The organism is Streptomyces sp. MST-110588, from assembly GCF_022695595.1.
Taxonomy (GTDB): Bacteria; Actinomycetota; Actinomycetes; order Streptomycetales; family Streptomycetaceae; genus Streptomyces.
Map to the genome: position 1 here is coordinate 567,622 of NZ_CP074380.1, position 49,879 is coordinate 617,500.

General features: G+C 70.3%; 34 protein-coding genes, 2 rRNA genes, 5 pseudogenes and 1 riboswitch (2 of these 42 running past the window's edge). Of the genes and pseudogenes, 18 read left to right on the top strand and 23 right to left on the bottom strand.

All coding sequences use genetic code 11. The annotated features are described in order from the left end of the window. The 4 genes from KGS77_RS02570 to KGS77_RS02585 form a co-directional block, all read left to right on the top strand. Window positions 1-185, top strand: the 3' portion of a protein-coding gene (locus KGS77_RS02570) for a tartrate dehydrogenase (protein WP_242587256.1). The gene continues 871 nt to the left of window position 1, outside the view; the window shows 185 of its 1,056 coding nt (coding positions 872-1,056); its start codon lies off the left edge, out of view; it ends in the stop codon at window positions 183-185. Window positions 186-290: 105 nt separating this feature from the next. Then, entirely contained in the window at window positions 291-1,748 is a 1,458-nt protein-coding gene (gene dctA / locus KGS77_RS02575) for a C4-dicarboxylate transporter DctA (RefSeq protein ID WP_242578487.1), read from the top strand. Between the two features lie 157 nt (window positions 1,749-1,905). Continuing rightward, on the top strand, window positions 1,906-4,251 hold the full coding sequence (locus tag KGS77_RS02580) for a prolyl oligopeptidase family serine peptidase (RefSeq protein WP_242578488.1): 2,346 nt from the start codon (window positions 1,906-1,908) through the stop codon (window positions 4,249-4,251). A gap of 225 nt (window positions 4,252-4,476) precedes the next feature. Then, a complete protein-coding gene (locus KGS77_RS02585; protein WP_242578489.1) occupies window positions 4,477-4,995 on the top strand; it encodes a Rieske (2Fe-2S) protein in 519 nt (172 codons plus the stop codon). Between the two features lie 145 nt (window positions 4,996-5,140). On the opposite strand, the gene KGS77_RS02590 is transcribed toward KGS77_RS02585, so the two are convergent. After that, window positions 5,141-5,827 carry a cysteine hydrolase gene (locus KGS77_RS02590; protein ID WP_242578490.1) on the bottom strand — a complete coding sequence of 229 codons (687 nt, stop codon included), beginning with the start codon at window positions 5,825-5,827 and terminating at the stop codon, window positions 5,141-5,143. A 226-nt stretch (window positions 5,828-6,053) separates the two neighbouring features. On the opposite strand from KGS77_RS02590, the gene KGS77_RS02595 reads away from it, so the two are divergent. From KGS77_RS02595 to KGS77_RS02610, 4 genes and pseudogenes are all read left to right on the top strand, one after another. Then, window positions 6,054-6,518 carry a pyridoxamine 5'-phosphate oxidase family protein gene (locus KGS77_RS02595; RefSeq protein ID WP_242578491.1) on the top strand — a complete coding sequence of 155 codons (465 nt, stop codon included), beginning with the start codon at window positions 6,054-6,056 and terminating at the stop codon, window positions 6,516-6,518. Between the two features lie 219 nt (window positions 6,519-6,737). After that, complete coding sequence (locus tag KGS77_RS02600) at window positions 6,738-8,273, top strand: acyl-CoA synthetase (protein WP_242578492.1); 1,536 nt, start codon at window positions 6,738-6,740, stop codon at window positions 8,271-8,273. Between the two features lie 37 nt (window positions 8,274-8,310). After that, a pseudogene (locus KGS77_RS02605) lies at window positions 8,311-9,893 on the top strand (carboxyl transferase domain-containing protein). Window positions 9,894-9,987: 94 nt separating this feature from the next. Then, on the top strand, window positions 9,988-10,776 hold the full coding sequence (locus KGS77_RS02610) for a hypothetical protein (RefSeq protein ID WP_242578493.1): 789 nt from the start codon (window positions 9,988-9,990) through the stop codon (window positions 10,774-10,776). Window positions 10,777-10,836: 60 nt separating this feature from the next. On the opposite strand, the pseudogene KGS77_RS02615 reads toward KGS77_RS02610, so the two are convergent. Both KGS77_RS02615 and KGS77_RS02620 read right to left on the bottom strand, forming a co-directional pair. Further along, window positions 10,837-11,028, bottom strand: a pseudogene (locus KGS77_RS02615) (transposase); the annotation flags it as partial. Window positions 11,029-11,297: 269 nt separating this feature from the next. After that, window positions 11,298-12,206 (bottom strand): LysR family transcriptional regulator, encoded by a 909-nt coding sequence (locus tag KGS77_RS02620; protein ID WP_242578495.1) that lies wholly within the window; start codon window positions 12,204-12,206, stop codon window positions 11,298-11,300. Window positions 12,207-12,280: 74 nt separating this feature from the next. On the opposite strand from KGS77_RS02620, the gene KGS77_RS02625 reads away from it, so the two are divergent. Continuing rightward, the gene (locus KGS77_RS02625) at window positions 12,281-13,378 is read left to right on the top strand and encodes a DMT family transporter (protein WP_242578496.1); all 1,098 of its coding nucleotides are present in this window, start codon (window positions 12,281-12,283) and stop codon (window positions 13,376-13,378) included. A gap of 115 nt (window positions 13,379-13,493) precedes the next feature. Next, complete coding sequence (locus KGS77_RS02630) at window positions 13,494-14,045, top strand: SUKH-4 family immunity protein (RefSeq protein ID WP_242578497.1); 552 nt, start codon at window positions 13,494-13,496, stop codon at window positions 14,043-14,045. A gap of 158 nt (window positions 14,046-14,203) precedes the next feature. On the opposite strand, the gene KGS77_RS02635 is transcribed toward KGS77_RS02630, so the two are convergent. Continuing rightward, window positions 14,204-15,535, bottom strand: coding sequence for an aminotransferase class I/II-fold pyridoxal phosphate-dependent enzyme (locus tag KGS77_RS02635; protein ID WP_242578498.1), 1,332 nt, complete (start codon window positions 15,533-15,535; stop codon window positions 14,204-14,206). Window positions 15,536-15,570: 35 nt separating this feature from the next. Here KGS77_RS02635 and KGS77_RS02640 point away from each other — a divergent pair, with 35 nt between their 5' ends. Further along, window positions 15,571-16,263, top strand: a complete 693-nt coding sequence (locus KGS77_RS02640) for a pyridoxamine 5'-phosphate oxidase family protein (protein ID WP_242578499.1) — start codon at window positions 15,571-15,573, stop codon at window positions 16,261-16,263. Between the two features lie 138 nt (window positions 16,264-16,401). On the opposite strand, the gene KGS77_RS02645 is transcribed toward KGS77_RS02640, so the two are convergent. The 3 genes from KGS77_RS02645 to KGS77_RS02655 form a co-directional block, all read right to left on the bottom strand. After that, window positions 16,402-17,478, bottom strand: coding sequence for an EamA family transporter (locus KGS77_RS02645; RefSeq protein ID WP_242578500.1), 1,077 nt, complete (start codon window positions 17,476-17,478; stop codon window positions 16,402-16,404). 372 nt (window positions 17,479-17,850) lie between these two features. Continuing rightward, window positions 17,851-18,963, bottom strand: coding sequence for an EamA family transporter (locus KGS77_RS02650; protein ID WP_242578501.1), 1,113 nt, complete (start codon window positions 18,961-18,963; stop codon window positions 17,851-17,853). A 201-nt stretch (window positions 18,964-19,164) separates the two neighbouring features. Beyond that, complete coding sequence (locus KGS77_RS02655; protein ID WP_242578502.1) at window positions 19,165-19,689, bottom strand: Clp protease N-terminal domain-containing protein; 525 nt, start codon at window positions 19,687-19,689, stop codon at window positions 19,165-19,167. A 688-nt stretch (window positions 19,690-20,377) separates the two neighbouring features. On the opposite strand from KGS77_RS02655, the gene helR reads away from it, so the two are divergent. Beyond that, window positions 20,378-22,549, top strand: a complete 2,172-nt coding sequence (gene helR / locus KGS77_RS02660; protein WP_242578503.1) for an RNA polymerase recycling motor ATPase HelR — start codon at window positions 20,378-20,380, stop codon at window positions 22,547-22,549. Window positions 22,550-22,746: 197 nt separating this feature from the next. Here helR and KGS77_RS02665 read toward each other — a convergent pair whose 3' ends face one another. Next, window positions 22,747-23,352, bottom strand: a complete 606-nt coding sequence (locus KGS77_RS02665; RefSeq protein ID WP_242578504.1) for a PadR family transcriptional regulator — start codon at window positions 23,350-23,352, stop codon at window positions 22,747-22,749. 275 nt (window positions 23,353-23,627) lie between these two features. Here KGS77_RS02665 and KGS77_RS02670 point away from each other — a divergent pair. Continuing rightward, window positions 23,628-24,544 (top strand): annotated as a pseudogene (locus tag KGS77_RS02670) (protein kinase family protein). 261 nt (window positions 24,545-24,805) lie between these two features. Beyond that, window positions 24,806-25,627, top strand: coding sequence for a PhzF family phenazine biosynthesis protein (locus KGS77_RS02675; protein ID WP_242578505.1), 822 nt, complete (start codon window positions 24,806-24,808; stop codon window positions 25,625-25,627). 69 nt (window positions 25,628-25,696) lie between these two features. Here the strand turns inward: KGS77_RS02675 and KGS77_RS02680 are convergent, their stop codons facing one another. Continuing rightward, on the bottom strand, window positions 25,697-26,464 hold the full coding sequence (locus KGS77_RS02680) for a CPBP family intramembrane glutamic endopeptidase (RefSeq protein ID WP_242587257.1): 768 nt from the start codon (window positions 26,462-26,464) through the stop codon (window positions 25,697-25,699). A 278-nt stretch (window positions 26,465-26,742) separates the two neighbouring features. Between KGS77_RS02680 and KGS77_RS02685 the strand changes: the two genes are divergently transcribed. Continuing rightward, a complete protein-coding gene (locus KGS77_RS02685) occupies window positions 26,743-28,656 on the top strand; it encodes a substrate-binding domain-containing protein (protein WP_242578506.1) in 1,914 nt (637 codons plus the stop codon). Window positions 28,657-28,710: 54 nt separating this feature from the next. Here KGS77_RS02685 and KGS77_RS02690 read toward each other — a convergent pair whose 3' ends face one another. Further along, window positions 28,711-30,303, bottom strand: a complete 1,593-nt coding sequence (locus KGS77_RS02690) for a glutamate-cysteine ligase family protein (RefSeq protein WP_242578507.1) — start codon at window positions 30,301-30,303, stop codon at window positions 28,711-28,713. 558 nt (window positions 30,304-30,861) lie between these two features. Here KGS77_RS02690 and KGS77_RS02695 point away from each other — a divergent pair. Both KGS77_RS02695 and KGS77_RS02700 read left to right on the top strand, forming a co-directional pair. Beyond that, window positions 30,862-31,455, top strand: a complete 594-nt coding sequence (locus KGS77_RS02695; RefSeq protein WP_242578508.1) for a hypothetical protein — start codon at window positions 30,862-30,864, stop codon at window positions 31,453-31,455. A 377-nt stretch (window positions 31,456-31,832) separates the two neighbouring features. After that, window positions 31,833-32,039, top strand: coding sequence for a DUF5999 family protein (locus tag KGS77_RS02700; protein ID WP_277994309.1), 207 nt, complete (start codon window positions 31,833-31,835; stop codon window positions 32,037-32,039). A gap of 297 nt (window positions 32,040-32,336) precedes the next feature. Here the strand turns inward: KGS77_RS02700 and gcvP are convergent, their stop codons facing one another. After that, window positions 32,337-35,222 carry an aminomethyl-transferring glycine dehydrogenase gene (gcvP, locus tag KGS77_RS02705; protein ID WP_242578510.1) on the bottom strand — a complete coding sequence of 962 codons (2,886 nt, stop codon included), beginning with the start codon at window positions 35,220-35,222 and terminating at the stop codon, window positions 32,337-32,339. A 189-nt stretch (window positions 35,223-35,411) separates the two neighbouring features. Next, a riboswitch (glycine riboswitch) is annotated at window positions 35,412-35,510 on the bottom strand. 114 nt (window positions 35,511-35,624) lie between these two features. On the opposite strand from gcvP, the gene KGS77_RS02710 reads away from it, so the two are divergent. Further along, window positions 35,625-36,011: a PRC-barrel domain-containing protein gene (locus KGS77_RS02710; protein WP_242578511.1), complete on the top strand. Its 387-nt coding sequence runs from the start codon at window positions 35,625-35,627 to the stop codon at window positions 36,009-36,011. On the opposite strand, the pseudogene KGS77_RS02715 reads toward KGS77_RS02710, so the two are convergent. From KGS77_RS02715 to KGS77_RS02770, 12 genes and pseudogenes are all read right to left on the bottom strand, one after another. Next, window positions 35,918-37,376 (bottom strand): annotated as a pseudogene (locus tag KGS77_RS02715) (DNA polymerase IV). The gene KGS77_RS02710 and the pseudogene KGS77_RS02715 overlap by 94 nt on opposite strands. 187 nt (window positions 37,377-37,563) lie before the next feature. Beyond that, window positions 37,564-38,172 carry a MerR family transcriptional regulator gene (locus KGS77_RS02720; protein ID WP_242578512.1) on the bottom strand — a complete coding sequence of 203 codons (609 nt, stop codon included), beginning with the start codon at window positions 38,170-38,172 and terminating at the stop codon, window positions 37,564-37,566. Between the two features lie 260 nt (window positions 38,173-38,432). Beyond that, window positions 38,433-38,905: pseudogene (locus KGS77_RS02725) on the bottom strand (bifunctional nuclease family protein). Between the two features lie 54 nt (window positions 38,906-38,959). After that, window positions 38,960-39,712, bottom strand: a complete 753-nt coding sequence (locus tag KGS77_RS02730) for a MerR family transcriptional regulator (protein ID WP_242578513.1) — start codon at window positions 39,710-39,712, stop codon at window positions 38,960-38,962. A gap of 17 nt (window positions 39,713-39,729) precedes the next feature. Then, entirely contained in the window at window positions 39,730-40,587 is an 858-nt protein-coding gene (locus tag KGS77_RS02735; protein ID WP_242587258.1) for an FHA domain-containing protein, read from the bottom strand. 118 nt (window positions 40,588-40,705) lie between these two features. After that, window positions 40,706-41,656, bottom strand: a complete 951-nt coding sequence (locus KGS77_RS02740) for a DUF881 domain-containing protein (RefSeq protein ID WP_242587259.1) — start codon at window positions 41,654-41,656, stop codon at window positions 40,706-40,708. A gap of 215 nt (window positions 41,657-41,871) precedes the next feature. Next, window positions 41,872-42,204 carry a small basic family protein gene (locus KGS77_RS02745; protein ID WP_003984969.1) on the bottom strand — a complete coding sequence of 111 codons (333 nt, stop codon included), beginning with the start codon at window positions 42,202-42,204 and terminating at the stop codon, window positions 41,872-41,874. Continuing rightward, window positions 42,201-43,124 (bottom strand): DUF881 domain-containing protein, encoded by a 924-nt coding sequence (locus KGS77_RS02750; RefSeq protein ID WP_242578514.1) that lies wholly within the window; start codon window positions 43,122-43,124, stop codon window positions 42,201-42,203. Before KGS77_RS02750 ends, KGS77_RS02745 begins: the two co-directional genes overlap by 4 nt. A 94-nt stretch (window positions 43,125-43,218) precedes the next feature. Next, window positions 43,219-45,714 carry a mannose-1-phosphate guanyltransferase gene (locus KGS77_RS02755; protein WP_242578515.1) on the bottom strand — a complete coding sequence of 832 codons (2,496 nt, stop codon included), beginning with the start codon at window positions 45,712-45,714 and terminating at the stop codon, window positions 43,219-43,221. Window positions 45,715-45,869: 155 nt separating this feature from the next. Further along, window positions 45,870-46,481 carry a CDP-alcohol phosphatidyltransferase family protein gene (locus KGS77_RS02760; protein ID WP_242578516.1) on the bottom strand — a complete coding sequence of 204 codons (612 nt, stop codon included), beginning with the start codon at window positions 46,479-46,481 and terminating at the stop codon, window positions 45,870-45,872. 138 nt (window positions 46,482-46,619) lie between these two features. Continuing rightward, window positions 46,620-46,736, bottom strand: a 5S ribosomal RNA gene (rrf, locus tag KGS77_RS02765). Window positions 46,737-46,811: 75 nt separating this feature from the next. After that, window positions 46,812-49,879 (bottom strand): 23S ribosomal RNA (locus KGS77_RS02770) (it continues 53 nt past the right edge of the window).

Below are 49,879 nucleotides of genomic sequence, written 5' to 3' on the forward strand. Positions count from 1 at the left end.
CCGATCCGCTGGGGGCGATCTGGTCGGCGGCCATGATGCTCGACCATCTCGGCCACCCGGAAGCGGCCAGGGACGTCACCGATGCCATGGCCGCGGTGCTGGCCAAGACCGACGTACGCACCCCCGACCTCGGCGGCACCGCCACCACCGCCGAGTTCACCGCGAAACTCCTCGAACTGCTCTGATCCCGTCGGGGCGACCGCTCCGCCGGCCCGCCTCGCCCTGTCGCCCACCCACCCTCTCCCCCATTCGCCCTTTGGCCCTTTGGCCCTTTTGCTCCGCAGCCCCGCGTGCCGACCGCGTCCACGTTCCCCGACGAGGAGAAACGCCATGGCAGCAACCGCGTCCCCCACCGCCCCCGGCTCCGCCCCGCCCGGCCACCACGCAAGCCCTGGTACCGGCATCTGTACTTCTGGGTCCTGACCGCGATCGTCTGCGGCATCCTCACCGGCTGGCTCCGGCCCGGCGTCGGCGTCGCCCTGGAGCCGGTCGGCACCACCTTCGTGTCCGCGATCAAGATGCTCATCACGCCGATCGTCTTCCTGACGATCGTGGGCGGCATCGGCGGCGTCGACAGCCTGCGCCGGGTCGGCCGGGTCGGCCTGAAATCACTGGTCTACTTCCAGGCCGGCACCCTGGCCGCACTCGCCGTCGGCCTGATCGCCGTCAATGTCTTCCAGCCCGGCGCCGGCGTCCACGCGCACCCCGGCGAGCTGCGTCTGTCGGGCGACGCCGCGCGGTACGTCAAGGACGGCGCGGACCGGAGCTGGTGGCACTTCCTCACCGACATCGTGCCCGACAGCGCGGTGGGTGCCTTCGCCGAGGGCCGCATCCTGCAAGTCATCTTCTTTTCCGTGCTGTTCGGCATCGCACTCAAAGCCGTGGGACCGATCGGGATTCCGGTGCTCGAAGGCATCGGTCGGCTGAGCTCCGTGGTGTTCAAAATCCTGCATTACGTCATGCTGGCCGCACCCGTCGGCGCTTTCGGTGCGATGGCCTTCACCGTCGGCAAGTACGGCATCTCCACCCTCACCGGCCTCGGCCGGCTCATCGGCCTGTTCTACGGCACGTCGCTGTTCTTCGTCGTCGTGGTGCTCGGCGGCATCCTGGCCCTTTTGAGAATCAATGTCCTGCGGCTGCTGCGCCATCTGCGCGAGGAATTCCTCATCGTCCTGGGAACCTCCTCCTCGGAAAGCGTGCTGCCCCGGCTGATGACCAAGCTGGAGGGACTGGGAGTACGCCGTGACATCGTCGGACTGACCGTACCGACCGGCTATTCCTTCAATCTCGACGGGAGTTCGCTCTACCTGTCCCTGGCCGCCGTCTACATCGCCCAGGCCACCGACACTCCACTCGGTTTCGGCCAGCAGCTCGGCCTGCTCGCGGTCATGATCCTCACGTCCAAGGGGTCGGGCGGCGTCACCGGTGCCGGGTTCATCGCGCTGGCCGCCACCCTCTCCACCGTCGGCACCGTGCCCGCCGCCGGCATCATGCTGATCTTCGGAATCGACAAATTCATGTCCGAGTGCCGCGCCCTGACCAACCTCGCCGGCAACAGCGTCGCCACCCTCGTCGTCGCCCGCTGGGAAGGCGCCCTGGACACCGCACGCGCCAACCGGGTCCTGCGCACCGGAATTCCCGAGCCCGCCCCGGCGGAAACACCCGGGGCCGAGGGCCAGGGCGTTACGAAACCCACGTCGGCGCGAGAGCAGCGGTACGAGTCGGGCGTCCGTTCCGCGGTGCGCTGACCACGGGGACCTTTCAGCCGCGGAAGACGGCCACGGCCGCGGCGGGCGCCCGGAGGCCGGCCGCGCAGGTCCGGGCGACTCGTGGAGCGCGGGGTGCACGGCATCCATATCGGCTATTCGAGGGACACCGAGGAGAAGTGTCTTGTATAGGTCTCTTATGGATTCCACCGATGCCGCCAAGACTTCTGATGCCTCCGTTACTGCTGATGCTCGCCCTGCGGACGACTTTCCCCGTCAGTTCGCCCGCACCCGCCGCTTCTCCCTGGGCGTACCGGCGCATTTCACCGTCTCACCGGACGGCCGCCGGGTGCTGTTCGTCCGTACGGGCGGCGGAACCGATCCCATAGGACGGCTCTGGCTGTACGAGGACGGCAAGGAACGGCTGCTCGCCGACCCGGCGCGGCTGGCGGAGGCCGGATCGGTGGGGCTCTGTGAGGAGGACCTGCCGGAGGAGGAACGGGTACGGCGCGAGCGGGCCCGCGAGCGTGCGCAGGGCGTGGTGGCGTACGCGGCCGATCGCGCGGCGCGCGTCGTGGCCTTCGCACTGTCCGGCGCTCTCTGGGTGGTCCGTACGGACGAAGGGGATGAAGGAGGTAGAGGGGGCGAAGGGGCACCTTTCCTCGTACCGACCGCGGGTCCGGTCGTCGACCCGCGGCCCTCTCCGGACGGGCGGTACATCGCGTACGTGACCGGCGGCTCGCTGCATGTCGTGGAACTGGACGGGGACGGGGACGGAGGCGGGGCCGCGGGAGAGGCCGGAGGGCCGGGCGCGGACCGGCGGCTGGCCGCAGCGGAAGGCCCCGACGTCACCTACGGGCTGGCCGAGTACACGGCGGCGGAATCCATGGGACGGCTACGCGGTTACTGGTGGTCGCCCGACAGCCGGCGGCTCCTGGTCGCCAGGGTCGACACCTCCGGTGTGCAGCGCCGCTACATCAGCGATCCGGCGCGTCCGGAGCAGCCGCCGCGCGCGATCCGGTACCCGGCGGCTGGAACGGCCAATGCGCAGGTGTCGCTGTGGCTGCTGTCCCTGGGCGGGAACGACGGCGCGAACGAGGGGGAGCCCCTCCGTGGCCTGGAAGTGGCCTGGGACCGGGAGGCGTTCGAGTACCTGGTCTCGGCCTCATGGGACGCGCATGGCCCTCTTGTCAGCGTACAGAGCCGTGACCAGCGCACCCTGCGCACGCTCGCGGTCGATCCCCTGACGGGCGCGAGCCGGACGCTGCACGAGCGGACCGATCCCGCCTGGGTCGAGATCGTGCCCGGCACCCCATCCCGTACGGCCTCCGGCGCCCTCGTACTCCCCCATGACGCGGACACCACCCGTCATTTGACGGTCGGTGGCGCCATCGTCACCCCGCCCGGCCTACAGGTGCGCAAGGTCATCGACGTCACCGGTGAACGCGTGCTGTTCACGGCGAGCGCGGACCCTACTGAGACTCATGTGTGGTCCTATGAGCCCGGCGGCGGCACCGGCGAATCCGCAGGCCGCACCGGCGGGTCCGGGAGCAGCACCGGCGAGACCGGGAGCGGTACCGGCGGTGGATGCACCAGGCTGAGTGACGGTCCGGGACTGCACACGGCCGTGACCGGCGGCGGCACCACCGTCCTGGCCGGCCTCACCCCGGACGGCCACCGCGTGACCGTGATGCGCGACGGCGCGCCGGCCGGCACGATAGCCGCCCTCTGCGAGGAACCATCCGTCCAGCCCCGCCCGGTCCATCTCACGCTCGGCCAGCGGGAGTTGCGCGGCGCGCTCTACCTGCCCTCCTGGTACGAGCCGGGGGCGCGCAGGCTTCCGGTGCTGCTCGATCCGTACGCGGGGCCGAGCGTGCAGCTCGCGATACGGGCCCGCAGTTGGTTCGCGTGCGTGTCGCAGTGGTTCGCCGAGCAGGGTTTCGCCGTGCTGGTCGTCGACGGGCGCGGTACGCCGGGCCGCGGACCGCGCTGGGAGAAGGAGGTCCACGGCGACCAGTTGACGCCCGTACTGGAGGACCAGGTCGCGGCCCTGCACGCGGTGGCCGGGCGCTTCCCGGACCTGGACCTGGAGCGGGTGGCGATCCGCGGCTGGTCCTTCGGCGGATTCCTGGCCGCGGCGGCCGTGCTGCACCGGCCGGACGTCTTCCACGCGGCGGTCGCCGGAGCGGCGCCCACCGACCAGCGTCTGTACGACACCCACTGGAAGGAACGCTATCTGGGTCATCCGGAAAAGTGCCCGGAGAACTACGCGCGCTGCTCACTGGCCGGCCACGGCCATCTGCTGCGCCGCCCGCTGCTGCTCATACACGGGCTGGCCGACGACAACGTGGCGCCGGCGCACACGCTGCGGTTCTCGGCGGAGCTGCTGGCGGCCGGCAAGCAGCACACCGTGCTGCCGTTGCCCGGGGCGAGCCATGCGCCGGCCGACGAGGCGGTCAACGAGAACCTGCTGCGCTTCCAGCGGGACTTCCTGCTCGGCGCGCTGGAGAAGCGGACGGCGGACACCGGTCAGCCGGAAGGGTGAAAGCCTTACCGGGAACGGAAACTTCCGGGGATTGAACGCCGGTCCCGGCCGGTCCGTATGGAACCTTCGCAACGCCTGTGGGGCGTACGGCACGGATGAAGTGTCCGGGGTGTGCCCCACAGGACGCGTACGGCCCCTGTAACCCGTATGGCCCATCCACCCCGTACGGCCGTATGGGTACATGCCTCGCAGGCAGGGCAGTGAAGCGAGAACCGGAGGCACACCATGACCCAACAGGAATCCTCGGCGGCGGAACGGCGCACGGGCGGGACGACGGCACGGCGTACGGTCGTCGTGGCGGCGGGAGCGGCGGGGCTGGCCGCCGCGCTCGCGGCGTGCGGCAGTGACGCAAAGGGCCGGCAGGGCGACGGGACACCCGCACGGTCCGCGCAGCCGCCCACAGGCTCCCAGGGTCCCGGAAACGGCGGTGGCAGCAGTGGCGCCGGAGCCGGGGCGGGGCATGTGCTGGCGAAGACCTCGGACATCCCCGAGGGAGGCGGCAAGGTCTTCAAGGACCGGAAGGTGGTGGTGACCCAGCCGCAGGCGGGCCGGTTCAAGGCGTTCTCGGCGGTGTGCCAGCACGAGGGGTGCATCGTCGGGGACGTCTCCGGCGGCACGATCAACTGCCCGTGTCACGGCAGCAAGTACGACATCGCCGACGGCAGCGTCAAGCACGGGCCCGCCAGGAGGGGGCTGCCCACGGCTGATGTGAAGGTCAAGGGCGGTTCCCTGGAACTCGGCTGATCGGGCCTCGGTTCGGCTGACGGCTCCGGTCGGCGGTGCTGACCGGCGGTGCCGACCGACGGTGCTGACCGGCGGTGCTGACCGGCGGTGCTGACCGGAAAGGCCGGTTTAACAGGCCGGCCGAAAGGGCTGGCCGGCGGGCCGGTCAGTTGGGCCGCACGGTCCGGCCGCCGGACCGGCGGGGCTGCTTCCAGCAGGTGAGCACGTCGTCGGTGGCGGTGACGGTGGCGACGAGAGCGAGGGTATGCGTGACCATCGCCCGGGTGTACTCGGCGGGCACACCGGCGATGGCGTCCGCGGGCACCACGGCCGTGTAGCCGAGGTTGACCGCGTCGAAGACGGCGTTGGGCACCGCGACATTCGCCGACACACCGGTCACGACGAGCGTGCGGCACCCGAAGTTGCGCAGCAGCGCGTCCACGTCCGTGCCGGCCAGCGGCGAGAGCCCGTGCAGCCTGCGCACGATCAGGTCGTCCTCGCAGACGGGGATCGGGGCGGCGACGCGTACGGCCGTCGTCCCGGTGAACTGTTGTACGGGCAGGCGCTCGGCGGCCTTGAAGAGGCGCGCGTTGCGGCTCGCGCCCCGACCGTCGGGGCGGCGCTCGGCGACCGCGTGCAGCACCTGCACACCGGCGTCGTGGGCTGCCGCGACCAGCCGGGCGATGTTGGCCAGCGCCCCTGTCGTACGGGCGGCGTCGGCGAGTTCGGGCAGCGCGCTGTCCGGGCCGACGACGCCGCGTTGACACTCCACGGTGAGCAGCACGGTGTTCACCGGGTCCAGCCGCTCGCACAGCCACAGCCGCTCGCGCGACCGCTCATCCGACGACGACATGGTCTCTCCCCTCGGACGATGCTCGTGCCGTGCGTTGCTGGTGCCGTGGGTTGTCCGCTCCGTGCGTTGCCCGCTCCGTGGTTCGCCTGTGCCGTGGGCTGCCGTGGGCGCGGCGCGTGAGGCTACCCGCCATTGCGTACGCCGGGAAGCCACCCCATGCTTCCTGACACCCGGTCCGGCCGGAGCGGACCGTGCCGGACGGGTCGGAGCACGGAGGTGGGCCGGGATGGTCGTCGGACAGCGGCGCGGGCGCCGCATCATGATGGCGCCGGACGAACTCGACGCCTATCTGGCGGAGCAGCGCACGTGCCGGGTCGCCACGGTCGGGGCGGATGGCGCGCCGCACGTCGGAGCACTGTGGTTCGTATGGGACGGGACATCCATATGGCTGTACTCGGTCACCCGCAGCAAGAGGTGGGCGCAACTGCGGAAGGACCCGCGGACCGCGGTGATCGTCGATGACGGGCAGGGGTACGGGGAGCTGCGCGGGGCGGAGCTGAGCGGCCGTGCGGAGTTCGTGGGCGAGTCGCCGCGCGCCGGGGCGCCGTGCCCGGAGCTGGAGGTTCCGGAACGGCTGTTCGCCGCCAAGTACTTCGGTGTGGAGGCCATGCCGTACGACGGCCGTCACGCGTGGCTGCGTCTGACGCCGCAAGCCGTCGTCTCCTGGGACTTCCGCAAGCTCCCGCGCTGAGGGCCGAGGGCTGAGGGCTGAGGGCCACACACGGCGTCAGGGGCCGGGCTTCTGCCACGCCGGGGCGCCTCCGCCATGCCGGTGGGCGGGGTGATCGCGATGTCAGTGGTCTCTGCGAGAGTGGTGGCAGTCAGCTCGAACCGCGCCGGGCGCGGGACCGGGACCGTACGGCCGCGCGATGCGTCGGGGGCCGATGAGGACGAGGACGAAGGAGAACCGGTGGACGTGCTCTTCCCCGCGCTGCGCGAGGCATCGCCCAGGCCCGCGCTGCGCTTCGGTGACCGTGCGCTCAGTTACCGCGAACTGGCCGCGGTGGCAGGCCCGCTGACCCGGCGGATCGGTGGCCAGGCGCGGGTCGCGGTCTGGGCGACGCCTTCGTTGGAGACCGCCGTCGCCGTGGTCGCCGCGCTGCAGGCCGCGGTGTCCGCCGTGCCGGTCAACCCCAAGACCGGTGAGAGCGAGCTGGCGCACATCGTCTCGGACAGCGCGCCCACGCTCGTCCTGGCCGAGCCCGGCGCCGACCTCCCCGGCCCGCTCGCCGCCCTCCCCCGGCTGGACATCGATCCGTACGCGCGGGACGGGGAGGATCAGGAGCTTCCGTACGAGCCGGGCGAAGAGACGCCGGCGCTGATCGTCTACACCTCCGGCACCACCGGTCCGCCCAAGGGGGTCGTCATCCCCCGGCGCGCCATCGCCCGCACGCTCGACGCGCTCCGGGACGCGTGGCGGTGGACGGCCGAGGACGTGCTCGTGCACGCACTGCCACTCTTCCACGTCCACGGGCTGATCCTGGGCGTCCTCGGCCCGCTGCGGCGCGGCGGCAGCGTCCACCACCTGGGCCGTTTCTCCACCGAGGGCGTCGCCCGCGAACTGGCCGCGGACGGCACGATGCTCTTCGGCGTACCGACCATGTACCACCGCCTGGCGGCCGAGGCGGGCGGCAACCCGGCGCTGGCCAAGGCGCTCGGCCGGGCCCGCCTCCTGGTCTCCGGCTCGGCGCCCCTGCCGCTGACCGTCCATGAGCGGATCGCCGCGGCCACCGGCCGCCGGGTCATCGAGCGGTACGGCATGACGGAGACGCTGATGAACACCAGTGTCCGTGCGGACGGCGAGCCCGCCCCGGGGACCGTGGGTGTGCCGCTGCCCGGGGTGTACGTCCGGCTGGTGGATGACAACGGGCAGGCCATCGAGGAGAGCGACGGCGAGACCGTGGGTGAGGTCCAGGTGCGCGGCCCCAACCTCTTCGTGGAGTACCTCAACCGCCCGGACGCCACGGCCGCGGCGTTCGACGGCGGCTGGTTCCGTACGGGTGACATGGCGACCCGGGACGCGGCGGGCAACTACCGCATCGTAGGCCGCAAGGCCACCGACCTCATCAAGAGCGGCGGGTACAAAATCGGCGCGGGGGAGATCGAGAACGCGCTGCTGGCCCATCCAGGGGTCGCCGAGGCCGCGGTCACGGCCGAACCGGACGAGGATCTCGGCGAGCGGATCGTCGCCTGGGTCGTACGGGCCGAGACCACCGTGTCCGCCCCACCGGCCGCACCCACCGGCCCCGCCGATCCCACCGACCCCATCGCACCCACCGCTCCCGTGGACGAGGCGTCCGGCGGTCCGCGTCCGTCCGCCTCGGAACTCGTCGACCATGTCGCCCGGCAGCTCGCCCCACACAAACGGCCGCGCGTCGTCCACTTCCTGGACGCCCTGCCGCGCAACGACATGGGCAAGATCCTCAAGCGGGAACTCCATGCGTGAGGCTCCGGGCGGCGAGGGCGCCAGGGAGGCCGGGGACATGGGGAAGAAAGGCGCCGGGCGGGGTCCGGCCGGGCGCTGGTCGGCGCGGGAAGCCGTCGCGGCGCTGACCGAGGACTTCACCGAACTGCCCGCGCCACCGGGCGTTCCGGGGAACATCGAGGGAGAGCGGCCGGCCACCGACGGCCCGATCGGATGGGCCGGTTACGGGGCCGCGCACACCCGGGCCCGGGAGCGTACCGGCGAGTGTGAGTCCGTGGTCAGCGGGGTCGGCAGGATCGGCGGCACCGAGGCCGTACTGATCTCCTTCGAATTCGGCTTCCTGGGCGGCTCCCTCGGCGAGCGCACCGGCGACCGTCTGGAAGCCGCGCACACCTACGCCCGGCGGCACCGCCTGCCCGTCGTGTCCTTGATCGCCACAGGCGGCAGCCGGATGCAGGAGGGCATGCGGGCGCTGATCCAGCTCCAGCGGGTGGCGGGGCAGTCCACGCTCACCCGTGCGGCCGGGCTGCCACAGATCGCCGTGGTGCGTGACCCGACGACCGGCGGCGGCTGGGCGACGCTCGGCGCGGGCGCCGATGTCGTCCTCGCGCTGCCCGGTGCCCAGATCGGCTTCGCGGGTTCCCGGGTACGGCCCGCGGACGCCGATCCGTACGCCTACTCCGCCGAGGGCCAGTTGGCGGCCGGACAGGTCGACGCCGTCGTGCCGCCCGACCGTCTCCGTACGACGCTCGAACGCTGGCTGATGCTACTGACGGCCAAGGCGCCGGGAGCGGAGTCGGAGTCGGGGCCGGGGGCGGATTCGGGGCCGGGCGCGGGGTCCGGGCCGGAACCGGTGGCGGACGTACGGAACGGCGTCCCCGGCTCACCGGACGACCGCCCCGAGTCACATGCCGACCGACCCGACCCCACGGTCGACCGCTTCGAGTCACAAGCGGGCCGCCCCGGGTCGACTGGCTCGCGCCCCACCGAGCCCGCACCGTTGCCCCGCGCTCTCGGTGCCCATGACCTCCCGGAGACCGGCTGGAGTGCGGTAGGGCGCGCTCGTGACGACCGGCGCCCCGCGCCACGGCGTATCTGGACGCGTACTTCGACTGGCGGGAGGAGCTCAGCGGTGACCGCTGCGGCGGGGTCGATCAGGGCATACGGTGCGGATTCGGCCACCGCGACGGCCGTACGATCGCCTTCGTGGCACAGTGCGGCACGGCCACCCGCCCGGCCGGATTCCGTACCGCCGCCCGCCTGGTCAGGCTGGCGGACCGGATCGGCGTTCCGGTCCTCACTCTCGTGGACACACCGGGCGCCGCCAACGACGCACCGGCGGAGCGGGCGGGTGCCGGCGCGGCCATCGCGGACATGTTCGCCGCCCTCGCCTCGGCCCGTACGCCCGTCACGTCCGTGCTCATCGGCGAGGGCGGCTCCGGAGGCGCGCTGGCCCTGGCGGCCCCGGGCCGGCTGTGGGCCGCGCCGGACAGCTACTTCTCCGTGATCGCCCCCGAACTGGCCGCGGCGATCCTCAAGCGTGACGCCACGGAAGTACGCCGGACCGCCGACCAACTCCACATCCGCCCACAGGACCTGCTGCGCCTGGGCATCATCCGGGGAATCATCGACCGTGACTGATTCCCGATCATGCTTGTCAAGGGCGCCGGGAACGTGGTGAAGGCCGGGAAGTGATCCCGGCGCTCGCCGCGACGGCGGGTGAGATCATGAACGGATGAACGAGACATCCGCTGCTCTGGCGACCGCCCGGTGGCCGCTTTCCGCCGCTGGGGAGACTGATTGGCTGCGGGAGCTGGCCAACGATGACGGGCTCACCGGCTTCATGCCGCCGGCACTGCCCGACGCCGCCTGGGTGCTCCACTCCATGTACGAACACGAACTCGGGCCCACCGACATGTCCTATGTCGCATATCAACGAGCCGTGCTGAACGGCGGCGGGCCCGAGATCATCCCGGGCCTCGACCCGGCGGACGTGTTCGGGTGGACGCTGGGGGAGCCCCCAGGCCCCCGTTGGCGCCGGCTGCGCTGGGCGGAGCTCTCGCGGCGGACCGGCGATCCTGTGGTGCCCGAGGGGCGGCTGCCCTGCCACCTCTCCTTCCCCTCGTTTCAGGAGCCGAGCGGATGGCCGGTCGGCATCGCCGGGGCGTCCGAGGGCAGCCTGGACCGGACCGACTGGAACCGCCTGGTCGACATCCTCACCGAGCACAGCCCGCAGGGTGCGGAGACCGGTTGCCTGGCCTACTACACCCCGTTGTTGCACGGGGCTGAGGACTTCGTCAACCTGCACGTTCGGGCCGGCACGCTCGCGGATGCCAAGGCGCTGTACGACCACCCGGAGGAGGGCGGTTGGTCCCCGTCCAACTTCTGGGCCCAGGACCGGTCCTGGGTCCTCTGCACGGACTACGACCTCTGGGCCACCAAGGTGGCGGGCCCCGCCCCGCTCATCGAGGCCCTCCTGGACGACACGGAAGTTGAGGCCCTCCGACTGCCCTGGGCCCTCTGATCCCGACCGCCCGGCCTGGGAACGACCAGGTGTGGCCAAGAGGCCAAATGAAGCGCACGGTCACCAGGGCGCTATGCCGAGGTGGGATCGGGGTGAGGCGACTCGGCGGTGTGTGGTGGTCGCGGATGAGAGCCCATAGGACGTGAGTCCGGAGTCCCGTGGAACCGGTGCGAGTCCGGCGACGTCGGCGAGTCGGCCCGCGCTGCCGAAGGCGTCCATGTCTCCGCCGGTGCAGGCGATGAACTCCGCCCCGGCAACGGGCCCGTGCCGGGCATGCTGAGAAGCACTTCCGCGTCGCGATGTACACGGAAACGGACCGCGATCCGCGCGTCGATGTCAGCGAGCTCATCGTCCAGAGCCAACACGGCCCTGGCCGGCGTGTTGACCACGGCGGCGGCCGTGGGCTTCCCCGGCCACGGCGGTGTGCCGGGTCTGCGCCGCGGCTACTGCCGCCTCAGCCATGGCCTGGGCGCCACGGACTTTTTGGTTCTTCAGCCAGGTCGCAAGTCGGCTTGATACCGTCAGTCGCCCTCCACGGCCTTTGCCGCGACGCGCAGCGCGCCCAGCGCGGCACGGATCGAGGGGCGGCGGTCGGCGTCGTGCCGCCAGATGGCGTAGACCTGTCGCCGCATGGCGTGGCCGACCGGCACCACGCTCACCCCTTCGGGGACCGGCCCGCGGCCGAGCCGGGGTGCCACCGCCACGCCCAGCCCCTGGGCGATCAGGGCCAGTTGGGTGTGGTGTTCCTCGGCCATGTGCGCGATGCGCGGCTCGATGCCCTTGCCGCGGAGCGTGAACATCAGCCACTCGTGGCAGAACTCGCCCTGGGGCCAGGAGATCCAGTCGTCGTCGGCGAAGTCCTCCAGCTCCACCGACCGGCGCCCGGCCAGCCGGTGCCCCGCCGGCATGGCCACATCGGCGGGATCGTCCAGGAGCGGCGCCTTGGCCAGCCCCTCCGCCAAGCGCATCGGCCGGTTGTACCAGTCCAGGACCACCGCGAGGTCGACATCGCCGCGCAGCACGCTCCGTACGGACACCTCCGGGTCCATTTCACTCAGGCGCGGGCGGAGTTGCGGGTGGTCGGCGCGCAGCGCGGCGAGGGCGGCGGGGAAGAGTCCGCGTGCCGCGGTGGGGAATGCGGCGAGCCGCAGCTCGCCGACCGCCTGGCCACGGTGGGCCTCCAGGTCGGCCTGGGCCAGCTCGACCTGCGAGAGGATGCGTGCGGCGTGCTCGGCGAGCAGCCGTCCGGCATCGGTCAGACGTACGCCCCGGCCGCTCTTGGCCAGCAGTTGCTGGCCGGTCTCCCGCTCCAGTTTGGCGAGCTGCTGAGAGACGGCGGAAGAGGTGACGTACAGGCCGTCGGCAGCCGCGCTCACCGAACCGTGGCGGGCGACGGCGCTCAGGGTCCGGAGGCGGTCCAAGTTCAACATGTAAGGGATGCTAAACGAAGAGGTCGGAAACAATTCGCTTGTTCTACGGATTCCGGCCCTGCATCGTGATCCCCATGAGTACCGCCCGTCCCCCGATCGCCACTCCCCTCCCGAGCGCCGACGCCCCCTCGGAAGCCGGCACTGCGTCCGCAGCCGGCGCTCCGTCCGTAATCGCCACTGTCTCTGAAACCGGCGCTCCCTCAGGAATCACCGCACCCCGGACCGCCGTCGCACCCCCTGCCGCCTCCCTGCCGGCCGACGGACCGGTCCGTCGTCGCCGCGCACTCGACTGGCGGGCCCGCTTCGCGATACTGACGCTGATCTGGGGCTTCAGCTTCCTGTTCATGAAGGTGGGCAACGAGGGATTCGCGCCGCTCCAAGTGTCCTTGGGACGGCTGGCGTTCGGCGCCGCGGTGCTGATCACCGTACTGGCCGTCAAGCGCGAGCGCCTGCCGCGCTCACCCCGGACCTGGGGTCACCTGGCGGTCGCCGCGCTCTTCCTCAACGCCCTGCCCTTCACCCTTTTCGCGTACTCGGAAATGACCATCCCGTCCACCCTGGCCGGCATCTGCAACGCCACCTCCCCACTGTGGGGAATGGTTCTGTCCCTGGTCGCGCTCTCCGAGGACCGCCCGACCCGGCGCCGCGTCGCGGGCCTGGGCCTGGGCTTTCTGGGTGTCCTCACCGTGCTCGGCGTCTGGCAGGGTTTCCCGGGTACGGATCCGGCGGGCACCGCGATGGCCCTGGGCGCCTCGCTCAGCTACCCCATCGGCTGGATCTACCTGCGCCGTACCCTCGCGCACACCGAGGAGACCCACCTCTCCATGACGGGTGCCCAGCTCCTGCTGGCCACCGCCCAACTCGCCGTCGTCAACCCCCTCTTCACCTCCTTCCCCACCTCTTTCTCCCTCATGCCGCTGCTGGCGGTGTTCGCCCTGGGCGCACTGGGAACCGGCGTCGCCTTCCTGATGCAGTACGGCCTGGTGGCCGAAGTGGGCCCCACCACCGCCCAGATGGTCACGTACTTCGTCCCCGTGATCGCCACCGCCGCGGGCGCCACCCTGCTGCACGAACCGCTGAGCTGGAACACCCCGGTGGGCGCCGTGATCGTCGTGGCGGGCGCCGCCCTGACACAGAGCCGTTCCCGCCGCGCCGACAGCGGGAAGGACTGACGGGCGCGTCGGAGGAGGAGCCAGGGCACGGACGGGAATTGTCGGAGAGGGGTGGTCAGACCCGCGCGCTGGTGTCGGCGGTGTAGTGATCAACCTCGCGGGGGGAGCGGCAGCCGTGGCCGGATACTCGGGTGACAGCCAGCAGAAGTCGTACGGGAGCGGGGACGCGTACGGGGCCGGGAGCAGCAACGGAGGCGCGCGGCCGTGGTGCCGGCTGGACGCGGCGTCGCTGCCGAACGCGCTGACGCATGAGCCGAGCTGGCGCTTCCTCGTCGAGGTGGGCCTGCCGGCGAAGGCAGCGGGCCTGGAGTTCACCGGTCTGCGCGAGGGGCGGCTGAAAACCTTCCGGAAGGAAAGGGACAAGGAAAGCGACGAGGGCAGCGGAAGCACCGCCGTGGAGGACGGGCGGCTGCTGGTCCTCGGGGAGCACTACCACGGACACGGATCGCTGGTCCTGGACGGCGCGACGGGCGGGGCGCACCTGGTCGCGTGGGAGCGGCACGAGCTGCGCCATGGCCTCCTGGCCTCCGGCCTTCCCGACCTGGCGGGACTGGCGCCACCCCCGAGCACTCCTGGCGGCAGCTCGCCGAGGATCCGTACACCGGGGGTCTCCTCTGACGGACGCCGCCGTCACCGGTCCTGCGTATGGCCTCAGGACCGGCGTTGACGGCGGCTGTCAGAGCATTGCGGGCCGGTCCCCAGCCCTCAACTCTCGTCGCCGGGCCCTGCCGTCGAGCGTTTTGGTGACCCGCCCTCCGGCGCCGGGCAACTGGTGAAGGACCAAAGGCCGTCAGCCCCCGGCAGCGTGCCGCGGTTCCGGTGGGTTCAGTCGTAGCGGCGGGGTTCGCCCGGACCGAGGGCGGCGGCGACCGCGTCCGCGAGGGGAGGGAGTTGGTCGTCCGTGAGGGCTGAGACGGTGATCCGTATGCCCTGCGGGGAGCGCAAACGGAAGCGGGCCCCGGGCGCGACCGCCCAGCCGCGGTGCAGCAGACGGGCCACCGCGCCGGTCTCGTCCGGAACCGACACCCAGACGTTCATCCCGCTGCGCCCGCGCGCCGCCACTCCTCGGTCCGCCAGGGCCCGCATGAGGGCGTTACGGCGCCGGTCGTACGACCCCGCGACCGCCGTCACGTCCACCGCGCCCGTCCGCCACAGGTGGGCGACCGTGTCCTGGAGGAGATGACTCACCCAGCCGGGGCCGAGCCGCTGCCGTCCTTGCAGCTTGTCCACCGTGGCCGCGTCACCTGTCAGGGCCGCCAGCCGCAGGTCCGGGCCGTACGCCTTGGCCGTGGAGCGCGTCAGCACCCAGCGCTCCGTGACACCGGCGAGGGGGTGGAGCGGGTGGTCGACGATGCCGTGGCCGTGGTCGTCCTCGATGAGCAGCAGGTCCGGGTGACCGGACAGCAGTGCCCGCAGTTCGGCGGCGCGGACGGCGCTCAGCACGGCGCCCGTCGGATTCTGCGCCCGGTCGGTGACCACCAGCGCCCGGGCTCCGGCGCGCAGTGCCCGGTCGACCTCTTCGGGCACCGGACCCTCGTCGTCCACGCCCACCGGTACCGGCCGCAGGGCGAGCGCCGCGATGAGGTCGAGCAGGCTCCCCCACCCCGGGTCCTCGACGGCGACCCCGTCCCCGGGCCGCAGATGGGCGCTCAGCACCCGCTCCATGGCGTCCAGCGAACCGGAGGTCACGGCGACGGGCCCGTCCGGCACCCCGTCGGCGTCGAACGCCGAGCGGGCCAGGTGGGCGAGCTCCTCCCCCACGGCGGCCTCGCCGTAGAGCACCGGCCGCCTTGCGCCGCGCCCGGCGGCCTCGGCGAGCGCCGGGCCGAGCGCAGGCAGCAGCGCGGGGTCCGGGTTGCCGCTCGACACGTCCCGTACGCCCGGCGGCACCTGCACATTCAGCGCCTCACGGGAGGTGCTGGCGGGGCGCGGCCGTACGCGACTGCCACGCCGGCCCGCCGTCTCGATCACACCCCGCTCACGCAGCGTGCGATACGCAGCCGCGACCGTATTCGGATTGACCTCCAGATGAGCGGCCAACTCCCGTAGCGGCGGCAGGGCTTGGCCCGGCTGGAGCTCACCCGCGCCGACGGCCCGCTCGACACTGGCGGCGATCTCCGATGCGCGCCGCCCTTCGATCCGATACTCTCCTAGCACAAACTTTATTATGCACTAGTGCAATGGAGTTGGCAATGACCCGAGCAGCCCAGGCCCCGTCCTACGCACCGACCGAGCGGACCGTGCCGACGCGCGCCCGTGAGCGCGCCGCGTACGACCACGAGACGGTGCACGCCATCCTCGACTCCGCCTATCTCTGCCATCTCGGCTTCATCCGCGACGGCGCGCCGGTCGTGCTGCCCACCCTGTTCGCCCGGGTCGAGGACCGTCTCTACCTCCATGGTTCGACCGGTTCACGCCCGCTGCGTGAGGCCGGACGGGCCCACGGCACCGACGGCGCCGCCCCCGGGCTGCCGGTATGCGTCACCGTCACCCATGTCGACGGGATCGTGCTGGCGCGGTCCGCCTTCCACCACTCGATCAACTACCGCTGTGTCGTGGTGCACGGCACCGCCCACCAGGTCACCGACACCGCCGAGAAGACGGCCGCCCTCGACGCGCTGGTCGACCATGTCCTGCCCGGCCGCGCCGCCGACTCCCGCCCGGGCAACGACAAGGAGCTCGCTGCCACCGCCGTCATCCGCCTGGACCTGCGCGAGGTCTCCGCCAAGATCCGCACCGGCGGGCCGAACGACGAGCCGGAGGACCTCTCCCTCCCGTACTGGAGCGGCGTGCTCCCCGTGTCCCCCGTGTACGGCGCCCCCATACCGTCCGACGACCTCGCCCCCGGCATCGCCGAGCCCGCGTACCTCCCCGGCCGCCGCTGAGACCGAGAGCCTGTGACGCCGTCGCCCGGGCCTGCCCCGCTCGTCCCTCCCGGCGCCGCGATGGCCGGGAGAGACGAGCGGAGGGGTGAGGTGGCGGCGCGGCGGGCCCGGGCGGGCGGGCGCGAGACGGGGTGTGGGTCAGTTCGCCGTCGAGGCCGGATCCGAGGCCGGAATCCGGACCGTTGTCGTCGCGGTGACGGCCGCGGCGGCAGTGGTCATCGCGGTCGCAGTGGTCGCCGTGGCGGCAGTGGCGGTGCGGGCTTCCGTTACGGCCAGGGCCGCGACGGCCGTCAGCAGGACACCCGTACCGGCCAGGGTCGCCGCGGTCAGCCGCTCGCCGAGGAGCAGTACGGCCATGACCGCCGCGGTCACGGGCTCCACCAGCGAGATCACCGAAGCCGTGGCCGCCCGCACGGCCGCCAGACCCGCGAAGTACAGGCCGTAGGCGAGCGCGGACGGCACGGCCGCGACATAGCCCATCAGCCAGAGGCTGCGCGCCAGTTCGTGGGCGTGGGGCCACAGCCCCTCCACGGCGGCCAGGGGCAGCAGGCATCCGGAGGCGACGGCGAAGGTGCCGATCGTCGATCCGTACGCATCGCCGCCGCCATCGGCAGCTCCGCGTCCCGGTCGCCGGCCGGCCAGCGTCATGACCGCGCAGCTCGCGGCGGACAGCAGCGCGAAGGCGACGCCGGCGGGCCGGACCGTACCGGCTCCGCCACCGCCGAGGATGAGCACCACCAGACCGGTCAGCGCGCCCGCGACCGCCACGATGCCGCCGGCGCCGAGCCGCTCGCCCAGGGTCAGCCGGGCACCCACCGCGATGAACACCGGGCCCGCGCCCATCGTCACGACCGTGCCGACGGCCAGTCCGGTGTCCTGGACGGACGCGAAGTAGGCGGCCTGGAACACCGCCAGCGCGACTCCGGTGACGGTGCGGCGCGCGACGCGCCGCCGCGCCGGTTCCTTGGGGCCCACCGCGCCGGAGCGAACGCGCGACAGGGCCGCGGCCCTGCGCCGGCGCGTCACCGCCCGTACGGCCAGCAGTACCACCAGGCCGCCGAAGGTCCGCCAGAAGGTGAGCGCCACGGGGCCCAGGCCGCTGCTCCGGTAAAGGAACGCGGCTGCCGCACCCGCCGTTCCCCAGGCGGCTGCGGCGATGGTGACGTACAGCATTCCCCGGCCCACGGACAGGGCAGGGGTGGACGAAGCATGCATGAGAGTTCTTCTCCGGGAAATCCGGGGCGGCGCGCGTACGGCGCCGCGCCTTGGTCGCGTGGTCCCGTGTGCGGGCAGCGACGACCACCTCGGGGCCGTGCCCGAGCTGGTTGCGATTCCTCGGAGACCGCCGCCCGCGTCAGGCGGCGGGCGGAGGAAGAACAGTCACATGCATGATCGTCACCTTATGGGGTGGGCGAAGCGGACGACAAGCCGTTTCAGGGCGTGCCGACCCGTCCGGGTCCCGGATGCTGTGTGACGTCACCGATCGGCCGGACCCGCCGCGGCATCCGGGGCGTCGCCCCTCGCCGTGAGGTCGCGTGCGGGCGCGAATTCCTTCTTCGCCGGGGGCCGTTCGTCTCCGCAGCGTCGTTACTTCACCGTCAGGCGGCCGTCCTCCACGAGGCCGTCCGTCATCGGTACGGCGTCGCTCGCCGCCGGGCCGCCACCGGCCACCACCGCGGCATCGGCCGCGTCACCGGTCGGCTTGGGCGTGGCGGCCTGTGCGATGAACGCGCCGGCCAGCACGATGACACCGCCCACCATCTGCGGCGCGGACAGCCGCTCACCGAGCAGCACCCATGCCAGTACGGTCGCGATCACCGCCTCCAGGCAGGCCAGCACTCCGGCGACCTGCGGCGAGAGCCGGCGTACCGCGAGTACTCCGGTGAGGTACGCCAGCACCGTGGCGATCAGCACGACCCACAGGAGCAGCAGGACGGCGGGGACTTCCGTCCCGTTCATCCGCGCGCTGCCGCCGAGCACCGGCCAGTCCAGTCGCCACGGCCGGGCGATCGGCGTCAGGACGACCGTGCCGATCAGCAGGCCGTACGCGATCACGCCCAACGGGTCCGCCGCACGCTCGCCGGCATCGTCACCACTCAGGCCGTCCCCACTCAGGCCGTCCCCACTCGGGCCGCCCCCGCGCCGGCCGTCACCGTCACCGCCGCCTTGGTCGGAGAGGACGAAATAGCCCACCTGACAGCAGGCCGCGGCGAGCGCGAGCACCAGCCCGATCACATCGAAGCTCAGCCCCGACCACACCTCGACCACACAGGCCAGTCCGCCGACCGCCAGCACGACGCCGACGGCCGCGGCGCGGCTCACCGGCCTGCGCTGGACGAAGCGCACCCATCCCAGCAGCAGCGCGGGCCCCAGGTATTCGACGAGCAGGGCGACCCCGACCGGGATGCGGGAGATGGCGGCGAAGTAGCACGCCTGGACGCCCGCCACGGCGAGCAGTCCGAAGCCCACGAGGAGAGCGGGGCGGCGGCGCGGCAGGCCGCGGTGGCGCCAGGCGAGCGGCAGCATGACCAGGGCGGCCCCCGCCACCCGTAGCCAGGTGACGTGCAGGGGTTCGAGCCCCGCTTCGATCAACGGCTTGGCCGCGACACCTGATCCGCCGAAGGCGACCGCCGACGTCAGGGCCAGGCCGAGACCGACCTGTCTGCCCCGGCTCGCTCCACTTCCCGAAGACATGCGCATCGGGTCATCATGGCAGGAAGAGTCATGAGCGTCACCCCTTAAGCACCTGTCGCTCCTGACCGGCCGAGGGGCGGGCATGCCAGGAAGCCGGCAGGTTGGCGCCTGACGGCCGGCGACTGACGGCTGATGGCTGGCGACTGACGGCTGGCGACCGGCAGTTGCCGGCCGGCGGCGGGCAGCCGTCTTCCGTACGACGACGCGTCAGTCCGCGGCGGTGAAACGGTCCCCGTCGAGCCGGGCCGCCAGCAACTCCGTGTCCACCGAGGCCCGGCGCAGCACCTCCGCCGCCCGCGACTCGGGGTCCTCCACAAGGGCGGCGAGCAGATCCAGGCAGCCGGCGCGGTGGACGTACCGCGCATGGGCACGGTCCAGCGCGCCGTCCAGGGCGGCTGCCGCGGCGGGTGACCAGCCGGGGGCACCGCCTTCACGCACCGTCGGAACCGCGCCCGAATCCTCGACGGTGCCGTGCCACTGAAGTCCGTACCCGATGCTGCGCTGTACGAGATAGCCGAGCAGCCGGGCGGTCCGGGGGCCTCTGCCGCCGAACGCCGCACGTACGGCCGGGTCCGATTCCAGCAGGCTGTGCAGCAGATGGGCGGTGTCCACCTGACGGTTCCCGTCGCGGGTGGCCCGTCTGCGGGCGGCGGAGACCACGGCTGCGAGTTCGGCGGTGAATCGCTCCTCCACGTCCCGCCGAACCCGTTCCTGCCGCGCCGCAGCATCCACGTCGATGCCACCCTTCCTTATTCGTTCCGGCGTTGTTCCGGCGTCATTTCGATGTCCCCGCCTTTGAGGCATCACGTGCCCTCGCGGAGTGCTCATGGAGTCTCATGGCGTCGCCCGCGCCGCTACCCGGTCCGCTGTCGCCCGCCGTACGATTCCGCGCCACCTCTACCCCACCAGTTCCCAGCAGGCCGCGGCATCCCCGGCAGGGAGCATTCGCGCGTCCCACTCAAGTCGGGTACGGCTGCTGAGCCCTCATCCTCGCGGAGGAGCGCAGGAGCGCAGGAGCGTAGGAGCAGCCGACGGCCCCTGTCGTACGCGGCGCAACGCGACGCGGCGCAGCACAGCGCGGAGCGACACCGCTCCCCGAGCGCCGTTTCCAGAGGGAATTGTCCGTCCATAGCGGACGAAAAAGGGCAAGGAAAAATATCCATTCCTTGCCACTCTTAACTTATAGCGCACTGGGGGGCTTGCGGCAAGGCCCCGGTCGTGCCGCACAATCTCCGGCCGAGGCCGGAATCGGAGCGCTGCTCGTCACGGCCACCTCACCTCCAGCCTCAACGACCACCAGCCCACGTGACCACCCGGCCCCACGGCCCTACGCCCCGGCGGCCACCAAGTTCTCTCACCGGTCCGGACGCCTTGCCGCGCGCAACGGTCGCAAGCGACCTCAGATCATCGGAGCCCTACCGTGAATCCCCTCACCACCAGCGCGTTCGACCTCCCCGACCATCTCTCCCCCAAAGCCGACCCGGCGCTGATCGCCCGCGACGAAGAGCATTTCGCCGCCATCGCGGAGTGCCTGGAGCAGTCGATCGCCGATCTGTCCGACCGTCTCGACGCCGAACTCAAAGCGCCCGGCGGCATAGGCCGGCAGGCGATGGACCGGGACGTGGAGGTCCGCCGGCTGACCGCTCGCCTGCGCACCCTGCGCCGCTTCGGCCTGGACCTGTGCCTCGGGCACATGGTCGGCGTGGACAGCCCCGAGCCCGTATACGTCGGACGGCTCGGCCTCACCGACAGCACCGGTCGCCGGCTGCTGGTCGACTGGCGCTCCCCCGCGGCCGAGCCGTTCTTCGGAGCCACCCACGCCAACCCGATGGGGCTGGCGAGCCGCCGCAGGTACCGCTGGACCGGCGGCCGGATCAGCGACTACTGGGACGAGGTGTTCACCCCGGACGGGTTCGTCGGGCACGCCGCGCTGGATGACCAGTCGGCCTTCATCGCCAGCCTGGGCGGCACCCGGTCGGCACGGATGCGTGACGTGCTCGGCACCATCCAGGCCGACCAGGACGCCATCATCCGCGCCGGATCCCGCGGGGCGCTCGTCGTCGACGGCGGTCCCGGTACGGGAAAGACCGTCGTCGCCCTGCACCGCTCGGCCTACCTCCTCTACTCCGACCCCCGCCTCGGACACCGCCGGGGCGGCGTGCTGTTCGTCGGCCCGCACCAGCCCTACCTGGCCTACGTCTCCGACGTCCTGCCCAGCCTCGGAGAGGAGGGCGTACAGATCTGCACCCTGCGGGACCTCGTCGCCGAGGGAGCCGGAGCGGCGATCGAAGAAGACCCGGAGGTGGCGCGTCTGAAGTCGTCCGCGGACATGGTGAAGGCGATCGAGACGGCCGTCAGGTTCTACGAGGAGCCGCCCGCCGAGGGGATGACGGTCTCGACCGACTGGGCCGACATCCGGCTGAGCCCCGAGGACTGGGCCGAGGCGTTCGAGGCACCGGAACCAGGTACCCCGCACAACGAGGCGCGCGAGCAGATCTGGGAGGCGCTGCTCACGATCCTGACGGACAAGTACGACGGCCAGGTCCCGCCCGAGGCCTTGCGCAGGTCGCTGCGGCGCGACGAAGAACTGGTCACCACCCTCCACCGCGCCTGGCCGCTGATCGAGGCGGCCGACCTCGTCGGTGACCTGTGGTCCGTACCCGCCTACCTGCGGATGTGCGCTCCCTGGCTCGGTCCCGAGGACGTACGCAAACTGCGACGCAAGGAGGCTCCCCAGGCCTGGACGGTGTCCGACCTGCCCCTCCTGGACGCGGCCCGGCAGCGGCTGGGCGACCCGGAGGCGGCGCGGCGCAAGCACCGGCACAAGGCCGTTCTCGCCGCCCAGCGGGAACAGATGGAGCAGGTCGTCGACAACCTGATCCAGGCCGCGGCCGACTCCGGCGCCGACGGCGACGACGGCGAGGGACTGGTGCGGATGCTGCGCGGCGAGGACGCCAAGGTCAGCCTGGTCAACGAGGCCGAGGTGCCCACCGAGGACCCCGACCTGCTCGCCGGCCCGTTCGCGCACATCGTCGTGGACGAGGCCCAGGAACTGACCGACGCGGAATGGCAGATGCTGCTGCTCCGCTGCCCGTCCCGGAGCTTCACCATCGTCGGGGACCGCGCCCAGGCCAGGCACGGGTTCACCGAGTCCTGGCAGGAGCGGCTGGAGCGGGTCGGGCTCGACCGGATCGGCGTGGCCTCCCTGAGCATCAACTACCGGACGCCGAAAGAGGTCATGGCACAAGCCGAGCCGGTCATCCGGGCCGCACTCCCGGACGCCAACGTGCCGACCTCCGTCCGCGGCAACGGCCTCCCCGTCGTCCACGGCTCCGTCGCGGATCTGGGCCCGGTCCTCGACACCTGGCTCGCCGCAAACGCCGAAGGAACCGCCTGCGTCATCGGCGATCCCACCTTCCGTACGACCTCCCGCGTCCGGTCGCTGACCCCGGAGCTGGCGAAGGGACTCGAATTCGACCTGGTCGTCCTGATCGACCCGGAGACGTTCGGCGAGGGCATCGAAGGAGCGGTCGACCGCTATGTCGCCATGACCCGGGCGACCCGGCAACTCGTCGTCCTGACAAGCTCCTGACAGGAACCGACCGGGCGCCGTTCCCTTGACGTAACGGTTCCTCACCTCTGAGAACGCCCGTCACCCCGAAGACGCCTGTTACCCCTGTCCATGAGGAGCACCCGGACGCCGTACCAGTGGGCGGGGGCCGCCGCGAGGGATCGTGACGACCCCGCGTACCGCGCGCCCCCGCCGTCACCGGCGGATCGCCTGCTTTCCTATTCGTCCTCGGCGAGGATCAGGTACAGCTCCTTGCGGGCCTTGTTGACCACTGCGAGGGCCTTCTCGCGCTGCTCGGGCGTGCCGGTGTCCCAGACCTGCTTGAACGCCGCGACCAGGCCACCACCCGCCTTCCGTATCTCCTGCATGGCCTCCCAGTCGACGCCGCGCCCGGCGTCCTCCCAGGGGACGCCGGCGACGCCTTCGGCCTCCGTGCGGCCGGCGTCGGTGAGCGCGAAGAGCTTCTTGCCGCCCTCGCTCTCGCTGCTGATGAGGCCCTCGTCCTCCAGGAGCTGGAGGGTCGGGTAGACCGAGCCGGGGCTCGGCCGCCATGCTCCGCCGCTGCGTTCGGCGATCTCCTGGATCATCTCGTAGCCGTGCATCGGCCGGTCCTTGAGCAGCGACAGGATCGAAGCGCGTACGTCACCGCGCCGCGCCCTGCCACGAGGCCCGCCGCCCCGGCCCCGGCCGCCGAACGGCGGCCCGCCGAAAGGCGGCCCGAACGGACCGAAGGCGGCACGCCGCCCCTCGAACCGTCCCTCGAAGTCGCCCCGGCCACCGCGGCGGCCGGATTCACGATGCCCATGACCTGCGTGAGGATGCATTCCTGCTCTCCAATCCATCGCTGACTGTTCGCGATGCTTCGACGATATATCGGAACAGCTCGGATGGCAATGCCTCGATGCCTCCCGACGTTGACCTGTGACAGCGATCCCGGGTCGGTTGTCACCGAACCTGGGCCGACGACGGTTCGCCTCGGCGAAGACGGGTCGTCGCGCTCAGCATGAGAGGGTGGCGACCAGCTCCTGCCCGGGCGTTCGTTGAAGTGGCTGCACGAGGGGCGGGTGCCCGGATGGAGGCATAGGTGCAGAGCCCTGAGATGTCCCGCGGTGCTCGTCCGGCAGCCCACAGTGCCGTTTCCACATCATTGGCGCTGTGCAGTGATCGCAGACTGCGCGAACTCGTGAACGGAGCCACACCGGTCGGTTCCGGCATCGGCGGGGAGACGGTACTCCTGGAAGTCGACGGAACCCCGGTCTTCGTCAAGCAGGTACCCCTGACCGATCTGGAGCGACGGCCGGAGAACGTCCACTCCACGGCGAATCTGTTCGCAGTGCCCTCCTTCTGCCAGTACGGAATCGGCAGTATCGGCAGTCCGGGGTTCGGAGCCTGGCGGGAGCTGGCCGTTCACACCATGACAACGAACTGGGTGATCGCGGGAGACCACGAGGGTTTCCCCCTGATGTACCACTCGCGGGTGCTACCAGGGTCTGGCCAGCCACTTCCCGAGGAACTTAACGATGTGGAACAAGCTGTCGCCTACTGGGGAGGCCGGTCGGGCGTACGCCGCCGGATCGAGGCTCTCCAGCAGTCCACGGCGAGCCTCATCCTGTTCCTGGAGTACATCCCGAACAAACTGCACGACTGGTTGGGCGTTCAGATCGGGGCCGGTGACGAGGCGGCCGGGCGGGCCTGCGCCATGGTGGACAACGAGTTGCAAGCGACCGGCACCGCAGCCACGACCGCTGCTACACGGCCTCGTACCTGGTGTACTGGCTGGTCACCGCCCTGTACGGGTACGGGTGGGACGAGCGCCTCGCGCTGGTGCGCGCGTGCGCCGAGGGCGAGCGTCCCACGGGAATCCCGGAGGCGGCCGTGGCGATCATCACCCGCCATGCGCCGCTCGCCGCGGTGATGTGGGACTTCTTCCGCAGGCTCCAGGAGGAGAACCGGGAGACCCCCTACCCGCTGGAGGCGATCCGCCGGATCGGACAGCAGGCGGCGACGGGGGCATAGGAACCCTGTGGTTGACCGGTCGCGTGTCGTTGCGGTTCGGGCTGCCACTGATGTCACCAGTGATGTCAGATGTCCTGCGTCCGAGCCCGATGTCCTGCGTCCGAGCCCGATGTCCTGCGTCCGAGCCCGATGTCCTGCGTCCAGGCCCGACGCTCTGTGTACGAGCCCGGCGCCCGGGGCCTGAACCCGGTGCCCCATGACAGTCCAGTGAGCAGGGATTGGCCTTGGTCCGCGGGCGCGCCGCACTTCTACGCTCGCGCCATGAGGATCCGTATCGTCGACGCCTTCACCGACCGGCCCTTCTCCGGCAATCCCGCGGGAGTCGTCCTCCTGGACGGGGCCTTCCCCGACGACGCCTGGCTGCGGAGTGTCGCCGCCGAGGTCAATCTGTCCGAGACCGCCTTCGCCCGCCGGCTGCCCGAAGGAGGCGACGCCGACTGGGCGTTGCGCTGGTTCACGCCGACCGCCGAGGTGAATATGTGCGGTCATGCCACCCTGGCCACCGCGCACGTTCTGCACACCACCGGGACCGCCTCGGGGAGGGTGCGCTTCGCCACCCGCAGCGGGGTGCTGATCACCACCGCCGAGGACACCGGCTCGATCACGATGGACTTCCCGACCGCCCCGCTGACTCCCGTGGAGGTACCGCGGGTGGTGGCCGACGCCCTGGGCGTCACCGCCCTGTCCTGTCACTTCACCGGGGAGAACGTCGGCGACCTGCTGATCGAGGTGGCCGACGAGAAGGCCGTACGGGCCCTGGAGCCGGACCTGCGGGCGCTGGCCGCGTACGGCGGGCGCGGCGTGATCGCCACCGCGCGCGCCGCGTCCCCCGACAGCGGCTACGACTTCGTCACACGCTGCTTCTTCCCCGCCTACGGCATCGACGAGGACCCGGTGACGGGCAGCGCGCACACCGCGCTGGCCCCCTTCTGGTCGGCGCGTCTGGGCCGCGCCGAACTCACCGGCCTCCAGGGTCCGGCCGGCCGGACCGGCTTCGTACGTACCGCGCTGCGCGGCGACCGTACGCTGCTGACCGGAGCGGCCGTCACCGTCATCGACGGGGAACTCCTCACCGCGCCCTGATCCGTCACACCGGCCCCGGCCGCCACGCCTTCCGGCCGCCCCGTCCTGCGGTCACGGCGCCACGCGCCCTCACACCGTCGGCAGCCACCCCACCTTGCCCGCGAGCAGCGCGTAACCGACGAACGCCACGATGTCGATGAGCGAGTGCGCCGCGACCAGCGGTCCGACCCGCCCCCACCGCCGGTAGAGGAGGACGAAGATCACGCCCATACACATGTTCCCGACAAATCCACCAATGCCCTGATAGAGGTGGTACGAGCCACGCAGCACCGCGCTCGCCGCCAGTGCGGCCATCGGCGCCCATCCTGTCTGCCCCAGTCGGCGCAGCAGGTAGCCGACGACGATGACCTCCTCCAGCACGGCGTTCTGTACGGCCGAGGCGATCAGCACCGGGAGCTTCCACCAGGCGTCGGGCAAGGACTCCGGAACCACCGTCAGGTTGAACCCGGCCGCCCGCGCGCCCAGGTACAGCAGCAGACCGCAGCCTCCGATGACCGCCGCCAGCCCGGCGCCCCGGGCCAGATCCGTCCCCGGCCGCCGCCGGTCGAAGCCGATCGCCCGCAGCCCGCCGGCCCCCTCCCGCAGGAGGAAGTGCGCCACCAGGGCGACCGGCACCAGCGCGGTGGCGATCCCGAACACCTGCCAGGCCAGGTCCAGCCAGGGCCGCCCCGGCGCGTGCGAGGCGTTGAGCGTCGCCGCCTGGTCCTTCAGGCCACCTGGTCTGGTCACCGAGCCGATGAAGCTGATCAGGGCGGACACCCCGCTCGCGCCGAGCGAGAGCGCCAGTACCAGGAGCGTCTCGTTGCGCAGGACACGCCGGGCCGCCCCGTCACCCACTTCGCCGGGCGGTGCGCCGTACGGCCCGTCACCACGCCCTTCGCCCGCCCCTTGACCAGGCACATTCGCATCAGCCACGGGCCTCGCGTCCGACTGCACCACTGCCTCCACTTCCCCGATACCGCTTCTTGGCCACCATTGCCCCGCTAGGGTCTCGAATGCAGGTACGAAGATCGCGCGCGACAAGCCGGGGGACGAGCGCCATCCACGTGGCATGCGTTCCCCCTCTCCCATGGAAACCCGATCGAGCATCGAGAATCAGGAGAGGCGCTACCGCAATGGGACGTCACAGCTTGCCCGACGACTCCGCGAGCGGCAGCACGGGGGCCCGCAGCCGCGCCCGCCGCCGTACCGTCGCCGTCTCCACCGCGCTCGTCCTGGCGGTGGCGGCGGGTACCGTCGTCGCACTCCGCGGTGACCTGCTGTCTTTCAAGGGACCGTGCGAGGACAAGACGATGCGGCTGGACGTGGTCGCCTCGCCCGACATCGCGCCGGCCCTCGAAGAGGTGGCCGGCAAGGCGCGCGCCCAGCGGGTCCGTACGGACGGCAAATGTCTGGACGTCAAGGTCACCGCCCGCGCAGCCTATGAGGTCGCCGACTCCCTCATCCAGAACGGGGACGGGGGCAGGGGTTCCGGCGCGGGCCCCAAGTACCAGGTGTGGGTGCCGGATTCCCGCCTGTGGGTGGACCGCGTCACCGCCGAGAGCACGGGCGCGGGCACGGATACGGACGCGGACGCGCGGACGGATGCGGGTACGGGCACAGTGGCGGAGCCGGTCGGCAAAGTGGCCACCTCCCCGGTCGTGCTGGGCGCCACCCCCACGGCAGCCGCCTCCCTGGGCTGGCCCCGCAGGACCTACACCTGGCCCGAGCTGACGCGGGCGGCCATGAGCGGTGACGCCCTGCGGCTGGGCGCCGCCGACCCCGCCCGCAGCGCCACGGGCCTGCTCGCGCTCGCCCGTATCCACGCCGGAAGCATCCGGGAGGCAACGAGCCGGGAGGCCGCCGGCACCCGTACCGCCGCCGCGGCCAAGGCGCTGCACCAGCGGGTCGCGGACGGTGACGGGCAGGTCCTGGCGACACTGCCGCACGACGACTCCGGGGCGGAACGGGGCAATCCGCGCCGTAATCAGGCGCTGCTGTTGTCGGAACAGGCCGCCTACGCCCACAACACCGGGCGCAGCGGCGGCCCCGGCCTGAAGCTGTTCTATCCCAAGGACGGCACCGCCCATCTCGACTACCCGTACACCCTCCTGTCCGGTGACCGGCTCTCGCCCGACCAGTCGCGCGCCGCCAACCGTTTCATGACGCTCTTGGGGGACACCGAGGGGCAGCGCGCCTTACGGGAGCGCGGGTTCCGGGCCGGGGGTACCGGCAGCATCGGAAGTGCCGGGGGCACCGGAAGCGGGGGCGCGGACCGTGACAGGGCGGTCGCCGAGGTGGCGCGTACGGCCGGCGGCCGGGCCCCGCAGCCGTACGGCGCCGATCCGGCCGACCCGCCCTCGGCCAGGGAACTGCGGGCGCTGCTCGGCATGTGGACCATTACGGTGCAAAGTGCCCGTCTGACTACGGTGGTGGACGTTTCGGCGTCAATGGCCACGCCCGTTCCCGGTCAGGGCGGCCGGTCCCGGATGGACCTCGCCAAGAACTCGCTTCTCCAGGGGCTCGCCGCCTTCACCCCCGATGACGAGATCGGCCTGTGGAAGTTCGCCACCCGCCTGGACGGCCGGCGCGACTATCTCCCGGTGTCGCCGACCGACCGCCTGGGCGACCCCGGCCGGGCCGGTGGCGGCACCCACCGCGAGGACCTCTCGGCCGCGTTCGGCTCCCTGACGCCGGTGCCGGGCGGGGCCACCGGTCTGTACGACACGGTCCTCGCCGCGTACGAGCAGGCGTGCCAGACCTACGCGAGCGGCAAGTTCAACGGGCTGGTCCTGCTCACCGACGGCGCCAACGACGACGCGGACGGCATCGGCCTGGACGCCCTGGCCGGCAAGCTCAAGGAGCTGTCGGACCGGCGGCGTCCGGTGCCGCTGATCGCCGTCGCGATCGGCCCGGACGCCGACAAGTCGGCGCTGGACCGCATCGTCGGGCCGACCGGCGGCTCCGCGCACCGTGTGAACGATCCGTCACAGATCCATGAGGTGATCCTCAAGGCCATCATGGCGGCGGGCAGCACGTTTCCTCATTGAGCCCTCGCCTCCGTGTAGAAGATCTCGTGCGGGGAACGTCAGTTACGGGGAACCTCAGTTGAGGTCTGCGACGCCCTCGCGGCGTTCGGCGCCGTCCGCCTCGGTACCTCCCGCCTCGGCGCCTTCCGCCTCGGTGCCTCCCGCCGTGACGTCCCATTCGGGCGGCCAGGTGTGCACCGGCTCCCCGCCGTGCATCAGTTCGCTGTAGCGCCGGGTCATCGCCCGCAGCGCCGCCTCCCGCGCCAGGCCGCTGCGCGCGGCGTGGTGGTAGGCGGCGACCTGCCAGGACGCCCCGTTGACCCGCCGCCTGCACCGCTCCTCGATCACGCCCAGATAGCGGTCGCGGTCGGCCGGTTCCACGCCCCAGGCGTCCAGTCCGGCCGCCGCCATGGGCAGCAGTTCCTGGCGTACGAGCCGTACGGCCGGGACCTCGGCGATGCCGCCGGAGCGGCCGGGCCGCGGCCAGTTGAGCGCGGCGTCGATGCCGTAGCGGCAGGCGGTGTCGAAGTTCTCGGCCGCGGCGGCGAACGGCAGCCGTGACCATACGGGCCGCGGTTCGTCGGCGAAGGCCCGTACCAGCCCGTAGTAGAAGGCCGTGTTGGCGACGACGTCGGTGATGGTGGGGCCGGCGGGCAGCACCCGGTTCTCCACGCGCAGGTGGGCGACCCCGTCGGCCACGGCGTAGACCGGACGGTTCCACCGGTACACCGTCCCGTTGTGCAGCACCAGTTCGGCCAGGCTCGGCACCCCGCCCTCGTCCAGGACGCGCAGCGGCTCCTCCTCCCCGTAGATGGGCAGCAGGGCCGGGAAATAGCGCAGGTTCTCCTCGAAGAGGTCGTAGGCGGAGTCGATCCAGCGCTCGCCGAACCAGGTGCGCGGCCGTACCCCTTGCGTCCGCAGCTCCGGGGGGCGGGTGTCGGTGGCCTGCTGGAAAACCGGCGGCCGGGACTCCCGCCACAGTTCACGGCCGAAGGCGAACGGCGAGTTGGCGCCGATCGCGACCTGTACGGCGGCCACGGCCTGGGCGGCGTTCCACACGGGGGCGAAACGGTTCGGCGTCACCTGAAGGTGGAGCTGGACCGAGGTGCAGGCGGCCTCCGGCGCGATCGAGGAGGAGCTGGAGACCAGCCGTTCGATGCCCTGGATGTCGATGGCGAAGTCCTCGCCGCGGGCGGCCCTCATCTGGTCGTTCAGCAGGACGTAACGGTCGATCTCGGAGAGGTTGGAGGCGACGAGATCGTCGGTGGAGAGCGTCGGCAGAATTCCGATCATGACGATGCGGGCAGCCACTTCCCGGGCCTTGCGCTCCGCATAGCCCAGGCCCGTACGGAGTTCTTCGGCGAGCTGGTCCATAACCCGCCCGCACAACCGGTGCGGGGTGATGTTGACTTCCAGGTTGCACTGCGCCAGTTCGGTCTGGAAATCACGGCTGGCGATGCGTTCCAGGACCTGGGAGTTCATCATTCTCGGGGTACCGTCGGCCCCGGCGAGATTCAATTCGATCTCCAGCCCCATGAGATTCCTGGGTCGGTCGAACCGCTTCTCGTCCAGGAGTCTCCGCAATCCCGTGAGGCACTCGTGAAGTTTTCTGCGATAACGCTGCCGATCGGCCAGGTCGATTCCGTGCGCCGCAACCTTCTCCCCCATCGAAGCGTCCCTCCTCATGTGGCCGGCCCACGGCACGGGCCGTACGGGGCTTCCCCGGCGGAGCCTGGGGTTCACGCTACGGTCGATGATGCCCGGCAATCCGATCGACAACGCCTCGGCCGCGGGTTCGTACCGATAGGCTCACCCCGCGGGGGTCGGCACGTACCGGCGGCATATCGCGGCGGCGGACGCCGCCCGCAATGTCCTCGTGACAAAGACCGACAGGATTCGGCCTACCGCGTTCGCGGTGAAATGCGAGGTGACGAAGCGGTGGTCCGCTCAAAAATACAGAAATCAACCGGATGAAAAGTCCGGAAGCCGCCTTGCCGGAAATCCCCACGACCGCTAGCGGAAACACCGGCTGAACAACCGTCGTATAAACTTCGCGACGAGGCAGAGAGTTGGCGCCCAGCGTCGCGGTTCTCCCCCGGTCCTGCAGCACAGCGGCTGGCCCCGCCGGGCCGCAGCCCCGGACGGCCATGCTCTGACCCCCCCGCTGACAACGCCGTCCGCACCTTCCCCGCACCACCGTGTCTCTTGAGTGAGAGGCGACCCACCATGCCGCTGCATGTTTCCCCTGCCCCCGCGCCCGCCCTGCGCAGCGTCCTCGCCGCCCTCGGTTCCCCCACCGCCGTCCGCGAGGCGCGCACCACCGCCCTCCGCGCCCAGCAGGGCCCGCTCAGCCCCGAATGCCCCCTGCCCGTACACGTCCTGGACGGCGTCGGCCGCCTCGGCGGACCGCCGCGCACCCGCCTGACCGGCTGGCGTTTCCTGATCCTCAGCGGCGAGCGGGCGGTGGCCGCCGCCGAGGCCATGCTCACCGCCGACGGCTGGACGTTCTCGCACTTCTGCGAGGGGCCCTACGTCACGGCGACCGAACGGGCACTGCGCCAGGCGGAGTCGAGCCCCACTCCGTACCAGCCGCGGCTGCTGTCCGTACCGGAGCTCTACATGCTGACGCTGTGGCTGCACCAGGACATCACCGCGAACGGGGCCGAGGGGCCGCCCGCCCCCGGCGATCTGCTGGTGCCGCTCGCCCCGGCCCCGCCGGGCATCGCCGCGCACCGCCCACACCGCGTCGCCGACCTGCTGCCCCGGCTGACGAGCCGGCTCGCGCCGGCGGCGCCCCCGCTGATGGGAACCACCGCCTGAGACCGCGCACGTGGCGGGGCCTTCCTCCGTACCGCTTCATATGCCGTACGGCGGACCCCGCATTCCGTACGGCAGCGCACGTCGCCTCGCAGGAGCGCGCCCCGCGGCCCCCGGCCGCGGGGCGCTGCGCCGTGCCCGCCCGCCCGGGCCGTCCCGCGCCGTTCGCACCCAACCGCCCCTCAGGAACGCACAATTGGAAGCAACCGCCCGCACGGGTGGTGCGTCATCATCCAGTAAGGACCGCTGCTGCGAAATCCCTGCGGAATCGCGCCCGTAGGGGAACACTGGTATCGACCTATCGAAACGGGGGAGCGGCCATGACCATCTCGTCGAGCCGCACGACGTCACTCACCACACCGCAGCGAAAGACATCTTCCATGTGCCAGCACCAGCCGACATGCCCGTCCGCAGAGTCCACCGACCGGGAAGCCGCCCATCTCGTGGCGCACCACCCGGAGCAGGGCTGGAGTCTGCTGTGCAACGGCGTCCTGCTCTTCGAGGACACCGGTGAGCTCCTGCCGGACGGGCAGGTCATCGCACCGCACCGTCCGCTGGTCACCGCGCAGGTCGCCACCGCCGCCTGATCCGGGGCGGACCGCTCCCGGCGCGGGACACCGCCGTACGGGAGAGGACGTGGCGGCGGCGACTCGATCGCAGAACCGGCGATCACAGACGTCGACACGGGCGAACAGCGGCAGACGAACGCATACACCAGGGCCCCCGGCGTGGAAGCCGAGGGCCCTTCAGTATGCCGATTCGGTATGCCGCTTCAGTATGCTGCGATGCCGGCGCTTCGCCGCGCCCACGTCAGGTGATCGCCGGGCCGCGTGAGGTGACCTCGCGGCGCCGGCGGGCCGGGTGGACGCGCCGCCGCCTGCCGGTCAGTCGTCGTACTCCTCCAGCGGGGGGCAGGAGCAGACGAGGTTGCGGTCGCCGAAGGCGCCGTCGATACGGCGCACCGGCGGCCAGTACTTGGCCGACGCCTCCACGCCCGCCGGGAAGACCGCCTCCTCGCGGCTGTAGGCGTGCTCCCACGTGCCGCTCAGCGCGCCGGCGGTGTGCGGGGCGTTGCGCAGCGGGTTGTCGTCCTTGTCCCACTCCCCCGAGCCGACCTTGTCGATTTCCGCACGAATCGCGATCATCGCGTCGCAGAAGCGGTCCAGTTCGCTCAGGTCCTCGCTCTCGGTCGGCTCGATCATCAGCGTGCCGGCCACCGGGAAGGACATCGTCGGCGCGTGGAAGCCGTAGTCGATGAGCCGCTTGGCCACGTCGTCGATGCTCACGCCGGTGGCCTTGGTCAGCGGCCGTACATCGATGATGCACTCGTGCGCGACCAGCCCGCCGGGACCGGTGTAGAGCACCGGGTAGTGCGGCTCCAGGCGCTTGGCGATGTAGTTGGCGCTGAGCACCGCGACCTGGGTGGCGCGCTTGAGACCCTCGCCGCCCATGAGCCGTATGTACGCCCAGGAGATCGGCAGGATGCCGGCCGAGCCCCACGGCGCCGCGGAGACGGGACCGACGCCCGTCCTGGGGCCGGCGGCCGGCTGGAGCGGGTGGTTGGGCAGGTACGGCGCCAGGTGGGCGCGTACGGCGACCGGGCCTACGCCGGGGCCGCCGCCGCCGTGCGGGATGCAGAAGGTCTTGTGCAGGTTCAGGTGCGAGACGTCGCCGCCGAACCGGCCCGGCTCGGCGAGCCCGACCAGCGCGTTGAGGTTGGCGCCGTCCACGTAGACCTGGCCGCCCGCGTCGTGCACCGCCGCGCAGATCTCGCTGATGTGCTCCTCGAACACGCCGTGCGTGGAGGGGTAGGTGACCATCAGGACGGCCAGTTCGTCGCGGTACTGCGCGATCTTCGCGTGCAGGTCCTCGGCGTCGACCTCGCCGTCGGCACCGGTCTTGACGACGACGACCTTCATTCCGGCCATCACGGCGCTGGCGGCGTTGGTGCCGTGCGCCGAGGACGGGATCAGGCAGACCGTACGCTGCTCGTCGCCGTTGGCCCGGTGGTAGGCCCGTACGGCCAGCAGGCCCGCCAGCTCGCCCTGGGAACCGGCGTTCGGCTGGATGGAGACCTTGTCGTAGCCGGTGACGGCCGCGAGCCGCTCCTCCAGCTCCTGGATCAGCGACAGATAGCCCTGCGCCTGCTCGGCCGGGGCGAAGGGGTGCAACTGCCCGAATTCGGGCCAGGTGACCGGCTCCATCTCGGTCGTGGCGTTCAGCTTCATCGTGCACGAGCCCAGCGGGATCATGCCGCGGTCCAGCGCGTAGTCGCGGTCGGCGAGGGTGCGCAGGTAACGCAGCATCGCGGTCTCGGAGCGGTGCTGGTGGAAGACCGGGTGGGTCAGGTACTCGTCGGTACGCAGCAGCTCCGCCGGCAGCGCCTCCTCCACGGTCGCGTCGAGCTTGTCGATGTCGCCCTGGACACCGAAGGCACCCCACACCGCGGAGAGTTGGCTGCGCCCGGTGGTCTCGTCGCAGGCGATGCCGACCAGGTCGGGACCGGCCTGGCGCAGGTTCACGCCGGCTTCGCGGGCGGCGGCGACGACCTGGGCGGCGCGGCCGGGCACCCGTACGGTCAGGGTGTCGAAGTACGCGCCGTGGACGACCTCCACCCCGCCGGCCCGCAGCCCCGCCGCGAGGATCGAGGCGTAGCGGTGGGTACGGCGGGCGATGGAGGCCAGGCCCTGCGGGCCGTGGTAGACCGCGTACATGCCCGCCATCACGGCGAGCAGCACCTGCGCGGTGCAGATGTTGCTGGTGGCCTTCTCCCGGCGGATGTGCTGCTCACGCGTCTGCAGGGCGAGCCGGTAGGCCCTGTTGCCGTCGGCGTCCACCGATACGCCCACCAGCCGGCCGGGCAGGCTGCGCGCGTACGCCTCCCGTACGGCCATGTAACCGGCGTGCGGGCCGCCGAAGCCCATCGGGACACCGAACCGCTGGGTCGTACCGACCGCGATGTCCGCGCCCAGGTCGCCGGGCGAGGTGAGCAGCGTCAGGGCCAGCAGGTCGGCGGCGACGGTGACGATCGCGCCCAGGTCGTGCGCCTGCTCTATGACGCCCCGCAGGTCCCGTACGGCACCGGAGGCACCCGGGTACTGGAGCAGCACGCCGAAGACACCGCGGTCGGCGATCCCGGCGGGAATGCCCTCGGAGAGATCGGCCACCACGACCTCGGTCCCGGTCGGCTCCGCCCGGGTCTCGATCACGGCGACGGTCTGCGGCAGACAGTCCGCGTCGACCAGGAAGACGCCCTGCTTGACCTTGCCCACGCGCCGCGACAGGGCCATCGCCTCGGCGGCGGCCGTGCCCTCGTCCAGCAGCGAGGCGCCGGAGGTCGGCAGTCCGGTCAGGTCGGCGACCATGGTCTGGAAATTGAGCAGCGCTTCGAGGCGGCCCTGGGAGATCTCCGGCTGGTAGGGCGTGTACGCCGTGTACCAAGCCGGGTTCTCCATCACGTTGCGCAGGATGACCGGCGGGGTGAACGTGCCGTAGTAGCCGAGGCCGATCATCGAGGAGAGCACCTGGTTACGGTCCGCCAGCGCCCGCAGCTCCTCCAGGACCTGCGCCTCCGTACGGGCCTGCGGAAGCCCCAGGGCCTCGGCGCTCTTGATCACATCGGGCACCGCGGCGGCGGTCAGCTCCTCCAGCGACCCGAAACCGACGTGCGCGAGCATCTTGGCCTGCGCCTCCGGGCCGGGGCCGATGTGGCGCTGCTCGAAGGGGGTACCGCGCTCCAGCTCTGACAGTGAGATGCGGTGGGTATTCATCTGCGGGGGCCTCCTGGGTCTTCACGACCTGAGCAGGGCACCACGGCGCTGGTGCCCGGACGGCCTCCCCCTCTGTCATCTCAACCTGAGAGCTTCACCGGCCCGCGCTGGCGGTCCGGCTTTCACCGTCGGTGAGGAGGGGCCCCGTCGCTCTGCCTGCCCGCGGCCCGCCCTGCTTTCCAGAGTGACCTCGTCCATGCGGTACGTGTGCCTGAGAGTTTCCGGGGAGGATTTGCTCCTTCGGCGTCCTTGTCGCACCACGGCGAAGGACTCTCCCGCATGGGGTCTGCAGCCGTTCGTCAGCCTACCAGTGCGCCTCCGGAGCGTTCCTTCGAGTGGCCAGGGCATGAATTGTGCCGTTTGGTGGTTGTCACAAGGCAGTTGCGACCAGTTGGAGGGACCGTGCAGCCCGATATCGATCCCCGGAGCTTGATCGGCCGCAAGGCGTTCGACAAGAACGGCACCAAGATCGGCACCGTCGACGAGGTGTACCTGGACGACGCGACCGGCGAACCGGAGTGGGCGGCCGTGCGCACCGGTCTGTTCAGCCGGGACGCGTTCGTGCCGCTGCGGCCCAGCGAACTGGCCGACGAGACCCTGCGCGTCCCCTACGACCGGAGGCTGATCAAGGACGCCCCGGACTTCGGGGTGGGCCGTCACCTCTCCCCCGAGCAGGAACTCCAGCTCTACCACCACTACCGGCTGGATATCTCCTCCGCCGACCCGGCCCCGGGGCGCTGTGGCGACGAGGGCCGGGAATTCGGCCGGATAGCCGGGTCCCCGGACTGACCGACCGGGGCCTGCGCCACGAGCGGAAGCGGTTCCCCCGGCCGCAGCGCCGGGTCGTCGACGGCGAAGGTCCGCACCCGCCCGGGCTTTGACCAGGGCTGTTCGAACCGTACGGTCACCCGGCCCACCCCGCTGCCCTGCACCCACCCGGGCCCGTGCTCCTCGTGGACCACATCCAGCCCCGGCAGCCACCTCCGGGGCCGCTCCTCCTCGGCGCGCTGCCCGGCCCCCTCCTGTCCGGCCGCCTCCACGGCCTCGCGCACCCGCTGCGCCTCTTCCCGCTCCGCCCGCTCCGTGGCGATCTGCGCGAACAGGTCCTCCTGCGTGAAGTCGGTCAGACCGCTCACCCCACGCCCAGCAGACGCACGCCGCCCGTGGTGTCCACCGTCTCCAGCAGCCGCAGCGCGGCCTCCCGCACCACCGCGGGGTCGTCCGTGGGCCCGCGCAGCGTCTCGGACCTGGTCAGCGTCGAGAAATCGTAGTTACGCACCTTGATCACCACCGTCCGCCCGGACCGCCCGGCCTCCCGCAGCCGCCGTACGCACCGGTCGGCCAGCCGCACCACCTCCGCCCGCACCCGCGTCCGGTCGGTCACGTCCACCTCGAAGGTGTCCTCGGCCGAGACGGACTTGGCGTCCCGCTCGGCGACCACCGGCCGCTCGTCCCGCCCCAGCGCCATCCGGTACAGCCCGGCGCCGTGCGCCTTGCCCAGCAGCCGCACCAGCTCCGCCTCGCCGGCCTCGGCCGTCTCCGCGACCGTCGTGATGCCGGCCCTGCGCAGCGCCTCCGCCGTGGCCGGGCCCACCCCGGGGAGCGTACGCACCGGCAGCGGGCCCAGCAGTCCCCGCTCGGTCCCCGGCTCGATGACCACCAGCCCGTCCGGCTTGGCCTGCTCGGAGGCGATCTTGGCGAGCATCTTGGCGCCCGCCAGGCCCACCGAGCCGGTCAGTCCCGTACGCCGCCGGATGTCCCGGCGCAGCCGCTCCCCACCTTCCGCGCCGCCGCGGTGTCCGCCTGGGTCCCGCCCGCCTCCAGGTCCACGAACGCCTCGTCCAGGCTCAGCGGCTCCACCAGCGGCGAGAGGGCGTGCAGCAGCTCCATGACCGTGTCACTGATCTGGCGGTACAGGCTGAAGCGGGGGCTGAGGTAGGCCGCGTTGGGGCACAGCCGGCGCGCCTGGGCCGTGGGCATCGCCGAGCGGACACCGAAGACCCTTGCCTCGTAGGACGCCGTGGAGACCACACCGCGCGGCCCGATCCCGCCGACCACGACGGGTTTTCCGCGCAGGCTCGGCTTGGCCGCCTGCTCGGCGGCTGCGAAGAACGCATCCATGTCCAGATGCAGGATCGTCGGTGCACGTCTCACACCACAGATGCTGCCGTACACCACTGACAATCGGCCCGGCCGGCGGACGTGGCGCGGCCGACTGACGTGGCGTGGCCGACGGTCGTGGCGCGGGCAACGGCGTGGCGCGGGCGACGGCCGGCCGCCCGGGCCCGTACGGCCCTCCCGCGGCCCGGGAGCCTGCGCCTTCAGCCGTACGCCGCCGGCGTCAGCCCGCGCGGTTGCGGCGCCGCGCCAGCTCGTCGTGGGGGTTGTGTCCTATCAGGGTCTCGCCGGTGTCCACACGCTCTCCGTGGAGCTGCGAGAGGGCGCCCTCCACGTCCCGCCACACCACGCCGACCGCGATCCCGAAGACGCCCTGGCCGCCCTGCAGCAGGTCGACGACCTCGTCGGGCGAGGTGCATTCGTAGACCGTGGCGCCGTCGCTCATCAGCGTCATCCGTGCCAGGTCGGACAGGTCGCGGGAGCGGAGGTGCCGGACGGCGGTGCGGATGTTCTGCAGGGACACGCCGGTGTCCAGCAGCCGCTTGACGATCTTCAGGACGACGACGTCGTGGAAGTTGTAGAGCCGTTGGGTGCCCGAGCCGTACGCGGGCCGTACGCTCGGCTCGACGAGCCCGGTGCGCGCCCAGTAGTCGAGCTGGCGGTAGGTGATGCCCGCGGCGGCGCACGCGGTGGGCCCGCGGTAACCGATGGTCTGGGCCCCGCGGTCGCGGTCCGCCGGCACCGCGGCGGCCTGTGCCGGACCTCGGTTCGCCGCGCCGGGACGGAGCGGGTACGCCCCTTCCGCCGCCCTGCCGTCGCCGGTGATTGCCACGCCGACCTCCGTCCTCCACGTCCCGGACGGGACCTGCCTTATCGACGGTATGCAGTCACTCGGGGTGCGTCAACGATCGCCGCGCTCGCCACGCCGAGTGATAATCACCCTACGAGTGGTTTCTCGCGCCCCGCGCGGGGAAAGGGTACTCGAATGCCCTGGCTGAGGCCGCCCTTACGGCTCTCTTCCCCCGACCGTCCGTTCCTCACCGGCCGCCGGTCACCGGCCGGCCGTCATCAACCGTCCGCCCCGGCCGCCGCTCACTGGCTGTTGGTGCCGAAGTCCTCAGGCGAGATCTGGTCGAGGAATTCGCGGAACTTCTCCACTTCGTCCTCCTGCTCGTCCGGGATGGCGATACCCGCGTCGTCCAGCACACCGTCGGTCCCGTAGATCGGCGTTCCGGTGCGCAACGCCAGCGCTATGGCGTCCGACGGACGCGCGCTGACCTCCACCCCGCTGGCGAAGACCAGTTCGGCGTAGAAGACCCCCTCCCGCAGGTCCGTGATGCGGACCTGGGTCAGTTCCTGGCCCACCGCTTCGAGCACGTCCTTGAACAGGTCGTGCGTCAGCGGCCTGGCAGGGGCCATGCCCTGCTGGGCGAAGGCGATGGCGGTGGCCTCCCCGGCCCGATCCAAATGGGCAGGTAACGGTCGCCTCCTACCTCCCGTAGGAGCACGATCGGCTGGTTGGAGGGCATTTCCACCCGGACACCCACGACGTCGAGCTCGTTCACACAGCAACCCTAGGACGTGCCCGGCCGGTTTGGGTAGTCGGGCACCCCCGCCGCTCAGTGCAGCCGTATCCGCAGCGCGGTCTGGACCAGCGCGGCGTGCAGGCGTACGGACAGCGTCGCCAGCTCCCTGGCGGTCGCCTCCGCGTGGGCTCTGGTCTGCGGATTACGGTGCCTCCGCAGGGGCGCGACAATTTGTTCGACCAGTCCGGCCTCGCGTTCGGCCGCCGCTTTGACCGCGCGCAGATGGCGCGGTTCGAGGCCGAAACGGCCCAGCTCCGCCACGAGTCTGGCGACCGTGACGGCCTCGATGTCGTACCCACCGTCGGCGGCCGGGGTGATGAGCCCGTACGACTCCCAGTCGGTGAGCTCGGCCTCCTCGATCCCGGCAGCACTCAGCAGCTCGGCACGCCCGATACGGGCCGCCGTCGGCTGCTCGGCTCCGGGCCCCGCCAGCCCCTCCAGCAGCTCACGGGAGGGCGGCGGCGCCGGGGCGGGCAGGGCCACCTGCTCGCCCCGTTCCAGGGCGTCCAGATGCTCCCTGATCACCTTCAGCGGCAGATAGTGGTCCCGCTGCATCCGCAGGACCCCGGCCAGCCGCTCGACGTCCGCGGCGCTGAACTTCCGGTACCCCGACGGCGTGCGCTTGGGCTCGACGAGCCCCTCGGCCTCCAGGAACCGGATCTTGGAGATGGTGACCTCGGGGAATTCCTCGCGCAGCACATTGAGCACCGTGCCGATGCTCACCAGCTTGCCGTCCGAGGCGGCGGTGCCGGAGGAACCGGCACCGCCCGACGGTGTGCGGTGCATAGACCTTCCCTGGCCGGTCAGATGCCGACAGACCGCTGGCTCGCGTAGAAGACCAGGCGGTACTTGCCGATCTGCACCTCGTCGCCGTTGGACAGGGCGGTGGAGTCGATCCGCTCACGGTTGACGTACGTGCCGTTGAGGCTGCCGACGTCCGCGACCGTGAAGCCGCCGTCCTGACCCCGCCGGAACTCCACGTGGCGGCGCGAGACCGTCACGTCGTCCAGGAAGATGTCGCTCTGCGGGTGGCGGCCCGCCGTGGTCAGATCGCCGTCCAGCAGGAACCGGCTGCCGGAGTTCGGGCCCCGGCGCACCACCAGGAGCGCGGATCCCAGCGGCAGCGCGTCCACGGCGGCCTGCGCCTCGGGGGACAGCGAGGGCGACAGCGTCTGCCCCGTCGTCTCCGAGTCGTATGCCTCGATCCCCGAGATGGAGATGGTCGAGGTCGTCTCGGAAGCGCGCTCGGCCTGCGCTCCCGGCCGCAGCGGCGCGCCGCAGTTGGAGCAGAACCGGCTCGCTTCGGCGTTCCGGTGGCCACACCTCGTACAAACCGGCAAGGCAAACCCTCCACCCGTGCTTGAGGCCGCTGGTCCCCCGGAACCTATGCGGCCGGACGAGGAGGGGTCAACAGAACCAGCGCCGTGGCCACCGGAAATATCACCGGACGGCCCACCGACCTGGTCACGGAAGAGCGGGCGCTCTTCAGGAGCGCTCTCGTCGGGCCGGCGCTCGGCTCGGTGCCGTGCCGAGCCGCTGCCGCCCTCCTGGCGTGCGCTCTTGCCGAACAGCTTTGCAAACAACTTCACGGGCGATTCCCCTTGAACGAAACAGACCCGCCCGTGGGGCAGGACGAACCCTCGATGCACACACCGGCCGATCCGGACATCTTCTGAACGTCCGTGGCCTTCGGACAGTTTCCACCACGCACCGCACCTGCGGTGCGCCGACCCCCCGCTCCTTCTCGCCTTATCCGGGCCATCGCCGCCCGTGTCGGTCTCACTGCGATGACGACCGAGCGTAGTCAGGCCGCTTCGCCTCCCGCAAGGCGTCCACGACGATCTTCTGCTGACGGGTCACAGACACCTTGGCCTGCTCCTTCTCCAAAGTCTGAACCACCCCTCCCGGGATGTTCAGAGCCGGTTCCAGATCCTCGGGCTTGCCGATCACTTTGAAGCGGTACGGCGGGGCGACGCGCTTGCCGTCGACCTCCACCCCGCCCCGTACGTCCGAGAAGTACGTATTGGCCACCACCCGGACGTCATTGACCTGGATGGCCTCCGCGCCCGCCGCCCGCAATTCCTGGATGGTGTCCAGGAGTTTGTCCGCCTCCACGGAATGCGAGGCGTCGTCGATCGTGAGAGTGATGCCCGGACCCTGGGCCGCGGCCGTGCCGGCCAGCACACCGAGCTGCTGTTCCTTCTCCACCGTCTGTTTACGGGCCTCCTCGGCCTGGTCCGAGCTGTTCTCCAGCTCGGCCTTCTGGCTTTCCAACCTGTGCTGTTCATCGGTCAGACGCTGCGAGCGGTTGTCCAGCTCATCCAGAATGCGCACCAGATCCTCCTGGCGCGCCCCGCGCAGCGCACTGCTGTCACTGGTGGAACGTACCTGAATCGCCAGGCCGAGGCCGAGAATGAACAGCAGCAGGGCGACAATCAGTTGAGCCCGGGTCAGCCGTGGCGGCCACAGACCGGCGATCAGCCGCTGCCGGCCGGTCATCGTACGGTCCGGGCCGCCGGGCGCGTCGGAATCCGCCTCCCCGGCGGCACCGGCCGGACCGGAGTCCGTCGGGGCCTCCGGGGGCGTGGGCCGCCGGGCGGGGGGCTTCCAGCTCCCCTGCTGGGGCCCTGTCGTGGGCCGCTGCTCCGGGGGCTGCTTCCGTTCCGGCGTCGTCTGCTGCTCCGGCGCCGGTTCCGGTGTCTGCTCCGGCGCCTGTGTCCGCGCCGGCAGCTCCTGGCGCTCCGAGGTCTGCCCGTGCTCCGGAGTCTGCTCCCGCGCCGGTGGCTCGTGTCCCGGCGCCTGCTTCCGCGGCTGTTCCTGCGGCTGCTCCTGTGGCTGCCGTCGCTCCGGCGTCTCCTCCGGCCCCTGAGCACCGTTGGCCCCGCCGGCCCCGCCGGCCCCGCCGGTTGGGTTGGCCCCGTTCGCTTCGTCGGCTCCCATCGGCCTCACGCCCTGAAGACGTGCCGGCGGATGGCCGCGGCGTTGGAGAAGATGCGGATGCCGAGCACGACGACCACACCGGTGGACAGTTGGGCACCCACGCCCAGTTTGTCACCGAGGAAGACGATCAGTGCGGCCACGACCACGTTCGACAGGAAGGACACGACGAAGACCTTGTCGTCGAAGATGCCGTCCAGCATGGCGCGCAGCCCGCCGAAGACGGCGTCCAGCGCCGCGACGACGGCGATCGGCAGATAGGGCTCGACCACCGTCGGCACCACGGGCCGCACCACCAGCCCGACCACGACTCCCACGATGAGGCCCAGTACGGCGATCACGATGTGCCCTTTCCTGTGTCGGCGCCGCCCGCCCTGGCGGCGCCGGCCTTCGGCTGTGCGGTACGTACGATCAAACTGGGCGCGGGCGGCAGCCTGACCTCGGACTCGGCGGAGATCTTGGTGCGGATGCCGTAATCCTTCTGTAGTACGTGGAGGTACTGCCCGTCGGCACTCTTGTGGAATGCGTCGCTGAGCCGCTGCCCGTCCCCCACCGCCAGCACCGTGTACGGCGGCGCCAGCGGCTTGTTGTCGACCAGTATGGCGTCTCCCGCCGCCCTGATCGCCGAGAGGGAGGTGAGTCGCTGACCGTTGACGGAAACGGCCTCGGCGCCGGACTCCCACAAGCCGTTGACGACCCGCTGCATGTCGCGGTCGCGCAGCCGGCCGGTGTCGGAGAAACCGCTGCTGCCGCGCGGGCCGTCGCCACCGCCGGAGTGCGCCTCCTTGGCGTCGTCGACCACCAGCTTCACACCGGGCCCGGTGACCTGGGTGGAGCCCGCCAGCAGCGCCAGCAACTCGGCCCGGTCCCCGCCGTGCTTGGTCAGGGCCTCGCGCTGCATGGACCCCACGTCCTCGCGCAGCGTGTCGACGTGCTTTTGCACCTCGTCCGCCTCGGTCGTGCCCCGCTCGATGCGGTGGATCAGTTCCTCGCGCTCCTTGGCCAGCGTCGGTGCCGATATCCGCGCCTGGGCGGCGCCCACCGTGACCACCACCGCGGCCAGCACCAGACCGGCCGCCAGGCCCAACTTCGCCCGCAGCGTACGCGGTAGACCCCGTAGGCCGGCCTCCGACCTGCGCGCGGCTGCCTCGGCGTAACCGTCGTCCAGACTGTGGTCCATGACGTTGGTCAGCAGCGACATGGACGCATCGGGACGCGGCGCGTGGGCGGTGTTGCTCCGATCGGGGCGCTGCTGCGACATGCCGCACATCGTCGCACGTCGGCGGCACAGTCTCCCAATGGCCCCACCGGCGTGCCGAATCGTGACACGCCGGTGGGGCCGGCAGGCTCACACCTCAGCGGCCGGCGCTGTCCACCACCGCGGACCACTCGTCCAGCAACTGCTGGGCGGACGCCTCGTCCGGGCCTTCCGCCCACAGATGGGTGACGGCCTCCGCCGGGTCGGGCAGCACCAGCACCCAGCGGCCGTCGGCCTCCACGACCCGTACGCCGTCGGTGGTGTCCACCGACCGGTCACCCGCCGCTTCGACGACATGCCGCATGACCAGGCCCTTGACCGCCCATGGCGTCGCCAGGTCGCGCCGCTGCACATGGGCGCGCGGAATGCGGGCGTCTATCTGACTGAGCGTGAGCTGGGTACGTGCCACCAGCCCGATCAGCCGTACGAACGCGGCGGCACCGTCGAAGACACTGCTGAACTCCGGGACGATGAAGCCGCCACGGCCGTCACCGCCGAAGATCGTGTCGTCACCGCGGCCCACCCGCGTCAGATCACCGGGCGAGGTGGCCGTCCACTCCACCTGCGTACCGTGGTAGGCGGCGACCTGTTCCGCGATCCGGGTCGTGGTCACGGGCAGCGCCACCCGGCCGCTGCGCCGCTCGGCCGCCACCAGGTCGAGCATGACCAGCAGGGCGCGGTCGTCCTCGATGATCCGCCCCCGCTCGTCCACCAGGGACAGCCGCTCCCCGACCGGGTCGAACCGCACGCCGAACGCCGCGCGGGCCGAGGCCACGATCTCACCCAGCCGTACGAGACCGGAGCGCCGGGCATCGGCGGTCTCGGTCGGCCGGGACTCGTCCAGTCCGGGATTGATGGTCAGTGAATCGACACCCAGCCGGCCCAGCAGGCTCGGCAGCACCAGGCCCGCACTGCCGTTGGAGGCGTCCACGACCACCTTCAGGCCGGACTCGCTGATGCCGGTGGTGTTCATGGCCCGCAGCAGGGAGCCGGTGTAGGAGTCGAAGACGCTGGAGGGGAAGTGCAGGTCGCCGATCTCGCCCGGGAACGCCCGCCGGTACTCCTGGCGCGCGTAGACCCGGTCCAGCTTGCGCTGTCCGGCCTGCGAGAGGTCGGCGCCGCGCTCGTCGAAGAACATGATGTCGACGGAATCGGGGACCCCGGGGGTGGTCCGCACCATGATGCCGCCGGCGCTGCCCCGGGCCGTCTGCTGGCGGGCCACCGGCAGCGGTACGTTCTCCAGGTCCCGTACGTCGATGGCGCTGGCCTGGAGCGCGGAGATCACCGCTCGTTTCAGGGCCCGCGCGCCCCGGGAGTGGTCACGCGCCGTGGTGACCGTGGAGCCCTTCTTCAGGGTCGTGGCGTACGCCCCGGCGAGCCGTACCGCGAGCTCCGGGGTGATCTCGACGTTGAGGATGCCGGAGACGCCCCGCGCGCCGAACAGATGGGCCTGGCCGCGGGACTCCCAGATCACCGAGGTGTTGACGAAGGCGCCGGCCTCGATGGTCTTGAACGGGTAGACCCGTACATTGCCCTGAACAATCGATTCCTCACCGACCAGACACTCGTCGCCGATGACCGCGCCGTCCTCGATCCGGGCGGCACGCATGACGTCGGTGTTCTTGCCGATGACACAGCCGCGCAGATTGCTCTGCTGCCCGATGTAGACGTTGTCGTGCACCACGGCCTTGTGGAGGAAGGCGCCGCTCTTGACCACGACGTTGGAGCCCACGATGGTGTGCTCGCGGATCTCCGCGCCCGCTTCGACCTTCGCGTAGTCGCCGATGTACAGGGGGCCGCGCAGGACCGCGTCCGGATGCACCTCGGCGCCCTCGGCGACCCATACGCCGGGCGAGATCTCGAAGCCGTCGATGTCGACGTCGACCTTGCCCTCCAGGACGTCGGCCTGGGCCTTGACATAGCTCTCGTGGGTGCCGACGTCCTCCCAGTAGCCCTCGGCGATGTAGCCGTAGACGGGCTTGCCCTCCTTCATGAGCTGCGGGAAGACATCACCGGACCAGTCCACCGGAACGTCGGGCTCGACGTAGTCGAAGACCTCGGGCTCCATGACGTAGATACCGGTGTTGACGGTGTCGGAGAACACCTGGCCCCACGTCGGCTTCTCCAGGAAGCGCTCTACCTTGCCTTCCTCGTCGACGATCGTGATACCGAATTCCAGGGGGTTGGGGACCCTCGTGAGGCAGACGGTGACGAGCGCGCCCTTTTCTTTGTGGAAACGGATCAGCTCGGTGAGATCGAAGTCGGTGAGGGCGTCACCCGAGATCACGAGGAAGGCGTCGTCCTTGAGGGCCTCCTCGGCGTTCTTCACGCTGCCGGCGGTCCCCAGGGGCTTTTCCTCGTTGGCATAGGTGAGCTCCATGCCGAGCTCTTCCCCGTCACCGAAGTAGTTCCGCACAAGAGACGCAAGGAATTGCACGGTCACCACGGTCTCGCTGAGTCCATGCCGTTTCAGCAGCCGCAGTACATGTTCCATGATCGGCCTGTTGGCCACAGGCAGCAGCGGCTTGGGCATGCTCGATGTCATGGGGCGAAGACGGGTGCCCTCGCCACCGGCCATCACGACGGCCTTCATGTCGGAAGCGTCCTCCTCGAAGAGACGACAATCTTGCCGACCTCACCCGCCCGTCCGGGCCGTAGCCTCCGGTCCCCCGCCGTTCCGCGGTTTCCGAGCACGAGGTCCGGCCGGTACGCACCGGCCGGACCTGGCCTCCCGTCCCTGCGGGGGGCTCAGTCGACTGTGGCGTCCGCCCTGATCAGTCGGCGAACCTGTACCACGTAGAGGATCCCTGCCCACCAATACAGCGCTGTACCCCATCCGGCGAAAGCCCATCCGAAAATTCCTGCGATGGTGTTGAACCAGTGGTGCCCGTAACTGAGCAGAAGCAACGGGAACGCATACATCAAGTTGAATGTAGCCGCCTTGCCCAGGAAGTTCACCTGGGGAGGGCCGTAGCGGTGCCGGGCGAGGACGGAGACGGCGATCAGCAGCATCAGTTCGCGGGCCAGCAGCGCCGCGGTGAGCCACAGCGGAAGGATTCCGCGCCACGTCAGTCCGACCAGCGTCGACAGGATGTACAGCCGGTCGGCGGCCGGGTCCAGGACCCGGCCGAGCCGGCTGATCTGATTCCAGCGGCGGGCCAGCTTCCCGTCGAGGTAGTCACTGACACCGCTGAGGGCGAGCACCACCAGCGCCCAGTAGTTCGCCGACTCCGGGCCGCCGAACTCCGGCCACAGGATCAGCCACAAGAACACCGGCACGCCGACGAGACGGGCCATGCTCAGAATGTTCGGGATGGTGAGGACGCGATCCGTCTGGACCTGCGTCTCCTGGACCTCCACCCGGGGGCCTCCTGTGGGGAACGTACCGACGATGCACCCCGACCTTACCTGGCCCGTTCACGGACCCGCGCCGCGGGGCCCGGGCCCACAAATGCAGAAAGCCCCGCACCATACGGTGCGGGGCTTCCCCTAAAGTTTGTTCGGCGGCGTCCTACTCTCCCACAGGGTCCCCCCTGCAGTACCATCGGCGCTGAAAGGCTTAGCTTCCGGGTTCGGAATGTAACCGGGCGTTTCCCTAACGCTATGACCACCGAAACACTATGAAGATGAACTCCAGCCAGCACAGGCGAGTTCGTTACTTCAGAACCTACACAGTGGACGCGAGCAACTGAGGACAAGCCCTCGGCCTATTAGTACCAGTCAACTCCACACCTTACGGCGCTTCCATATCTGGCCTATCAACCCAGTCGTCTACTGGGAGCCTTAACCCCTCAAAGGAGGTGGGAGCCCTCATCTCGAAGCAGGCTTCCCGCTTAGATGCTTTCAGCGGTTATCCTTTCCGAACGTAGCCAACCAGCCATGCCCTTGGCAGAACAACTGGCACACCAGAGGTCCGTCCGTCCCGGTCCTCTCGTACTAGGGACAGCCCTTCTCAAGACTCCTACGCGCACAGCGGATAGGGACCGAACTGTCTCACGACGTTCTAAACCCAGCTCGCGTACCGCTTTAATGGGCGAACAGCCCAACCCTTGGGACCGACTCCAGCCCCAGGATGCGACGAGCCGACATCGAGGTGCCAAACCATCCCGTCGATATGGACTCTTGGGGAAGATCAGCCTGTTATCCCCGGGGTACCTTTTATCCGTTGAGCGACGGCGCTTCCACAAGCCACCGCCGGATCACTAGTCCCTACTTTCGTACCTGCTCGACCCGTCAGTCTCACAGTCAAGCTCCCTTGTGCACTTACACTCAACACCTGATTGCCAACCAGGCTGAGGGAACCTTTGGGCGCCTCCGTTACCCTTTAGGAGGCAACCGCCCCAGTTAAACTACCCACCAGACACTGTCCCTGATCCGGATCACGGACCCAGGTTAGACATCCAGCACGACCAGAGTGGTATTTCAACAACGACTCCCCCGCCACTGGCGTGACGAGATCACAGTCTCCCACCTATCCTACACAAGCCGAACCGAACACCAATATCAAGCTATAGTAAAGGTCCCGGGGTCTTTCCGTCCTGCTGCGCGAAACGAGCATCTTTACTCGTAGTGCAATTTCACCGGGCCTATGGTTGAGACAGTCGAGAAGTCGTTACGCCATTCGTGCAGGTCGGAACTTACCCGACAAGGAATTTCGCTACCTTAGGATGGTTATAGTTACCACCGCCGTTTACTGGCGCTTAAGTTCTCAGCTTCGCAACCCCGAAAGGTCACTAACCGGTCCCCTTAACGTTCCAGCACCGGGCAGGCGTCAGTCCGTATACATCGCCTTACGGCTTCGCACGGACCTGTGTTTTTAGTAAACAGTCGCTTCTCGCTGGTCTCTGCGGCCACCACCAGCTCAGGATGCAAGACCCCTCACCAGCAATGGCCCCCCTTCTCCCGAAGTTACGGGGGCATTTTGCCGAGTTCCTTAACCATAGTTCACCCGAACGCCTCGGTATTCTCTACCTGACCACCTGAGTCGGTTTAGGGTACGGGCCGCCATGAAACTCGCTAGAGGCTTTTCTCGACAGCATAGGATCATCCACTTCACCACAATCGGCTCGGCATCAGGTCTCAGCCTTAACGTGCGACGGATTTGCCTACCGCACGGCCTACACCCTTACCCCGGGACAACCACCGCCCGGGCTGGACTACCTTCCTGCGTCACCCCATCACTTACCTACTACCACCTTGGGTCAGCGGCTCCACCACTCCCCTTGCTCCGAAGAGCGCAGGGCGGCTTCACGGCCTTAGCATTAATGGGCTCGATACTGGGCGTTTCAAAGCGGGTACCGGAATATCAACCGGTTGTCCATCGACTACGCCTGTCGGCCTCGCCTTAGGTCCCGACTTACCCTGGGCAGATCAGCTTGACCCAGGAACCCTTAGTCAATCGGCGCACACGTTTCCCACGTGTGTATCGCTACTCATGCCTGCATTCTCACTCGTGAACCGTCCACAACTACCTTCCAGTGCTGCTTCACCCGGCACACGACGCTCCCCTACCCATCACGATCCCCGTTAGGGGTAATACCGCAATGACACGACTTCGGCGGTGTGCTTGAGCCCCGCTACATTGTCGGCGCGGAATCACTTGACCAGTGAGCTATTACGCACTCTTTCAAGGGTGGCTGCTTCTAAGCCAACCTCCTGGTTGTCTCTGCGACTCCACATCCTTTCCCACTTAGCACACGCTTAGGGGCCTTAGTCGATGCTCTGGGCTGTTTCCCTCTCGACCATGGAGCTTATCCCCCACAGTCTCACTGCCGCGCTCTCACTTACCGGCATTCGGAGTTTGGCTAAGGTCAGTAACCCGGTAGGGCCCATCGCCTATCCAGTGCTCTACCTCCGGCAAGAAACACACGACGCTGCACCTAAATGCATTTCGGGGAGAACCAGCTATCACGGAGTTTGATTGGCCTTTCACCCCTAACCACAGGTCATCCCCCAGGTTTTCAACCCTGGTGGGTTCGGTCCTCCACGAAGTCTTACCTCCGCTTCAACCTGCCCATGGCTAGATCACTCCGCTTCGGGTCTTGGGCACGCTACTCAACGCCCTCTTCGGACTCGCTTTCGCTACGGCTACCCCACCCGGGTTAACCTCGCAACATACCGCAAACTCGCAGGCTCATTCTTCAAAAGGCACGCAGTCACGACGCAAGAACAAGTTCTTGCGCGACGCTCCCACGGCTTGTAGGCACACGGTTTCAGGTACTATTTCACTCCGCTCCCGCGGTACTTTTCACCATTCCCTCACGGTACTATCCGCTATCGGTCACCAGGGAATATTTAGGCTTAGCGGGTGGTCCCGCCAGATTCACACGGGATTTCACGGGCCCCGTGCTACTTGGGTGTCGCACAAGCAAGTTACTGACATTTCAGCTACGGGGGTCTTACCCTCTACGCCGGACCTTTCGCATGTCCTTCGCCTACATCAGCAATTTCTGACTCACCTCACCGCCGGCAGACGATGAAAGCGCGATCCCACAACCCCAGCCACGCAACCCCTGCCGGGTATCACACGTAACTGGTTTGGCCTCATCCGGTTTCGCTCGCCACTACTCCCGGAATCACGGTTGTTTTCTCTTCCTGCGGGTACTGAGATGTTTCACTTCCCCGCGTTCCCTCCACATACCCTATGTGTTCAGGTATGGGTGACAGCCCATGACGACTGCCGGGTTTCCCCATTCGGACACCCCCGGATCAAAGCTCGGTTGACAGCTCCCCGGGGCCTATCGCGGCCTCCCACGTCC

Coding starts and splice junctions, on each gene's coding strand:
- KGS77_RS02580 (WP_242578488.1), top strand. CDS start 1,906: ATGGATTCCACCGATGCCGCCAAGACTTCTGATGCCTCCGTTACTGCT.
- KGS77_RS02585 (WP_242578489.1), top strand. CDS start 4,477: ATGACCCAACAGGAATCCTCGGCGGCGGAACGGCGCACGGGCGGGACG.
- KGS77_RS02590 (WP_242578490.1), bottom strand. CDS start 5,827: ATGTCGTCGTCGGATGAGCGGTCGCGCGAGCGGCTGTGGCTGTGCGAG.
- KGS77_RS02595 (WP_242578491.1), top strand. CDS start 6,054: ATGGTCGTCGGACAGCGGCGCGGGCGCCGCATCATGATGGCGCCGGAC.
- KGS77_RS02610 (WP_242578493.1), top strand. CDS start 9,988: ATGAACGAGACATCCGCTGCTCTGGCGACCGCCCGGTGGCCGCTTTCC.
- KGS77_RS02620 (WP_242578495.1), bottom strand. CDS start 12,206: ATGTTGAACTTGGACCGCCTCCGGACCCTGAGCGCCGTCGCCCGCCAC.
- KGS77_RS02625 (WP_242578496.1), top strand. CDS start 12,281: ATGAGTACCGCCCGTCCCCCGATCGCCACTCCCCTCCCGAGCGCCGAC.
- KGS77_RS02640 (WP_242578499.1), top strand. CDS start 15,571: ATGACCCGAGCAGCCCAGGCCCCGTCCTACGCACCGACCGAGCGGACC.
- KGS77_RS02645 (WP_242578500.1), bottom strand. CDS start 17,478: ATGCATGCTTCGTCCACCCCTGCCCTGTCCGTGGGCCGGGGAATGCTG.
- KGS77_RS02650 (WP_242578501.1), bottom strand. CDS start 18,963: ATGCGCATGTCTTCGGGAAGTGGAGCGAGCCGGGGCAGACAGGTCGGT.
- KGS77_RS02665 (WP_242578504.1), bottom strand. CDS start 23,352: ATGCATCCTCACGCAGGTCATGGGCATCGTGAATCCGGCCGCCGCGGT.
- KGS77_RS02675 (WP_242578505.1), top strand. CDS start 24,806: ATGAGGATCCGTATCGTCGACGCCTTCACCGACCGGCCCTTCTCCGGC.
- KGS77_RS02685 (WP_242578506.1), top strand. CDS start 26,743: ATGGGACGTCACAGCTTGCCCGACGACTCCGCGAGCGGCAGCACGGGG.
- KGS77_RS02690 (WP_242578507.1), bottom strand. CDS start 30,303: ATGGGGGAGAAGGTTGCGGCGCACGGAATCGACCTGGCCGATCGGCAG.
- KGS77_RS02695 (WP_242578508.1), top strand. CDS start 30,862: ATGCCGCTGCATGTTTCCCCTGCCCCCGCGCCCGCCCTGCGCAGCGTC.
- KGS77_RS02700 (WP_277994309.1), top strand. CDS start 31,833: ATGTGCCAGCACCAGCCGACATGCCCGTCCGCAGAGTCCACCGACCGG.
- gcvP (WP_242578510.1), bottom strand. CDS start 35,222: ATGAATACCCACCGCATCTCACTGTCAGAGCTGGAGCGCGGTACCCCC.
- KGS77_RS02730 (WP_242578513.1), bottom strand. CDS start 39,712: ATGCACCGCACACCGTCGGGCGGTGCCGGTTCCTCCGGCACCGCCGCC.
- KGS77_RS02750 (WP_242578514.1), bottom strand. CDS start 43,124: ATGTCGCAGCAGCGCCCCGATCGGAGCAACACCGCCCACGCGCCGCGT.
- KGS77_RS02755 (WP_242578515.1), bottom strand. CDS start 45,714: ATGAAGGCCGTCGTGATGGCCGGTGGCGAGGGCACCCGTCTTCGCCCC.